Origin of the sequence: Streptomyces rhizosphaerihabitans, from assembly GCF_025399795.1 — a bacterium.
GTDB lineage: Bacteria > Actinomycetota > Actinomycetes > Streptomycetales > Streptomycetaceae > Streptomyces > Streptomyces rhizosphaerihabitans.
On the sequence record NZ_JAODTZ010000035.1, the window covers coordinates 1 to 57,671 of the forward strand.

General features: G+C 69.2%; 47 protein-coding genes and 1 pseudogene (1 of these 48 running past the window's edge). 26 read left to right on the top strand and 22 right to left on the bottom strand.

Annotation, left to right across the window (positions count from 1 at the left end; translation table 11 throughout):
• The 11 genes and pseudogenes from N4G66_RS29190 to N4G66_RS29240 all read left to right on the top strand — a co-directional run.
• A partial coding sequence (locus tag N4G66_RS29190; RefSeq protein WP_261707238.1) for an HAD-IC family P-type ATPase occupies positions 1 to 2,017 on the top strand: 2,017 nt, incomplete at its 5' end.
• 335 nt (positions 2,018 to 2,352) lie between these two features.
• Positions 2,353 to 2,845, top strand: a pseudogene (locus tag N4G66_RS29195) (amino acid kinase family protein); the annotation flags it as partial.
• 197 nt (positions 2,846 to 3,042) lie between these two features.
• On the top strand, positions 3,043 to 3,672 hold the full coding sequence (locus N4G66_RS29200) for a hypothetical protein (RefSeq protein WP_261707239.1): 630 nt from the start codon (positions 3,043 to 3,045) through the stop codon (positions 3,670 to 3,672).
• 152 nt (positions 3,673 to 3,824) lie between these two features.
• Positions 3,825 to 4,730 (top strand): universal stress protein, encoded by a 906-nt coding sequence (locus tag N4G66_RS29205; protein ID WP_261707240.1) that lies wholly within the window; start codon positions 3,825 to 3,827, stop codon positions 4,728 to 4,730.
• Between the two features lie 23 nt (positions 4,731 to 4,753).
• Positions 4,754 to 4,900, top strand: a complete 147-nt coding sequence (locus N4G66_RS29210) for a hypothetical protein (protein ID WP_391858900.1) — start codon at positions 4,754 to 4,756, stop codon at positions 4,898 to 4,900.
• A gap of 5 nt (positions 4,901 to 4,905) precedes the next feature.
• A complete protein-coding gene (locus N4G66_RS29215) occupies positions 4,906 to 5,778 on the top strand; it encodes a universal stress protein (protein ID WP_261707241.1) in 873 nt (290 codons plus the stop codon).
• Between the two features lie 144 nt (positions 5,779 to 5,922).
• Positions 5,923 to 8,304 carry a phosphoketolase family protein gene (locus N4G66_RS29220; RefSeq protein WP_261707242.1) on the top strand — a complete coding sequence of 794 codons (2,382 nt, stop codon included), beginning with the start codon at positions 5,923 to 5,925 and terminating at the stop codon, positions 8,302 to 8,304.
• A 145-nt stretch (positions 8,305 to 8,449) separates the two neighbouring features.
• A complete protein-coding gene (locus N4G66_RS29225) occupies positions 8,450 to 8,617 on the top strand; it encodes a hypothetical protein (RefSeq protein ID WP_391858901.1) in 168 nt (55 codons plus the stop codon).
• Positions 8,618 to 8,636: 19 nt separating this feature from the next.
• Positions 8,637 to 9,311 carry a helix-turn-helix domain-containing protein gene (locus N4G66_RS29230; protein ID WP_261707243.1) on the top strand — a complete coding sequence of 225 codons (675 nt, stop codon included), beginning with the start codon at positions 8,637 to 8,639 and terminating at the stop codon, positions 9,309 to 9,311.
• Between the two features lie 113 nt (positions 9,312 to 9,424).
• A complete protein-coding gene (locus tag N4G66_RS29235) occupies positions 9,425 to 9,865 on the top strand; it encodes a pyridoxamine 5'-phosphate oxidase family protein (protein WP_261707244.1) in 441 nt (146 codons plus the stop codon).
• 208 nt (positions 9,866 to 10,073) lie between these two features.
• Positions 10,074 to 10,904 carry a universal stress protein gene (locus tag N4G66_RS29240; RefSeq protein WP_261707245.1) on the top strand — a complete coding sequence of 277 codons (831 nt, stop codon included), beginning with the start codon at positions 10,074 to 10,076 and terminating at the stop codon, positions 10,902 to 10,904.
• Positions 10,905 to 11,447: 543 nt separating this feature from the next.
• On the opposite strand, the gene N4G66_RS29245 is transcribed toward N4G66_RS29240, so the two are convergent.
• The 5 genes from N4G66_RS29245 to ppdK form a co-directional block, all read right to left on the bottom strand.
• Positions 11,448 to 13,163, bottom strand: coding sequence for an oleate hydratase (locus N4G66_RS29245; RefSeq protein ID WP_391858902.1), 1,716 nt, complete (start codon positions 13,161 to 13,163; stop codon positions 11,448 to 11,450).
• Positions 13,164 to 13,247: 84 nt separating this feature from the next.
• Positions 13,248 to 13,670 carry a hypothetical protein gene (locus N4G66_RS29250; RefSeq protein WP_261707246.1) on the bottom strand — a complete coding sequence of 141 codons (423 nt, stop codon included), beginning with the start codon at positions 13,668 to 13,670 and terminating at the stop codon, positions 13,248 to 13,250.
• A 40-nt stretch (positions 13,671 to 13,710) separates the two neighbouring features.
• Positions 13,711 to 14,925, bottom strand: a complete 1,215-nt coding sequence (locus N4G66_RS29255) for a globin domain-containing protein (RefSeq protein WP_261707247.1) — start codon at positions 14,923 to 14,925, stop codon at positions 13,711 to 13,713.
• A 59-nt stretch (positions 14,926 to 14,984) separates the two neighbouring features.
• A complete protein-coding gene (adhE, locus tag N4G66_RS29260) occupies positions 14,985 to 17,672 on the bottom strand; it encodes a bifunctional acetaldehyde-CoA/alcohol dehydrogenase (protein ID WP_261707248.1) in 2,688 nt (895 codons plus the stop codon).
• A 700-nt stretch (positions 17,673 to 18,372) separates the two neighbouring features.
• Positions 18,373 to 21,057 carry a pyruvate, phosphate dikinase gene (gene ppdK / locus N4G66_RS29265; RefSeq protein WP_261707249.1) on the bottom strand — a complete coding sequence of 895 codons (2,685 nt, stop codon included), beginning with the start codon at positions 21,055 to 21,057 and terminating at the stop codon, positions 18,373 to 18,375.
• Between the two features lie 503 nt (positions 21,058 to 21,560).
• Between ppdK and N4G66_RS29270 the strand changes: the two genes are divergently transcribed.
• Positions 21,561 to 22,463 carry a universal stress protein gene (locus tag N4G66_RS29270; RefSeq protein ID WP_261707250.1) on the top strand — a complete coding sequence of 301 codons (903 nt, stop codon included), beginning with the start codon at positions 21,561 to 21,563 and terminating at the stop codon, positions 22,461 to 22,463.
• Between the two features lie 72 nt (positions 22,464 to 22,535).
• Positions 22,536 to 23,432: a universal stress protein gene (locus tag N4G66_RS29275; RefSeq protein ID WP_261707251.1), complete on the top strand. Its 897-nt coding sequence runs from the start codon at positions 22,536 to 22,538 to the stop codon at positions 23,430 to 23,432.
• Between the two features lie 309 nt (positions 23,433 to 23,741).
• Here the strand turns inward: N4G66_RS29275 and N4G66_RS29280 are convergent, their stop codons facing one another.
• The 4 genes from N4G66_RS29280 to N4G66_RS29295 all read right to left on the bottom strand — a co-directional run bounded on the left by N4G66_RS29280 (position 23,742) and on the right by N4G66_RS29295 (position 27,306).
• Complete coding sequence (locus tag N4G66_RS29280; RefSeq protein ID WP_261707252.1) at positions 23,742 to 24,989, bottom strand: ricin-type beta-trefoil lectin domain protein; 1,248 nt, start codon at positions 24,987 to 24,989, stop codon at positions 23,742 to 23,744.
• 136 nt (positions 24,990 to 25,125) lie between these two features.
• The gene (locus tag N4G66_RS29285; protein WP_261707253.1) at positions 25,126 to 25,794 is read right to left on the bottom strand and encodes a VanZ family protein; all 669 of its coding nucleotides are present in this window, start codon (positions 25,792 to 25,794) and stop codon (positions 25,126 to 25,128) included.
• A gap of 332 nt (positions 25,795 to 26,126) precedes the next feature.
• The gene (locus N4G66_RS29290) at positions 26,127 to 26,492 is read right to left on the bottom strand and encodes a cupin domain-containing protein (RefSeq protein ID WP_261707254.1); all 366 of its coding nucleotides are present in this window, start codon (positions 26,490 to 26,492) and stop codon (positions 26,127 to 26,129) included.
• Positions 26,493 to 26,655: 163 nt separating this feature from the next.
• A complete protein-coding gene (locus N4G66_RS29295; protein ID WP_261707255.1) occupies positions 26,656 to 27,306 on the bottom strand; it encodes a DUF4230 domain-containing protein in 651 nt (216 codons plus the stop codon).
• A 337-nt stretch (positions 27,307 to 27,643) separates the two neighbouring features.
• On the opposite strand from N4G66_RS29295, the gene N4G66_RS29300 reads away from it, so the two are divergent.
• The 3 genes from N4G66_RS29300 to N4G66_RS29310 all read left to right on the top strand — a co-directional run bounded on the left by N4G66_RS29300 (position 27,644) and on the right by N4G66_RS29310 (position 32,535).
• A complete protein-coding gene (locus N4G66_RS29300) occupies positions 27,644 to 28,540 on the top strand; it encodes an S-4TM family putative pore-forming effector (RefSeq protein ID WP_261707256.1) in 897 nt (298 codons plus the stop codon).
• Between the two features lie 130 nt (positions 28,541 to 28,670).
• The gene (locus N4G66_RS29305) at positions 28,671 to 30,269 is read left to right on the top strand and encodes an effector-associated domain 2-containing protein (protein ID WP_261707257.1); all 1,599 of its coding nucleotides are present in this window, start codon (positions 28,671 to 28,673) and stop codon (positions 30,267 to 30,269) included.
• A 466-nt stretch (positions 30,270 to 30,735) separates the two neighbouring features.
• Positions 30,736 to 32,535, top strand: a complete 1,800-nt coding sequence (locus tag N4G66_RS29310) for an HEXXH motif domain-containing protein (protein ID WP_261707258.1) — start codon at positions 30,736 to 30,738, stop codon at positions 32,533 to 32,535.
• An 18-nt stretch (positions 32,536 to 32,553) separates the two neighbouring features.
• On the opposite strand, the gene fxsT is transcribed toward N4G66_RS29310, so the two are convergent.
• From fxsT to N4G66_RS29330, 4 genes are all read right to left on the bottom strand, one after another.
• Positions 32,554 to 36,939 (bottom strand): FxSxx-COOH system tetratricopeptide repeat protein, encoded by a 4,386-nt coding sequence (gene fxsT / locus N4G66_RS29315; RefSeq protein WP_261707259.1) that lies wholly within the window; start codon positions 36,937 to 36,939, stop codon positions 32,554 to 32,556.
• 76 nt (positions 36,940 to 37,015) lie between these two features.
• Positions 37,016 to 37,900, bottom strand: a complete 885-nt coding sequence (locus N4G66_RS29320; RefSeq protein WP_261707260.1) for an AAA family ATPase — start codon at positions 37,898 to 37,900, stop codon at positions 37,016 to 37,018.
• A gap of 242 nt (positions 37,901 to 38,142) precedes the next feature.
• Entirely contained in the window at positions 38,143 to 39,753 is a 1,611-nt protein-coding gene (locus N4G66_RS29325; protein WP_261707261.1) for a VMAP-C domain-containing protein, read from the bottom strand.
• 145 nt (positions 39,754 to 39,898) lie between these two features.
• Positions 39,899 to 40,600, bottom strand: coding sequence for a hypothetical protein (locus tag N4G66_RS29330; RefSeq protein WP_261707262.1), 702 nt, complete (start codon positions 40,598 to 40,600; stop codon positions 39,899 to 39,901).
• 168 nt (positions 40,601 to 40,768) lie between these two features.
• On the opposite strand from N4G66_RS29330, the gene N4G66_RS29335 reads away from it, so the two are divergent.
• Entirely contained in the window at positions 40,769 to 41,722 is a 954-nt protein-coding gene (locus tag N4G66_RS29335; protein ID WP_261707263.1) for a ribose-phosphate diphosphokinase, read from the top strand.
• 117 nt (positions 41,723 to 41,839) lie between these two features.
• Positions 41,840 to 43,033: an elongation factor Tu gene (gene tuf, locus N4G66_RS29340; protein ID WP_261707264.1), complete on the top strand. Its 1,194-nt coding sequence runs from the start codon at positions 41,840 to 41,842 to the stop codon at positions 43,031 to 43,033.
• Positions 43,034 to 43,075: 42 nt separating this feature from the next.
• Here tuf and N4G66_RS29345 read toward each other — a convergent pair whose 3' ends face one another.
• Both N4G66_RS29345 and N4G66_RS29350 read right to left on the bottom strand, forming a co-directional pair.
• On the bottom strand, positions 43,076 to 43,456 hold the full coding sequence (locus N4G66_RS29345; protein ID WP_261707265.1) for an anti-sigma factor antagonist: 381 nt from the start codon (positions 43,454 to 43,456) through the stop codon (positions 43,076 to 43,078).
• 239 nt (positions 43,457 to 43,695) lie between these two features.
• Positions 43,696 to 44,646: an NADP-dependent oxidoreductase gene (locus N4G66_RS29350; RefSeq protein ID WP_261707266.1), complete on the bottom strand. Its 951-nt coding sequence runs from the start codon at positions 44,644 to 44,646 to the stop codon at positions 43,696 to 43,698.
• A gap of 71 nt (positions 44,647 to 44,717) precedes the next feature.
• On the opposite strand from N4G66_RS29350, the gene N4G66_RS29355 reads away from it, so the two are divergent.
• On the top strand, positions 44,718 to 45,665 hold the full coding sequence (locus N4G66_RS29355) for a GlxA family transcriptional regulator (RefSeq protein ID WP_261707267.1): 948 nt from the start codon (positions 44,718 to 44,720) through the stop codon (positions 45,663 to 45,665).
• Positions 45,666 to 45,792: 127 nt separating this feature from the next.
• Positions 45,793 to 46,644, top strand: coding sequence for a hypothetical protein (locus N4G66_RS29360; RefSeq protein WP_261707268.1), 852 nt, complete (start codon positions 45,793 to 45,795; stop codon positions 46,642 to 46,644).
• Positions 46,645 to 46,769: 125 nt separating this feature from the next.
• Here the strand turns inward: N4G66_RS29360 and N4G66_RS29365 are convergent, their stop codons facing one another.
• From N4G66_RS29365 to N4G66_RS29380, 4 genes are all read right to left on the bottom strand, one after another.
• Entirely contained in the window at positions 46,770 to 47,324 is a 555-nt protein-coding gene (locus N4G66_RS29365) for a TetR/AcrR family transcriptional regulator (RefSeq protein ID WP_261707269.1), read from the bottom strand.
• Positions 47,321 to 47,683, bottom strand: a complete 363-nt coding sequence (locus N4G66_RS29370) for a DUF1304 domain-containing protein (protein WP_261707270.1) — start codon at positions 47,681 to 47,683, stop codon at positions 47,321 to 47,323. Before N4G66_RS29370 ends, N4G66_RS29365 begins: the two co-directional genes overlap by 4 nt.
• Positions 47,684 to 47,779: 96 nt before the next feature.
• A complete protein-coding gene (locus N4G66_RS29375) occupies positions 47,780 to 49,411 on the bottom strand; it encodes an amidohydrolase (protein ID WP_261707271.1) in 1,632 nt (543 codons plus the stop codon).
• Positions 49,412 to 49,455: 44 nt separating this feature from the next.
• Positions 49,456 to 50,949 (bottom strand): APC family permease, encoded by a 1,494-nt coding sequence (locus N4G66_RS29380; protein WP_261707272.1) that lies wholly within the window; start codon positions 50,947 to 50,949, stop codon positions 49,456 to 49,458.
• A gap of 116 nt (positions 50,950 to 51,065) precedes the next feature.
• Here N4G66_RS29380 and N4G66_RS29385 point away from each other — a divergent pair, with 116 nt between their 5' ends.
• From N4G66_RS29385 to N4G66_RS29395, 3 genes are all read left to right on the top strand, one after another.
• Complete coding sequence (locus tag N4G66_RS29385; RefSeq protein WP_261707273.1) at positions 51,066 to 51,830, top strand: TetR/AcrR family transcriptional regulator; 765 nt, start codon at positions 51,066 to 51,068, stop codon at positions 51,828 to 51,830.
• 92 nt (positions 51,831 to 51,922) lie between these two features.
• The gene (locus N4G66_RS29390; protein ID WP_261707274.1) at positions 51,923 to 52,384 is read left to right on the top strand and encodes a pyridoxamine 5'-phosphate oxidase family protein; all 462 of its coding nucleotides are present in this window, start codon (positions 51,923 to 51,925) and stop codon (positions 52,382 to 52,384) included.
• 84 nt (positions 52,385 to 52,468) lie between these two features.
• On the top strand, positions 52,469 to 52,861 hold the full coding sequence (locus N4G66_RS29395; protein WP_261707275.1) for a VOC family protein: 393 nt from the start codon (positions 52,469 to 52,471) through the stop codon (positions 52,859 to 52,861).
• Between the two features lie 91 nt (positions 52,862 to 52,952).
• Here the strand turns inward: N4G66_RS29395 and N4G66_RS29400 are convergent, their stop codons facing one another.
• Entirely contained in the window at positions 52,953 to 53,258 is a 306-nt protein-coding gene (locus N4G66_RS29400; protein ID WP_261707276.1) for a DUF4235 domain-containing protein, read from the bottom strand.
• A 123-nt stretch (positions 53,259 to 53,381) separates the two neighbouring features.
• Between N4G66_RS29400 and N4G66_RS29405 the strand changes: the two genes are divergently transcribed.
• Positions 53,382 to 54,509 (top strand): cation diffusion facilitator family transporter, encoded by a 1,128-nt coding sequence (locus N4G66_RS29405; RefSeq protein WP_391858904.1) that lies wholly within the window; start codon positions 53,382 to 53,384, stop codon positions 54,507 to 54,509.
• A 182-nt stretch (positions 54,510 to 54,691) separates the two neighbouring features.
• On the opposite strand, the gene N4G66_RS29410 is transcribed toward N4G66_RS29405, so the two are convergent.
• Positions 54,692 to 55,135: a nitroreductase family deazaflavin-dependent oxidoreductase gene (locus N4G66_RS29410; RefSeq protein ID WP_261707278.1), complete on the bottom strand. Its 444-nt coding sequence runs from the start codon at positions 55,133 to 55,135 to the stop codon at positions 54,692 to 54,694.
• 169 nt (positions 55,136 to 55,304) lie between these two features.
• Positions 55,305 to 55,937 (bottom strand): LysE family transporter, encoded by a 633-nt coding sequence (locus N4G66_RS29415; RefSeq protein WP_261707279.1) that lies wholly within the window; start codon positions 55,935 to 55,937, stop codon positions 55,305 to 55,307.
• Between the two features lie 357 nt (positions 55,938 to 56,294).
• Between N4G66_RS29415 and N4G66_RS29420 the strand changes: the two genes are divergently transcribed.
• Both N4G66_RS29420 and N4G66_RS29425 read left to right on the top strand, forming a co-directional pair.
• Positions 56,295 to 57,551 (top strand): cytochrome P450, encoded by a 1,257-nt coding sequence (locus tag N4G66_RS29420; RefSeq protein ID WP_261707280.1) that lies wholly within the window; start codon positions 56,295 to 56,297, stop codon positions 57,549 to 57,551.
• A 20-nt stretch (positions 57,552 to 57,571) separates the two neighbouring features.
• Positions 57,572 to 57,671, top strand: the 5' portion of a protein-coding gene (locus tag N4G66_RS29425) for a ferredoxin (protein WP_261707318.1). It continues 95 nt past the right edge of the window; 100 of the gene's 195 nt are visible here — the first part of the coding sequence; it begins with the start codon at positions 57,572 to 57,574; its stop codon lies off the right edge, out of view.

The window sequence follows — 57,671 nt, forward strand, 5'->3', positions numbered from 1 at the left end:
CGGCGCCGCCCGTGGGGTGGTGGTGGCCACCGGAGCACGTACCGAGTTCGGCAAGATCGCTGCCGGCCTCGACACCCATCCTCTTGACACCGAGTTCCAGGTCGGCCTGCGGCGCTTTTCCATGCTGCTGGTCTACGTCGCGGGCGCGTTGACGACCTCGATCTTCGTGATCAACGTAGCCCTGCACAAGCCGATCATCGACGCACTGCTGTTCTCACTGGCCATCGCGGTGGGAATCACCCCGCAGCTTCTGCCCGCGGTCGTATCGACCAGCCTGGCCGCAGGTTCGCGACGGATGAGTCGGCGCAAGGTGCTGGTCAAACGACTGGTGTGCATCGAGGACTTGGGCGATGTCGATGTCCTGTTCACCGACAAGACCGGCACGCTCACCACGGGCCGGATCGAGTTCATGCGCGCCGTGCCGGCCGACGGCCGACACGCCGAGGCGGTGGTGCGATGGGGGCTGCTCGGTACGGAGAACGAGGCGCGCGACGCTCAGGACGTCGGAGGAAACCCGCTGGACCAAGCCCTCTGGCGATCCCCGGCCACGGCCGACGGGCGGGCCGGTCTGGACGGGTACACGCAGGTCTCGGTACTGCCCTTCGATCATGAACGACGCATGGTGTCCGTTCTGCTGCGGGACGGCGACGGGCGCTTCAGCCTGGTCACCAAAGGAGCTCCGGAGACGGTCCTGGACCGCTGCGTCGACGTCCCGCCCGCAGCCCGTGACGCACTGGCGGTCGAGTTCTCCGCGGGCAACCGGGTGGTCGCTGTCGCCACCCGGGCCGATGTCACCGCAACGCAGGGTGTCGGGCCTGAGGACGAACAGGGGCTGACTCTTGCCGGCCTGCTGGTGTTCATGGATCCGCCCAAGCCGGATGCCGCCATGGCGCTGCGCAGGCTGTCCGGGCTCGGCGTCGCGGTGAAGGTTGTCACGGGCGACAACGCCGCGGTTGCAGCCAAGGTCTGCCACGACCTGGGTTTCCCCGACTCGGGAGTGATGACCGGCAGCGAGGTCGACGCCCTGGACGACGGACAACTGGCCGAGGCGATCACCGGCACCACGGTTTTCGCGCGTGTGAGTCCCGAGGCCAAGGCACGCATCGTGCACGCGCAACGGCTCAGCCGCGGCGGCGTTGCGTTCCTGGGCGACGGGGTCAACGACGCCCTTGCTCTGCATGCGGCCGACGTGGGCATCTCCGTCGACTCGGCCACCGACGTGGCCAAGGACGCGGCCGACGTCATCCTGCTGGAGAAGGACCTGAATGTTCTCGCCGACGGTGTGGGCGAGGGCCGTCGGATCTTCGCCAACACCATCAAGTATGTGCTGATGGGTACTTCGAGCAATTTCGGCAACATGGCCTCCGCTGCGGGAGCCTCGCTCTTCCTGCCGTTCCTGCCGATGCTCCCCTCACAGATCCTTCTGAACAACCTGCTCTACGACAGCAGCCAGTTGGCCATCCCGACGGACAACGTGGACGAGGAGCAGTTGCGGAAGCCCTCGCACTGGGACATCGCCTTCATCCGCCGCTTCATGATCTCCTTCGGCCCGCTCAGCTCAGTGTTCGACTTCGTCACCTTCGGCGTCATGCTCTGGATCTTCCACTCCGGACCGGCGCAGTTCCGGACCGGCTGGTTCGTCGAGTCGCTGGCCACCCAGACCCTGGTGATCTTCGCCATCCGCACGCGCCGCATCCCGTTCTTCCGCAGCCACCCCAGCCTGCCGCTGACTCTTGCCGCGTTGGGTGTCGTCACCATCGGCGCGCTGCTGCCGGCCACGCCACTCGCCCATACACTGGGCTTCCAACCACTCCCCACGGCGTTCTTCGCCACCCTGGTCGGCATGATCGTCGCCTACCTGGCACTCATCGAGGCCGGTAAGCGGCTGTTCTACGGCGCGGCAGCGACCGTGTCGCCGACCCCCGGGCACTACGCGGGTCACCGGCATCTGCGGCGCCGCGCATCCCGCTTCAGCACGGCCGCGCCCCGCTCCATGCCGGCTGACGGACCGCGCTGATGCGAGGGCTCCGGTCCGGTTGCCGCGCGTAGGCCGCTGTGCCGACGACAGAATGCCTGAGCGTTGGCTGAGGCGAGTCGTTCCACGACCTGCTCCATCCCCAGCAGGCCCGCGTCGAGCGTTTCGGCCAGTTGCCTGTCCAGGTGCCGCAGCGCCTGGTTGGACAGATCGATCGACGACGAGTGGACAAGTACGCGAAGCTCCTGGCGGATGAGTCACCTCCTCGCAGGCGGAGGTCATGGGGCCGCCGCGACTGCCGGGACCGGTTGCGGGCGCGGCCACTTGGTTCCGGCAGGTTCATGGGAGTCGACGTTCGTCCTGTCGCCTGCGGGCGCGGCCGGCACATCGCGCGGGACACCACCGGATGGCGCCGCGTCGTACCCTCCCCGGTGCCGGTACGGATCGTGGAGACCCACACCGTCCACGAGCTGCTGAACAGCGGCACCCTCGTTATCTGCGCAGGCGGCGGAGGCGTCCCCGTCACCGCGGACCACGACACCGGCGCACTGACCGGCGTGGAGGCCGTCATCGACAAGGACCTGGCCGCGGCCCCTGCTCGCCGAGGACCTCAAGGCCGACTTCCTGCTCATCCTCACCGACGTCCCGTGTATCTACGAGGACTACGGAACCCCGGACCAGCAGCCCGTGCTCGACGCCACCCCGGCGGAGCTGCGCCGCAAGGGCTTCCCGGAGGGCTCCATGGGGCCGAAGGCCGAGGCCGCCGCGCGATTCGTGGAACGGACCGGAGGTCTCGCCGCCGTAGGAGCCCTGGACGCGGCCTACGAGATCGTGCACGGCCGGTCGGGCACCCTGGTCCGCCCCGACCTCGCGGCCGACTGGCCGGCAGACGCGGCAACACCCTCAACGTCATCCACTGCATGCATCACAACGCCCAACGGCCTTTGACAAGAGGGCCGTTCGGCCCCCTGGTCGCGGACCTTCGGCATCCGTCGCCGACGGGCGTGCACGGTCAGAGTGAGGGGTGTCAGGTACCGAGCCGACCGCCCTCGAAGGGAATCCCGACCATGGCCGTGCACGAGCACCCTCACCGGAGCTCCGGCTTCCACCTGCCGTCGTTCCGCAGGAACCGGACCGCCTACGCATCCGAGTCGGCCGTGTCGGCAGACACCGGCACGCACACCGCGCGGGCCTACGCCTTCGCGTCCCTGCGCCTGCTCACGGGGTTCGTCTTCCTGTGGGCCTTCCTCGACAAGACCTTCGGCCTCGGCTACGCCACCCCGTCCGGCAAGGGCTGGATCGACGGCGGCTCGCCGACCAAGGGCTTCCTCGGCTCCGTCGCCGCCGGGCCGATGGAGTCAACCTTCCACTCCTGGGCCGGTGACCCGTGGGCCGACTGGCTGTTCACGCTCGGTCTCCTCGGGATCGGCCTCGCCCTGGTCGCCGGTGTCGCGCTGCGCATCGCCGCCGTCGCCGGCACCGCGATGATGGCGCTGATGTGGATCGCGGAGTGGCCGCCGGTCAAGCACCTCTCGGACGGCACGCCGAGCATGTCGACGAACCCGTTCATCGACTACCACGTGATCTACGCCGCCGCCCTGATCGTCCTGGCCGCTGTCGCCGCCGGCGACACCCTGGGCGCGGGCAGGCTCTGGGCCAAGCTCCCCTTCGTCCACGACCACAGCTGGCTGCGCTGAGCACCGACGGCGACGTGGGCCCATCACTCGGCCGACAGCGCCCCGCCGTGCAGGGAGCCGGGCGGTCCGGATTCGGGACCAGCGGCCCCTGCACGAGGAACCCCTCGAAATCGATTCCGGAATCCCACCCCTCGCCCCAGGAGGCAGAGATCATGCTCCGCACCATCACCGTAGGTCTCGACGGCTCGCAGGAGAGCCGGGCCGCCGCAGAATGGGCGGCTCGCGAGGCGGAGCTGCGCGGCCTGCCGCTGAAGATCGTGCACGTGTGGGAGCCGGTGCCGGAGCCCATGGCTCAGTCGCCACTCCTCGGTGCCGAGACCCAGCAGCACTGGACCGAGCGGATTCCCCGGGAAGCCGCCGAGGGGGTCCGGCTGCGTCACCCCGGCGTCGAGGTGCGCACGGAGCAGCTCTCCGGCCACCCGGGTGACGCACTGGCCGAGGCGGCGAAGAGCGCCGAACTGCTCGTCCTGGGCTCGCGCGGCCTCGGCGGGATCGGCGGGTTCATGGTCGGCTCGGTCGGCCTGTCCACCGTCGCGCACGCGGACAGCCCGGTCGTACTGGTCCGCGCGCTCGAGGCAGCCGCGGACGAGCACGAACTGGACCCGGCGGGTGTTCCGTCCGCCGCGACGCCGTTCCGGCCCGTGGTCCTCGCACTCGACGTAGAGCACCCCGACGAGGCGCTGATCGAGTTCGCCTTCGACGCCGCCAAGCGCCGTGCGACGTCCTTGCGGGTCGTCCACGGCTGGTACCCGCCGCCCTATTACGCGTACGGCACGCCGGTCAATCCGGCGCTGCACGAGGCACTGGCCTTGAGCGCGTCCGGGGCCGTGACCGAGGTGCTGCGTCCATGGCGGAAGAAGTTCCCGGACGTGGAGGTCGTCGAGGATTCCCGCTACGGCAGCGCGGCCGTACTCGTCGTGGACGCTTCGCGCGAGGCCTCGCTCGTCGTCGTGGGCCGGCGCATCCGGCGCAGCCCCTTCGGCGCCCACATCGGACACGTCACGCACTCCGTCCTGCATCACTCCACCGCCCCTGTCGCCGTCGTCCCGCACAGCTGAGCCACTCCGAGGAGAAGAGACCCATGAAGGCAGCGGTCGTACGAGCGTTCGGTGAACCCCTGGTCATCCACGAGGTCCGCCACCTCGCATCCGTCGACGACTCCAACGGCGAGGTGCTGCGCGGCGAGGGCAAGGCCCGGATCGTCTTCGGCCTCGGCGCGGGACGGTGAGACAGATGGATCTCCCGATCGTCGTCGGCGTCGACGGATCCGAACCCAGCCTGCGAGCCGTCGACTGGGCGGCCGACGAGGCGGCCCTGCGCGGGGCGCCACTGCGGGTGGTGTACGCCTCCCTCTGGGAGCGCTACGAGGGCGCCGCTCTCGTACAGGACCTCGGCAAGCCGTCCGAGGAGGTCACGGCCGAGAGCATCGTACGGACCGCCGCACACCGCGCCCGTCTGCGCCAGGCCGAGTTGGAGATCTCCACCGACGTGCTGCCGGAGGAGCCCGAGTACGCGCTGGTCCGCGAGGGACGCGAGGCCGCCGCGCTGGTGCTCGGCACCCGCGGTCGCAGCGGCTTCGTCGAGATGCTGCTCGGTTCGGTCAGCCTGACGGTCGCCGCCCGCGCGGACTGCCCGGTGATCGTGCTCCGCGGCAGCCACGACAACCAGGTCCGCGCCCGGACGCACGGTCGCGTCGTCGTGGGCATCGGGGAGAGGACGACGGGCTCCGCCGCCCTGAACTTCGCTGTCCAGGAGGCGAGGCTTCGCCACGCGACCCTGGACGCCGTACGTGCTTGGCGGTGCCCGGCGCACGAGACCACCGACCACCCCCTGTTCGCCGGGGAACCCGCGCGTCTGCACGAGCAGCAGGCCGGCGAGGTCCTGGACAAGGCGCTGGAAGACGTACCCGCGGATGTGGACCTGCGCCGGCGCACGGTCGAGGGTCCCGCCCGCAGGGTCCTGTTGGACGCGTCATGCGCAGCAGACCTGCTGGTGGTCGGGGCCCGCCGCAACCCGGGACACCTCGGACTCCAGCTGGGGCGCGTCGCCCACGCGGTGCTGCACCACGCCGCCTCCGCCGTCGCGGTCGTACCCGAGCAGGCGTGACAGAGGCGGGCGGCTGCTCAGAAGCCGGCACCGCGGTCGGGGACGTATCTCGTCCCGTCCACACGGCAGTTGCCGGCACCTTCTCGCCGTCGGACCACCTGCACCACCCGATGATCCTCACGCCGACGATTCACGGAGTCCCTCATGTCCAAGGCCGAGCACCCGGACGCCACCGCACTGACCGACGAAGAGCTGCGTACCCTGGACGCGCACTGGCGGGCCGCCAACTACCTGGCCGCCGGACAGATCTACCTGATGTCCAACCCCCTGCTGACCGAGCCCCTGAAGCCGGAGCACATCAAGCCCCGGCTGCTCGGCCACTGGGGCACCTCGCCCGGCCTCAACCTCGTGTACACACACCTCAACCGGGTGATCAAGGCGCGGGCGCTCGACGCGCTGTGCGTGTGGGGTCCAGGTCACGGGGGTCCGTCGATCCTGGCCAACTCCTGGCTGGAGGGCAGCTACAGCGAGACCTACCCGGACGTGTCGCGTGACGCGGCGGGCATGGCACGGCTGTTCCGGCAGTTCTCCTTCCCCGGCGGCGTGCCCAGCCATGTCGCCCCCGAGACCCCCGGCTCCATCCACGAGGGCGGCGAGCTCGGCTACTCGCTCTCCCACGCGTACGGTGCCGCCTTCGACAACCCGGACCTGCTGGTCGCCTGTGTGATCGGCGACGGCGAGGCGGAGACCGGGCCGCTGGCCGCGGCCTGGCACTCCAACAAGTTCCTCGACCCGGTCCACGACGGCGCCGTCCTGCCGATCCTGCACCTCAACGGCTACAAGATCGCCAACCCGTCGGTGCTCTCCCGGATCCCGGAGACCGAACTCGATTCTCTGCTGCGGGGATACGGCCACGAGCCGATCCACGTGACCGGCGACGACCCGGTCCAGGTGCACCGGGCCATGGCGGCGGCGATGGACGACGCGCTGGACCGCATCGCCCTGATGCAGCGGACCGCCCGCGAGGACGGTGTCAGCGAGCGCGTGCACTGGCCCGTGATCGTGCTGCGCACCCCGAAGGGCTGGACCGGTCCGGCCGAGGTGGACGGCGTGCCCGTCGAGGGCACCTGGCGAGCCCACCAGGTCCCCCTGGCCGGTGTCCGCGAAAACCCCGAACACCTCCGCCAGCTGGAGACCTGGCTGCGCTCGTACAAGCCGGAGGAGCTCTTCGGCCAGGAAGGCCGCCCCGCCGCCGACGTTCTCGCCTGCGTCCCCGACGGAGCCAAGCGACTCGGTGCCAACCCGCACGCCAACGGCGGTCTGCTCCTGCGCGACTTGCCCGTTGCCCCGCTGAACGAGTTCGCCGTGCCGGTCGACAAGCCGGGTACTACGTTGCACGAGCCGACCCGCGTTCTGGGGGACCTCCTGGCCCGGGTGATGAAAGACACGGGTGCCCGTAGGGACTTCCGCCTCGTCGGCCCGGACGAGACCGCGTCGAACCGTCTTCAGGCCGTCTTCGACATCAGCGGAAAGGCATGGCAGGCCCAATATCTGCCGGTCGACGAGCACCTCGAACATCACGGCCGGGTGATGGAGATCCTGTCCGAACACACCTGCCAGGGCTGGCTGGAGGGCTACCTGCTCACCGGCCGGCACGGTTTGTTCTCCAGCTACGAGGCGTTCGTGCACATCGTCGACTCCATGGTCAACCAGCACATCAAGTGGCTCAAGACGTCACGGGAGTTGCCGTGGCGCGCCCCCATCGCCTCCCTCAACTACCTGCTGACCTCCCACGTTTGGCGCCAGGACCACAACGGCTTCTCGCACCAGGATCCGGGATTCGTCGACCACGTCCTCAACAAGAGCCCTGAAGTCGTACGGGTCTATCTGCCGCCGGACACCAACACCCTGCTGTCGGTGGCGGATCACGTTCTGCGCAGCCGCGACTACGTCAACGTCGTCGTGGCCGGCAAACAGCCCAGCTTCGACTGGCTGTCCATGGACCAGGCCCGCGCGCACTGCGCCCGCGGCGCCGGGATCTGGGAGTGGGCGGGCACGGAGAACGGCGGGGAGCCCGATGTCGTTCTGGCCTGCGCCGGGGACGTGCCCACCCAGGAGGTACTGGCCGCCGCGCAGTTGCTGCGCCGGCACCTCCCGGACCTCGCCGTCCGCGTGGTCAATGTGGTCGACATGACCCGACTCCTCCCGCGCGAGGAACACCCGCACGGAATGAGCGACTTCGAGTACGACGGCCTGTTCACCACCGACAAGCCGGTGATCTTCGCGTACCACGGCTATCCCTGGCTGATCCACCGGCTCGCCTACCGCCGCACCGGACACAAGAACCTGCACGTGCGCGGCTACAAGGAGTCCGGCACGACCACCACGCCGTTCGACATGGTGGTCCGCAACGACCTCGACCGCTACCGGCTGGTCATGGACGTCATCGACCGAGTCCCAGGACTCGCGGTGCGCGCCGCCGCCGTACGGCAGCAGATGGCCGACGTGCGTAGCCGACACCAGGCCTGGATCCGCGAGCACGGCAGCGACCTGCCCGAGGTCGCCGACTGGACCTGGAACAGCTGACCCACCCCTCGCTCCCGGACCGACGGCAAGAGCCGTTCGTCGAGCGATAGGGCCGGATGGCCCAAGCGGGCGGGGTGATTACTGGGCAATATGAATTTATCGGGCAATCTCGGTACTCGAAATAGACAGACACACCCTGCTGTGCATGGCCACCGCCGACCGGCTGTCCACCGCGCAGCCGGTCACCCGCGCCTTCCCGCTGGAGCGCATGGAAGAGGCCTGCGACGTCTTCGCCCGCACCGCCGACACCGGAGCCCTCGAGGTGGTGCTCGGCGAGCCGTCGCGCGAGGCGGTCGCCGTTTCGGCGGCCTGACGAGAGGACGTGACGAGCCGTGACCGAACAGACACAGGCGAACGGGACGAAGGGTCTGCCCTCGGGTGACCTGGGCCGCCGACTCGCCGCACGCCGCGCCCACCTCGGACTGACGGCAGAGGAGACGGCCGCTCGAGCGGGCATGGCCTCCAGCTACGTGACGCACCTGGAACAGCACCCTGACGCCGCGCCCGGCCGAGGCGCACTGCTCACGCTGGCGGCGGCACTGCGGACCACGGTCTCGGAACTCACCGGCGGCGATGCCGACGTGCCATCCGGTCGTGAACAGGCCGGGCGTGCTCCCGAATTCACCGAGTTGAGCAGTGCCGAGTGTGCTGAGCTGCTGTCGACGCACGGTGTAGGAAGGGTCGCCGTTCCCACAGCGCTCGGGCCGGCGATCGTTCCTGTCAACTACAGCGTCGCCGATGACGCGATTGTCTTCAGAACGGCCCGCGGCGCTACACCGTCGTCGGCGTCGGGCTGCCTGGTCGCGTTCGAGGTCGACCGCGTCGACGACGCCTTCAGCCAGGGCTGGAGCGTGCCGGCGCGCGGGTATGCGCGCGAGGTGACGGACATCGATGAAGTGCATCGGCTCGCGGAGCAGGCGTACAGCGCGCCGTGGTCCGGTGGCAGGCGCGATATGTGGGTGCGCATCGGACCGTATGCCCTCACGGGACGCCGCATCGTGGTCTGAACGGGGTCTCTCTCGGGAAGCCAGGGTCCCATGGTCCCTGGCTGAGGGTGTCCACACCGCTTGAGGATGGACCAGCGCGGTACCGCTTTGTCAGGTGAGAGACGAGAAGGCAGATGTACGCCAACGACGGATTTCGCGAACTCGACCGGCAGGAGTGCCTGGCCATGCTGGCCGCAGTGCCTGTGGGGCGGATCGTGTACACACGGCTGGCGTTGCCCGCCGTCCTGCCGGTCAACTTCTGTCTTGACCACGATGGCGCGGTACTGGTGTGCACCTCGGCCTCTTCGGACCTGGTGACAGCGATCGACGGAGCCGTGGTGGCCTTCGAGGCCGATGAGCTCGATGCCGCCCTCCACTCCGGATGGAGTGTCGTGATCGTGGGGTCGGCCAACCTCGTGACCGATCCAGCCGAGCACGCACGGCTGTTGAGGACCGGGCCCCCGTCCTGGGTGCCGGCACCGCAGGAGGTCTACGTGCGCATCGCCTCGGCGCTGGTCACCGGACGCCAACTCGTCGGCGGACGCCCCCTGTACGACATGCAGACCCCTTCCTGAACCCCCATCGCCGCGTCATTCAGCACCTCGTCGTCCTTTCTGTTCCGGACCGAACGGCCCTTGAAGCAAGGGCCGTTCGGTGTCTCTTCGGGTTCTCCCGGCTGCTGCCCGAGGCGCCGGTCCGCGAGGAGCATCGTTCATGGAGGCCGGTGCGCTCGTCGAGCGTCGCTTCCGTCGAACGGTCGTTCAAGGAAGGGACGGGTACGCCATGACCTCGCATCACATAGTCGTCGGAGTGGACGGTTCTCTGATCTCCGTAAGGGCGCTGGACCGGGCCGCGGCCGAGGCCGTACGGCACGGCACCGGCTTGCGCGTGCTGTACGCCGTTTCCGACCGAGACGAGGCCGCACCGGTCCTGAACCATGCTGTGTCACGCATCCATGCGCGGTACCCCGAACTGCTGGTGGAGACCGCCGCGGTGGAGGGAGGAGTGGTGCGTTCATTGGCGCGAGAGAGCGCAGCCGCAGCCCTTACCGTCGTGGGAACACGCGGCTTGGGAGCGTTGACCGGCCCGGCCTTCGGCTCCGTGAGCCTGAGGCCGGCCGCGCTCGCGCAAGGACCTCTCCTGGTCGTCCGCGGGGACCACCCGTGCGACGACGGGCAGGACGTACTGCTCGGACTGGCGGACGACACGGACACGCAGGCGGCGGCGTACGCCTTCCAGGAGGCCGAGCGGCGCGGTGCGAGGCTCCGTGTCCTGCATTCCTGGAGCCATCGGCACAGCACCCCCGAACTTCCCTCCTTCGTGCCGACGCGCAGTCCGGGCCAGGAACGACTGGCCAGGGAGGCCCTGGCCGAGGAGGCCGTACCCCGTTACGCCCTCACCCAGCTGCAGGACCGGCACCCAGACGTGACGGTGGAGACCCACACGGTCCGCGCCGCTCCCGCGGCCGAACTGCTGGCAGCGACCCGGGAGGCTGCCGTGGTCGTCATCGGCGCGCACCGCCGTACGAGCGTGCTCGGGCCGCGCTTGGGTCCGGTCGCCCGCACCCTGTTGCACCGGGCGCACTGCCCGGTGGTCGTCGTACCCCATGGATGACCGACCCCACTGCCGCGCCATCGCGCTGCCGGCCTGGACACGTTCAGGGTCTCCCGCCGCGGGGACCGGTCGGTCGGCACTGTGATCGCAGACGCGGGCGCGCTCCTGGCGGACGCCTCGCGTGACGCCGCGACCCAGTGGGCTTGCCCGGCTCGTACATCGGCCTGCCGGCCGAGGCGTCGCCGCACCGACCGCCGAGCTCCCGCACAACGGACGCCGTTCAGGCACACGGGACGGAACGTCGGCTGCGAGGCGTACCCCGGTCGTCAGACGGAGAGCCTGCGCCGACCGAGCTGTGAGTGGCGGGAGTCGGGGACGTCCGGCTGTACGGAGCGTCGAAGCTCCTGGGAGACGGGTTCACGACCAGGACGCCCGTTGTCTGCCAGGAGCTTCACTGTGCTCGCCCACCCGTCTGGGTCGGATCCGTCCACTTCTGCGGTACGTCTGCTGCGGTGTGGCCTGTCCGCCCGACGCCGCCACCCGCTGCCGATGGCTGCCGATGGCCCCATCGTGGGCCGGGACAGCCCTCGTACCTCCCGTGACCTATCGACGGTGCATGGTCTCCAGAGCGGCGGCCAGCACGTGAGGGTCGTGATGGCCTTTGTAGACCTGCGGCGGATGCCTGTCCAGCTTCAGGAGCTGCGCCACCGCTGTCCAGGCGGTGCGTACGGAGTACTCGACGGTGAAGACGACGTCGTCGGGCACCTCGGCGAACTGCCCGATGAAGGCGAGGTTGACCGACTCCTTCGGGACCACTCGGGGCCGGTCGTCGCGGCGGCGGGCCAGGAACTGGCTGGTGATGTACGGCATCACACAGGGCACGACGATGGAGGTCTCCCGGATCCGGTCCGCCGTCCGCTCGTCGAACGGAAGGTGGTGCAGGACCTCTTCGAGGATCTCGCGGCCCGTGCACATGGTCATCGGCTTGGGGGTGTGGTTGCCCGCGCGGCCGGGGAACAGGCCGTAGCCCCACCAGACCCCGACGTCCTCCGGCTGGTCGCGGTAGACGGGCTGGCGGTTGGCGACGATGGTGAGCAGCCAGTTGGACCCGGTGAAGGTCATCAGTCCGCCTTTGCCGGCCGGCCGGCCGCTGAACTCCTCGAGTGCCTTCAGGAAGGCGGGGTCTTTGGTGGTGACCGTGAACGACTCCCAGCGGGACTCCTTGACGTGCTTGTCGAAGGCGTCGGGGTTGCCGAAGTCGTCGCGGCCGCGGGCCAGCCGGTGCCACAGCAGCCAGGCGTCCGAGCGGTGCGGAGCCGGCGGGGGCGTGGAGGTGTGGGAGCCGAGACTGGAGGCGTCGGTCATGGATCCGTTGGTGACGAGGACCAGGTCCTCGGGTGCGACGGTGACCTTCTCGTCGTGGCCGCGTCGGTTCAGGTGGATGGTCTCGACCGTGCCGCTCCTGATGCCCGGGGTGAAGCCGAGGTCGGTGACGTGACAGCCGGTGTGCACGGTGACACCGCGCTCCTGGAGCCAGGCGGTCAGGGGCCGGACGATGGAGTCGTACTGGTTGTAGCGGGTCCGGTGGATGCCAGTCATGGAGGCGAACTCGGAGAACAGATGGACGAAGCGCCTCAGATAGCGGCGGAATTCGATCGCGCTGTGCCAGGGCTGGAAGGCGAACGTGGTGCACCACATGAACCAGAAGGCGGTGGTGAAGAAGTGTTCGCCGAAGCAGTCGGTGATCCGCTTGCCGTCCAGATGTGCTTCGGGGGTGGCCAGGCAGCGGACCATCTCCAGCCGGTCACGTTCGGAGAATCCCATCGAGGTCGTGTCGACGATCTTGCCGTCCCCGTCGACGAGCCGGGCGATGTCGTTCCAGGCGAAGTCCTCATGTCCGGCCAGGATCTCCTCGGTCACCGAGACGGCGGGGTCGTCGAGGCTGGGGATGCCGGACAGCAGGTCGTAGGTGCAGCGGAACTCGGCTTCGAACATGCGCCCGCCGCGCATGGTGTAGCCGGCGTCCGGCGTGCCGCCCGCGTCCAGGCTGCCGCCGAGGGCCCGTTGTTCCTCGAAGAGGTGAATGTCGGAACCTTTCAAGCCGCCGTCGCGGATCAGGAACGTCGCCGCGGCCAGGGCCGCGATCCCGCTGCCCACCAGATATGCCTTCGCCATCGCACAACTCCTCGTTCTCGCTGGTCGATCGGGGTACCGCGGCTCCCACGGTCTCCTGCCGCCAGGGCTTGTGTCAGTGGGCCGTTGGTCACCTCGCTGGTCCCGGACGGCCCTCAAAGCCGGCAGCGGCGAATCGTCCGCCAAAGCCGGCAGCGGCGAATCGTCCGCAGGCTGCGGACAGGCCCGGTCGGTGGACTGTGGCCGACCGGGCCTGTCGTGACTGCGGGATCACGCCGTGGGGGAGTCCTCCGGTGTGCTGCCGGGTCCCGCGGCGGCAGACGGCCGCTCGGTGGCACCGCGCCACGGCGGGGCCGTTGTCCGGTGTCCGCTGTCCCAGGCCTGGGAGGCCTTGTCGGTCTGGCGGCGCAGCCGGTCCTGGAGCCGGTCGACGACCTCCGTGCCGGTCGCCTCCTCGGCCGCCGCCACCACGTGACGGCCGCCGATGCGCAGGTCGGCCGTGGCCGACCACGGCCGGCCGGCGTGGTGGGCGGCCGCTCGCACGATGTGCACCTCGCCGGTGACGACGGGCAGGCCCGGCCTGCCCACGATCACGTCGATCTTCGTACGGGCGTAGGCAAGGGTCTCCTCGTCCACGGCGCCGTCGGAGCGCAGCCGGACCAAGGGGGTTTCCTGGGCGCTGTGGGTGGTCATCGGGGGTCCTTTCGTCGGGCGTCAGAAGATGCGGTGGGGTTCAGGCCGCGGTGTCGGGCAGCCACAGGTCGGGTCCGAAGACCTCGTAGCGGATGCGTCGCGCGGGTACCCCGGCGCCGAGCAGCTGTCCGCGTACGTCTCGCATGAAGGGCAGCGGACCGCACAGGAACACCGTGGCGTTGTCGGGGAGTTCGGTGCTGCTCAGATCCATCAGGCCGGTGCCGGCGTCCGGTTCCTCCGGTCCGGGGCACTCGTACCAGAAGACGGCCCGGGCGCCCGGCAGTTGCCCGACGAGGTCGTGCGTCTCTGCTCGCAGGGGGTGGTCGGCGGGGGAGCGGTCGGCGTGCAGGACCAGTACCGGGCGGATCGAACGGAGGGCGGCCAGATGGGCCAGGATGCCGGTCATGGGGGCGCAGCCGATTCCGGCCGAGACCAGTACGACGGGGGTGGTGGCATCCACCGGGTCGTCGAGGAAGACATCGCCGAACGGTGCGGACAGCAGCAGCTCGTCCCCCTCATGGACGTGGTCGTGCAGCAGGGCGGAGACCTCGCCGTCCGGCCCGTCGGCGTCACCCGTCACCCGCTTCACGGTGATCCTCCTCAGCTTTCCGCCCGGGTCCGAGGACAGGCTGTACTGGCGCAGCTGGTGCACGCCGTCGGCCATGCGCACGCGGACGCTCACGTACTGACCCGCGCGGGCCCGCGGCGTGCGTCCGCCGTCGGCCGGGCGGAGCAGGAAGGACACGACGTCGGGGGTCTCGGTACGGCGTTCGACGACCGTCCAGGGCCGCCAGCTCCCGCCGGGCTGTACGTCCGCGTCCTGGTAGAGGAGGGCCTCCCGGGCGATCAGGGCTCCGGCCATCAGCCAGTAGACCTCGTCCCAGGCGGCTGCCACCTGCGGGGTGACCGCGTCGCCGAGGACCTCCGCTATCGCACCGAACAGGTACTTGTGCACGATCGTGTACTGGTCGTCGGTGACGCCGACAGCGGCGTGCTTGTGGGCGATCCGGGACAGCAGCGCGTCCGGCCGCGCCTCGGGATTCTCCAGCAGCGCGCCGGCGAATCCGGCGATCGAGCCGGCCAGGGCCCGGCGCTGGGCGCCGCTGGCCTGGTTGCCCCGGTTGAACATCCCGTCGAGGAGTTCCGGCCGGTCGTGGAACATCGTGGCGTAGAAGCGGGCGGTGATCTCGTCGAGCGCTCCGGCCACGGCGGGCAGGGTGGCCCGTACGAGGGCGGCGGATTCCGCGGACAGCATGGATCCTCCTGGGAAGGCGAGGCGAAGGGCAGGAAAGGGGCGGGTTCGGTCAGGCCGTCTCAGTTCGCCGGAACGGTGCCGCCGGTCTCCACGCCGTGGCCGTAGTAGGCCGCACGCATCAGCTCCGCCATGTCGTCGAGCATCGGCATCCGGGGGTTGGCGGGCGCGCACTGGTCCTCGTAGGCGTTGAGGGTCTGCTGGGGCAGGGCGTCGAGGAAGGCGTGCTCGTCGACACCGAGGGACTGGAAGGTCGGTTCGATGCCCACCGCGTCGCGGAGCCGCTCGACCGCCGAGGCGAGCGCTTCGACGCCCTCGGCCGGGGTGGCGGCGGGCAGACCGAGGGTGCGGGCGATGTCCTGGAAGCGTTCGGGGGCGTGGTAGCTCTCGTACTTGGGCCAGCCGGTGAGCTTCGTGGGAATGCTCCCGTTGTAGCGGATGACGTGCGGCAGCAGAACGGCGTTGGTGCGGCCGTGCGCGACGTGGAAGGTGGCGCCGAGCGTGTGGGACATCGCGTGGACGATGCCGAGGAAGGCGTTGCCGAACGCCATGCCGGCGATGGTTCCGGCGTTGTGCATCTTCTCCTGGGCCTCCGGCCGCGCCGCGCGGTCGTTCACCGCCGCCTCGATGTTGTCGAAGATCATCCGGATCGCGTGCAGGGCGAGCCCGTCGGTGAAGTCGTTGGCGTAGACGGAGACGTACGACTCGATGGCGTGGGTGAGGGCGTCGAAACCGCTGTCGGCGGCCAGCGCCCGGGGCAGTGCGGTGGTGAGGAGCGGGTCGATGACGGCCACGCTGGGGGTGAGCGCGTAGTCGGCCAGCGGGTACTTCTTGCCGGTGGCGGGGTCGGAGATGACGGCGAACGGGGTCACTTCGGCGCCGGTGCCGGAGGTGGTGGGGACGCACACCAGGCGGGCGAGCTTGCCGAGGACGGGGAAGCGGAAGGCGCGCTTGCGGATGTCGGAGAACTTGTGCCGCATGTCGGCGAAGTCGACGTCCTTGCCCTCGGCCTGCTGTTCGTACAGCAGCCACATCACCTTGGCCGCGTCCATGGGGGAGCCGCCGCCGAGGGCGATGATGGTGTCCGGGCGGAAGTCGCCCATGAGGCGGGCGCCGCGCCGGACGGAGTCGATGCTCGGCTCGGGTTCGACGTTGTCGATGACCTGGATGGTGACCGGCTCGAGGCGTCGCCGCAGCACGCGTTCGACCCGGTCGACGAGGCCGAGGCGGGTCATGGTCGCGTCGGTGACGACGGTGACGCGGTGGACGTCCGGCATGGAGGCGAGGTAGCGGATGGCCCCCGGCTCGAAGTAGATCTTCGGCGGGACCTTGAACCACTGCAGGTTGTTGCGGCGCACCGAGACGCGCTTGATGTTCAGCAACTGGGCGGCGGAGACGTTGTTGGACACCGACGTACTGCCCCAGGAACCGCAGCCCAGCGTCAGCGACGGCAGCAGGCTGTTGTAGATGCCGCCGATGGCGCCTTGCGAGGACGGGGAGTTGACGATGATCCGCACGGTCTTCATGCGCCTTCCGTAGGACTCCGCCAGTGCGAGATCCTGGGTGTGGATGACGGCGCTGTGACCCTGGCCGTGGAACGCGACCATGTCGGCGGCCAGGTCGAAGCCCTGCTGCTCGGAGCCGGCGCGCAGGACGGCGAGGACCGGGCAGAGCTTCTCGCGGGTGAGCGGCTCGTCCGGGCCGACCCGGGCCGCCTCGACCAGGATGAGGGAAGTGTCGGCGGGCACGGTGAAGCCCGCCTGCTCGGCGATCCACACCGGGCTCTGCCCGACGGCAGCGGAGTTCACCTTGGGCTCGCAGCCGGCGCCCGCGGCACCGACGGGGAACAGGAAGGCCTCCAGCTTCGCCTTTTCCTCGGCGGTGGCCAAGTGGGCGTGCAGGACGCGGAATTCGTCCAGCACCACGTCGTAGATCTCCTCGTCCAGGATGACGGCCTGTTCGGAGGCGCAGATCATGCCGTTGTCGAACGACTTGGACAGCACCAGGTCGTTGACGGCCCGGCGCAGATCCGCGCTCCGGTGGACATAGGCAGGAACATTGCCGGCGCCCACGCCGAGAGCGGGCTTGCCGGCCGAATAGGCGGCCTTGACCATGGCGTTGCCGCCGGTGGCGAGGATCAGCGAGACACCCGGGTGCCGCATAAGGGCGCCGGTCGCCTCCACGGACGGGGTCTCGATCCACTGCACGCAGTCCTCCGGCGCACCCGCCGCCACCGCCGCGTCGCGCACGATGCGGGCCGCCTCGGCGCTGCACCGCTGGGCGGAAGGATGGAAGGCGAACACGATCGGGTTGCGGGTCTTCAGAGCGATGAGCGCCTTGAAGACGGTGGTGGAGGTCGGGTTGGTGACAGGGGTGATCGCACACACGACGCCGACCGGTTCGGCCACCTCGGTCATGTCGTCGATGTCGTCGCGGGCGATGACGCCGACGGTCTTCATCGGGCCCATGCTGTGCGTGACGTACTCACAGGCGAACATGTTCTTGGCCGCTTTGTCCTCGAAGACACCACGCCCGGTCTCCTCCACCGCGAGCCGCGCGAGCTTCGTGTGCTGGTCCAGCGCGGCGACCGAGGCCTTCTTCACGATGTGGTCGACCTGTTCCTGATCGAGCGCCTCGTAGTCGGTGAGTGCCTTGAGCCCGTTCGTCACCAGGCGGTCCACCGCGATGGCGATGTCGGACGGCGCGGCGGCGGGGTCGGTGGTCGCGATGCGGTCGTGGTGGCGGGTCATGGGGGCGAGCCTCCGTCGTCGAAAAGGGGCGGCACCGCACGGTGGGCGGTGCGGGGAGGGAGCGGTACCGCGGGGACGGTGGCCGGTACCGCTCACACCGGTAGCGTCTCTCGTCAGCGGTGTGCCGCCCCAGGCCCCGATGGTCCCTTCGCGGGGCCGACCGGCCCCGAAAAAACGCGGACGGTAGGCCTGTTGACGATCTATCACACCGTCCGCCCGATGCGTTTCCCGGAACAGGAGCGGAAGGGCTCCGCCGTGTCGCAGGGCTCCTTTCCGCGTGGTCCTGCCGTCGCGGACCGAGATCCGCCACGCCGGGGTCCGGACGGCGACGGATGTGGGCCGGCACCTCGTCGCGGCCTGTCTGCGGATCTCGTCGTTCGTGCGCAGGAAGACCGGAAGCAGGTCGCGAGGCGATGCCGACCAGTCGATGCTCCTCGTCCACGACTGGAAGGTGTTCGACTCCGTGACACCCCGCCCGGCTGCGCGATCCGCGGCTCCGGATGCACGGTGATCGCGGGCGGCGACATCGGTTCCTCCGCTGTCCAGGCGTGAGCGACGGTGGCGGCGTGCCGGGAGGAGCGGCCCAGTGGGGCATCCGGAACTGTCGTACCGGGTATCCGCGGACTGGGCCGCCGCGCGCCGGATCAGGCGGGTCCGGGAGATCGCTCCGACGGCCGACCGCCTTCACGGCGCTCGCAGGTCACCTGCTGTCGCTCGTTCCGGGCTCGGGGAGCGCGGCTCGTCCGGCCTCCAGTCGCGCGACCGGGACGCGGAACGGCGAACAGGAGACGTAGTCCAGGCCGGTCGCGTGGAAGAAGTGAACGGAGTCGGGGTCCCCGCCGTGCTCGCCGCAGACGCCGATCTTCAGGTCGGGGCGCGCGGCGCGGCCCTCGTCGACGGCGATCCGGACCAGCCGGCCCACACCGTCGCGGTCGAGGGTCTCGAAGGGTGAGGTGGCGAAGATGCCCTTGTCGAGATAGGCGGAGAAGAAGGCCGCCTCGACGTCGTCGCGGGAGAAGCCCCAGGTGGTCTGGGTGAGGTCGTTGGTGCCGAAGGAGAAGAACTCGGCCTCTTCGGCGATCCGGCCGGCGGTGAGTGCGGCCCGGGGCAGTTCGATCATGGTGCCGACCGGGCAGTGCACGGGGATGCCCGACTCCTCGGAGACCTCGGCCAGGACGCGTTCCACCTCGGCCCGCTCGATGCGCAGTTCCTCGACGGCGCCGACCAGTGGGACCATGATCTCCGCCTGGGGGGAGCCCCCGGCCCTGGTGCGTTCCACGACCGCCTCGGCGATCGCCCGCACCTGCATGGCGACGAGTCCCGGGACGACCAGGCCCAGACGGACCCCGCGCAGACCGAGCATCGGGTTCTCCTCGTGCATGCGGTTGACCGCGTCGAGGAGGTCGGTGTCGTGCGGGGCGGGCACGTTGCCCCGGGTTTCGGCGGTGGCGATGCGCACGGCGAGGTCGGTGCGGTCGGGCAGGAACTCGTGCAGGGGCGGGTCGATGAGCCGGATGGTGACCGGCAGCCCGTCCATCGCCTTCAGAATGCCGATGAAGTCCTGCCGCTGGAGCGGCAGCAAGGCGCCCAGCGCGTTCTCGCGTGCGGTCTCGTCGCCCGCCAGGATCATCGCCTCGACCAGCTTGCGGCGTTCGCCGAGGAACATGTGCTCGGTGCGGCACAGCCCGACGCCCTGCGCGCCGAACCGCCGGGCGCGGGCGGCGTCCTCCGGCGTGTCGGCGTTCGCCCGCACCTCCAGTCGCCGGACCCCGTCCGCCCGTTCCATGGCCCGGGCCACGGCCTCGACCAGCCCGCCGGATCGCTCGCCCGTCTCGAAGAAGCGCATCACAGCGGAGTCGGCCAGCGGTGCGGCACCCAGATAGACAGCTCCCTCCGAGCCGTCGACGGAGACGACCGTGCCCTCCTCGACGACGGTGTCGCCCACGGTGAAGCGACGTGCCGCGGAGTCGACGGTGAGTTCCTCGGCACCGCACACGCACACTCTGCCCATGCCACGGGCGACCACGGCGGCGTGGCTGGTCTTGCCGCCGCGGCTGGTCAGCACCGCCTGGGCGGCGATCATGCCCGGCAGGTCGTCCGGGGTGGTCTCCTGACGCACGAGGACGACCTTCTCGCCCGAGGCGGCCCGACGGACTGCTTCGGCCGAGTCGAACACCGCCGCGCCCACCGCCGCACCCGGTGAGGCGGGCAGTCCGTGCGCGAGCGCCTCGCCGACGGCCGAGACGTCGAACCGGGGAAACATCAGCCGGGCCAGGCCGTCCCCGTCGACCCGGGCCAGGCCTTCGTCAGCGGTGATCAGCTTCTCGTCGACCAGCTCGGCCGCGATGGCGAACGCGGCCTCGGCGGTGCGCTTGCCCACCCGGGTCTGCAACATCCACAGCCGGCCCCGCTCGATGGTGAACTCGATGTCGCACAGATCCCGGTAATGCGTTTCCAGAGTTTCCATGTGATCGCGCAGTTGCCCGTACGAGACCGGGTCCAGCATCTCGAGAGCGGTCAGCGGAACGGTGTTGCGGATGCCGGCGACGACATCCTCGCCCTGCGCGTTCGCCAGGTAGTCGCCGTACAGTCCGGGCCGTCCCGTGGCCGGGTCGCGGGTGAAGGCGACGCCGCTGCCGGAGTCGGAACCGAGATTGCCGAAGACCATGGTCTGCACATTGACCGCAGTCCCCAGATCGTCGGGGATGTGCTCGCGGCGGCGGTACAGCCGGGCTCGCTCGCCCCTCCACGACTCGAAGACGGCGAGCACCGCGCGGCGCAGCTGTTCGGCCGGGGACTGCGGGAAGTCCTCGCCGGTCTCCCCGCGGATCAGGTCCTTGTACGTCCTGACCAGCTCGGCCAGGTCCGCAGCGTTCAGCCCCAGGTCGTTCGCCGCCCCGCGCGAGCGCTTGAGGTCGGCCATGGCGTTCTCGAACAGAGAGCTGTCGACGCACATGACAGTGCTGCCGAACATCTGCACCAGGCGGCGGTAGGAGTCCCAGGCGAAGCGTTCGTTCCCGGAGACCTTTGCCAAGCCGAGCACGGAGGCGTCGTTGAGGCCGATGTCGAGGATCGTCTCCATCATGCCGGGCATGGAGAACCGCCCCCCGGAGCGGACGGACAGCAGCAGCGGGTCGTCGGGCCGACCCAGCTGTCGTCCCGCGGCCTGTTCCAGGGCGGCGAGATGTTCGGAGATCTCGTCGGCCAGGGTGTCCGGTGCGGTGCCGACCGCGAGGAAGGCGCGGCAAGCCTCGGTGGTCACGGTGAAGCCCGGCGGCACCGGCAGCCTCAGCCGGGTCATCTCGGCCAGGTTCGCGCCCTTGCCACCGAGCAGATCGGCGAGCTCACGGCTGCCCTCTGTGAAGTCGTACACGTAACGAACCATGACGCCGGTCTCCTTCGATGGGCTCGGGGCTGGGGTACATCTCCAGGGTCCGACCGGGCGGAGCCGAGGGGCAGGTGCTGTCGGTCCCCTCCGCTGGGCCGGTCGGCCCAGCGGAGGCCCGTATGCGCGCCTGAAGTGGTCTGTCGTGAGGTGTGTGGCGCGTGGGGCAGCGAACCAGGCCGGCGGCGCTGTCCGATGGTCTCGAGGCACTGAGGCGGAGTCCCGGGAACGCGGCCTCAGTCACTACCGCTCATCCATGCCCGCCATCACCGTCGGCCCCGACGGCTCGCCCGAAAGCCTCGCCCCCGATCAGCGTCCGGCTGCCGGATCGCGCGGTCTAGGCTCACCCGGCGAGACGTGTCATCTCCTCCTTCCGGACCGGCGACGGGCTTCTCGCAGAGGGGCCGGACGGCCCCCGGAGGGACCCGGGCAGCCCCTGCCCCCGCGCCGGCCGCAGCGTGACGCTGGTAGCGCACGACAGACCGAACTCTGGAGGTGCCGACATGCTTGCGCCCGTAGTCGCAGGAATCGACGGATCCGCCGAGAGTCTGGCCGCCGCCGTATGGGCGGCCCGCGAGGCCGAGCGGCGGGACCGACCGCTGCACCTGGTACATGCCTGGGACTGGCACCCCCGCCGGCAGGAAGGCGAGATCGTCGGCGCCGCCCAGCGGCAGCTGGCCCGGAATTCGCTGCGCCGGGCGGAGGAACGTGTCCGCGCCGAGTGCCCCGGCGTCCGTCTCACCGACGAGCAGACGGAAGGCCCCGCCACCGCCGCCCTGTCGAAGGCGGCGGACCAGGCCGACCTGATGGTCCTGGGCTCACGAGGTCTGAGCGGTTTCACCGGATTCCTCGTGGGTTCCGTGGCCCTCGGCGTGGTCGCGCAGGCGACGCGCCCCGTCGTCCTCGTCCGGGCGGACGAGCAGGCGGCCGACGAACATGTGCCGGCACGCGACGGAAGCCCCTCGACGGATACCGGCTACCAGGACGTCGTGCTGGCCGTGGACCTCGACGAGGCCTGTGACCAGGTCATCGAGTTCGCCTTCGAGGCCGCCCGGCTCCGGCACGCACGACTGCGGGCCGTGCACGCGTGGCACGCATCCGGCCCGATCGGCCTGGGAGCCGGCGATATCGGCATGGTCGAGGAGTCCCGGCAGGGCGAGGAATGGCTGGGTTTCCTCAAGGCCGTGCTCCAGGCGTGGCGCGACAAGTACCCCGACGTGGAGGTCCTGGAGACGGTGGTGGCCGACAAACCTTCGACGGCGCTCGTGAGGGCCGCGACCGGAGCGAGTCTCCTCGTCGTCGGCCACCGCCTCGCCGAACGCCCGCTCGGCCCCCGCACCGGCCCCGTCGCCCATGCCGCGATCCATCACGTCGGCTGCCCCATCGCCGTCGTACCCCATTTCTAGAGAGCCCCCGAGAGCGCGGGCCTGCTCTCGAAGGACTCGCGACAGCTCGAACGGACGAAGGAGGTGACGGTCATGACAAGGCCAGTCGTAGCCGGTCTGGACGGTTCTAAGGAGAGCCTCGCCGCAGCCGACTGGGCGGCCAGAGAAGCCCTTCGCCGCGGACTGCCGCTTCGTCTTGTACACGCCTGGGAGGGCCTGCCCGACGACGGCACCGCCGCGGACCTGCCCGAGATCAGGGCACCGCAGTACCACGCGCGGCGGGTGCTGCGTGGGGCCGTCGACGTACTGCACGAGCGCTATCCGGGGCTGTACATCGCCGCCGAGCAGGTGCGCAGGCAGCCACGTCCCGCGCTCCTCGCCGAGGCGGAGAGCGCTGAGCTGCTGGTCATCGGAAGCCAGGGGACGAGCGGTGTCGGGGGGTTCATCTCGGGGTCGGTCGCCATGGCCACCGTTGCTCACGCCGACCGGCCCGTCGTCCTCGTACGGGCGGGCGAGACCGCGACGGACGAACACCTCCCCGACGCTTTCGGAAGGGCGTCGACCGGTACCCCCCACCGCGACGTGGCGGTCGCCGTCGACGTCGGCGCGCCCTGCGACGCCGTCCTCGACTACGCGTTCCGCGCGGCCGAACTCCGTGCGGCGCCGCTGCGCGCCGCGTACGCGTGGCACGTGCCGCTCACCAGAGGCGTCCCGGGCGTCGAGGAGCGTACGCGGATCCGGAAGGCGGCGGAGTACGCACTCGCGGAGGTGCTCGAACCCTGGCGTGCGAAGTACCCCGGTGTGGTTGTCCAGGCGAGCCTCCACGAGGGCCGCGCCGCCCACGTCCTCGTACGCGCGGCAGGCGGGGCCGGACTACTGGTGGTGGGCCGTCGTCGGCGGCGTACCGCGGTCGGCGCCCACACCGGTCCGGTGGCCCACGCGTTGCTCCACCACATGCCCCAGCCCGTCGTGCTGGTCCCGCACGACTGACGGTCGCGCCGCTCACGCGGAGCACACCCAGGCGCCCGGTTGCGCCGAAGGCTTACCGAGACCTCGCTGAATGCAAGCCGCATGCCGGCCCCCGAACGAAGTGTTCTGGGGGCGGAAGCCCCGGTGTCCCGCCGACGCGGTCACACCGGGGCGCCTCGCCGTGAAGGCAGGCCGTTCGATCAACACGCGAACGTGTGAAGAATCAAGCGAATGTTCTTCGTAGTTCCTTTTTTGCTTTGGGACAGACGCGGGTCACAGGCGGTGGGAAAGGGACATCGGTAATGCGCACCTACAAGCCCCGGAGGCCTCTCAGCCCACCGTCCACTTCTGGTTGGCTCCGCCGCCGCACGTCCAGATCTGGAGCCGTGTGCCGTTGGCCGAGTTGTTGCCCGTGACGTCGAGACACTTGTTGGCCTGTGGGTTCACGATGTCGTGTGCCGCGGTGACCGTCCATTTCTGGTTGGGGCTTCCCGCGCAGTCCCACAGCTGGACCGTCGAGCCGTCCGCCGTACCGTTGCCGGTGACGTCCAGGCACTTGCCGAGCGCGCGGATCGTGCCGTCCGAGGACACGGTCCACTGCTGGGCACCGGTGCCGTTGCAGTCGTAGAGCTGTACGGGCGTGCCGTTGGCCGAGTTGGCGGCGGCCACGTCCACGCACTTGCCCGCGAGGCCCTTGATCGGACCGGCGGTGCCGCCCGAGCTGTCGCCCGTCGTCACCTTCACCTCGTCGACGACGAGCTGCTGCGGGAAGGCGGTGGAGCCGTCGGGGTCGCCGGGCCAGTATCCGCCGACCGCGAGGTTCAGGATCAGGAAGAACGGCTTGTTGAACACCCAGGTGTTGCCGCCAAGGTCGGCGGGCGTCCGCCGCTGGTAGACCGTGCCGTCCACCGACCAGGTGATCGAGTTCGGTGCCCAGTCGACCGCGAAGGTGTGGAAGGCGTCCGCGAAGGCCTGGCCGTTCGGCAGGGAGTACCCGGCGCCTATGCCCGCGGACCCGGAGTACCCCGGACCGTGGATCGTGCCGTGCACGGTCGACGGCTCGAAGCCGACGTTCTCCATGACGTCGATCTCACCGGAGTTCGGCCAGCCGACCTGCCCGATGTCGCTGCCGAGCATCCAGAACGCCGGCCACATGCCCTGCCCGCGCGGGATCTTCATCCGGGCCTCGACGTGACCGTACGCCGTGGTGAACTTCCCGGAGGTGTTCATCCGGGCCGAGGTGTACTGGCATGTGCCGTACCAGCATTGGTAGTTGGCCGGATTCTCCTTGCGGGCCGTGATCACCAGATGGCCCTGGCCGTCCAGCGCCGCGTTCTTGTTGCCCGACGTGTAGTACTGCCGTTCATGGTTGTTGACGTTGTCGCCGGTCTCCATCTGCCACTTGGAGGAGTCGACGGCCGAACCGGCGGGACCGTCGAAGGTGTCGTCGAACGTCACGGCCGCGGTGGCCGCGGCCGGACCCGCGTGGGCGGGAGCGACGACGGCCGAGGCGGAGGCGACGAGCGCGGCGGACAGCGCGGCGAAGAGGCATCTTCGGAGCAGGCGTGGGGAGTCCATGACTCTCATTTCCGTACGGCTGCCCTAGGGCGGGTGAGCCGACTGAGGTGGGGGGTGCATGCTTCGCCTCTTGATTTAAGGAGTGAGGTAACGGGGTGTCAATACTCTGGTACGGACCAGTAGTTGGGGGGCTGCCTCAGGCGCGAAGACGCTTCCTGGGGTGTACCGCCCGCCCGAGCCGCCGACCCAGAAGCAGGTAACCCACCAGCGCCCCGGCCGTGTTGAGGATGACGTCGTCGATGTCGAAGGAACGTCCGGTGATGAGGGCTCCCTGGACGAGCTCGACCAGAAGCATGACCGCCGCGGTGAGTGCGAGGACGCGCAGGATTCCGCGGGTCTTCGGGAACACTACGGGCAGCAGCACTCCGAAGGGCACCCCGAGCACGAGGTTGCCGCCGATCTGCTTGACGGCGTCGCGCAGCTCCGGCTGGTCGAGATAGGCCCGCAGGGAGCGGCCGGGGTGAAGATTGTTGTGGATCAGTGCCGTGGACGCCGGTGACGGCTCCAGTGTCAGCCGGGCCAGCGCGACGGCGAACGCCACCATGGCCGCGAAGGCGATCAGTACGGCCAACAGCCGGAAGGGCAGCGCCAGGGCTCCGGTCTCCCGCGCGGGCTCCGGCGCGGGAGGCGGCTTCCTGCGGCCGAAGAACGACCGCGACTTCTCCGGCTTCCCCGGTCCGGACTTCGACGCCGGCTTGCTCCGCTCGGCCTTCGACGCGGGCTTCCCCTGGTCCGATCCGGACTTCGGCGCCGGCTTCCGGCGGCCGGCTTTCGCGGCACGTGCGCGCAACGCGGTGCGGACCATGAGCCCCTCCCCATTTTCGAACTGCCCTCTGGTGCAGCCCGCATACCCCCGATGGGGCCGACGATGCCCGGGCGCTTCGGCGAACGGGAGGGCCTCGCGGCAACGGGGGCGCTTTTCGGCAAGGGAAGCCCTCAGAGCGGTCCGAACCGCGAGGGGGCGGCGGTACCGGCTGACCGGGTCGACCGCGGCGACCGCCCGGCTGGGTCGACCCTGCCTCGGTATACCGCCCCGCCCGCCCCGCCCCGCCTCACCTCGGCCGAACCTGCGCTCGGCCGCCGAGGTGTCCCACTCCGGGGAAGCGGAGAGTGCAGTGCCTGGGTCGCCCTGAGTGCCTAGGCGCCCTTCGCCTTCGCGTAGTCGGTGGCCATGCCTCCCGCGAAGTCGTATACGACGACCTGTTCGTCACCCACGACCCAGGCGTCGTGCCCGGGCGGGCAGACGAAGACGTCGCCGGGTCCTACCTCGCCCTCGCCGCCGTCGTCCATGGTGAGGTGCATCCGTCCCTGAACCACATAGCCGTTGTGGTGGACCTCGCAGCTCTTCGTTCCCGCGATCGGGCCGACGGACTCGGACCAGCGCCAGCCCGGTTCGAAGGTTCCCACGGCGAAGTCGAGCCCGCTCATGTGGACCGCTTCGAGGTGGCCGCGCGGGAAATCGCGTCGCTCGTCGGGCTTGTCCACCGTCTTGATCTCCAGCATGACGGCTCCCTTCCGTTTCCCCTTTTCCATCGTCTGCCCGCCAGGAGGGGACTGCCATCCGGAGGGCCGCCTCCGGGACGGCCGCAGGCGCCGGGTGCGACCGCCGGCTCGCCCCGGCGCCGTCGGCACCGCCCGGGCTCGGGCACAGTGGGCCCGCCCGGACTCAGGCACCGTAGGTGACCGTCACTTCCTTGAAACCGAGGGAGTGCAACAGGCCTTCGAGCATGCCGGTGGTGTTCTCCTCGGCCCGGGCGGTGAGGCGGCTGTCCTGTGCGGCCTTGCCGATGTGTTTGGCCGCGAGCCGCTGCACGGCCCGTTCGTCGTTCGGGTTGTCCGAGAACACGTCGCCGATCCGGTCGAGGAGACCGCGCTGCTTGGAGACGGCGTAGGAGTGGTCGGGGTCGAGGGCGGGTTTGCCCAGTGCCGCGTGCGGCAGACGGAGCGTGGCCGACGTACGGTCACCGTTGACCGTCACGTCCTTCTGGCCGATGCGCCCGAGGTCGACATAGGCGTCGACGGTGCCGGCCCCCACGTACAGCGTGCGGGTGCCGCGGATCGCGTCCGGCAGGTATTTTGCGTCCTTCTCCAGGTCCACGACCACCTGGAAGTTGCCGGACGCGGCGTCGTAACGGCTCATGTCCTGGATGGACTTGAGGAGCGTGGGGCCCGAATTGTCATGGCTCTCCGTGCCGAACAGATCGCGCAGCCCCGGCAGAACGGCCAGCCGCAGCCCGGCGAAGAGCACCACGAGCACCAGCACGAAGGCGGAGAGCACCTTCGCCCAACCGGGCATGCGTTTGATGGGCGTCGTCATGTCGACGGTCCTCCTTTCAACCGTCCGTATACCCCCCCAAGCCCATTGGCAGGCCACCCGGTTGGCTTGCGACTTGGGGTGCGTGACCTCTCGGGCAGGTGGCCGAGTTCTGCTCATCCGGTGGGCGGGGGAGGGCCTGGTGGGACGGCCTCGAACGAGTTGAGGACCCCTCGGGTCCATGGTCTGCTGGTGGGACGGCAATCGGCGATGGCCCGGATGGTGGATCGAAGGGCGGCTCGCTATCCAGGCGGCGGAACTCCATCGTGAGTTCTCGACAAAAGGCCGGCGGTGAAAGACAGTTGGAACAGCGTCTGCCGCATGACGGGGGGAAGCCGTGGTGGATGGTTCGTCGCCTACGTTGATCGTTTCTCCGGTGCTGAGGGAGCAGAACCAGTCCGATGCACTGGTTCGGTTGCGCGCCATGTCGGTGTCGCACAAGAGAGCGCAGCGCCTTGCGGCGCTGAGCGCCTGGTGTTCTGTGCTGCTCGCTGCTGCCGGTTGCGCGGCATCATTTGTGACGAGTCTGGTGGGCGTCGTTGCCATCGCCGGTTCGGTCTGGGCTGTTGTTTATTCGACAGTGTTCTCTTCGTGGGTGGATTCTGCAGCAAGGCGGGCGGCTTACGTCCAGGAGTTGTTGGACGTTCGGCTTTTTCGCCTGTCGTGGAATTCGGTACTCGCGGGCGAGGAGCCTTTGTCGCACGAGGTGAATGCGCTCAGTAGGCGCTTCTCCGGGGAGGAAGAGGAGATCCGCGACTACTATGAGATTCCGGATCTGCCGTACCCCTATGACGTGATTGCTTGTCAGCTTCAGAATCTGGGGTGGGGTGCACGTATTCGCCGCCGCTATGCGCGGGCTGTGGTAGGGGTGACCTGTGTCTGGGGTGTTGCCGGTCTGGTGGTCGCTTTGTCTGCGCATTTCGACTTGGGCGAAGCCTTGGTGAGATGGTATGTGCCATCCCTCGCAGCATTGCTGTTGGGAGTCACCACCGTGCGCACTCAGTGGGCGGTCGCTGCTGAGAGGGAGCGTGTGCTGTCCTTGGTACGAGGCCGCATAGCGGCGGGTGGCGGAGAAGCTGACTTGCTGAGACTGGCGCGGCAGGTGCAGGACGTGATCTTTCTTTCGAGGCAGACCTACACCCGGGTTCCGAACTGGTTCTTCCGTCAGTACCAGGCTTCCGATCGTGCTGACTTCCTCGCGGCGATGCGTGAATTGCGTGATCAAGTAGGGCGATAGTGAAGACCGTGGCTCCGGACGTGCCAGGGCGTGGTGGTGCGCGACTGAAGTGCTCGCGCGCGACAGGCTTCCGTCGCTTGCAGGTCCCTCTTACGTTGGGTGGTGCGTGACGTGGTTACGGGAGGGCTGCGTGGCCGCGTTCTCTGACCGTTCGGTTGTTACTGCCAGGCTGGGCAGCGGCGTTGTCCGAGGCTTGCTCGACTGGGCTGAACTCAACGATCTGTCGGTTGATTTGAGTCTGCCGTCCTGGTCCCCGCCCGGCAGGGGCTATACGGGTGCCCTTTTGGAGGCGTTGGAGGTTGCCCCGCCCGCGCGCGTGGTGATCTTGAAGGTGTTGCCGGCAGGGCCCCATCGGGGGGAGCCAGGACGTCACACTCGTGCCCTGCGGACATCTCCTCCGGACTTCGCCGAGAAACATTTGGTCGAACTGCCTTTCGCACCGTATCCCTTGGAGGGCGGTGGCGCGCTGATGTTCCAGGGTGTGGCGGGCGATGGGCTCCGCGACATGGCGCCTATACGCGTGTTGGGCGGGGACGACTTTGCACTGGCGTGCATTGACGTAGTGAGGGGGCTGCTCACCGAGTGGAACACAACGCCAAGGCGCCCACGGCGGATGCGGGCATCAGCTTTTCTGCAGTCGGAGTTACGAGCTGCCTGGTCGGGCGGGGCGTCGCTGGAGCAGGCGCGAGAGCGTGCCGGGCTCTCGGGTTCGGATGTTCCCTGGTTCGAAGCGGGTGGACGGCGTTTGCCCAATCCGTTCCTGCTGGTCACCGGTGGCCACTCGGAGTTCGATGATCCTGAGGTGTCGGTGCTCACAGGGCTGACGCACGGTGACCTTCATCTGGACAATGTGCTGGTCCCCAGGCGCCGAGGCGTGCTGCTGCCGCAGGAGTACCGCCTCATCGATCTGTGCAGTTTCACCTCGGACGGTGCGCTGACGCGAGATGTGGCCATGCTGCTGCTGTCAGCTCTTGTGCCGGTGCTGCAGGAGCCGTTGTCGGCTCGTCAGGAGTTGTTGCTGCTCGACTATGTTGTCCGTCCGCAGGAGGCTCACCTTTCTGATCTGCCGCACGGAGCAGCTGCTCGGGTCGACTGTGTGAGGGACACGGCTGCTGGCCTGATGGGCGGTTGGCGCGAGCCGTGGGCTGATCAGTTGCTCCTTTCTCTTGTCGCGGGGGCTCTCGCTTTCACGACGTTCACGAGCCTTGGTCCGGGGGTCAGGCAGTGGTACCTGCGTCTGGCCGCGCATGCAGGGGGTGAGCTGCTTGAATCGCGCGCGTTCCCGTACGCGAAGCAGTCGTCCGTCGCGGGGGGCCCGCCAGCGCCATCGGCGGCTTTGCGGGGCGAGGAGCCTGCGGCCGACGAGAGCACCGCTATCCGGCCGATTGCGGCGGAGGTGCGACGGACGGGTGGCCATCTGGACTCGGGGCAGCGCAGGGCCCTCGTTCTGGCTCTCGAGGCTGTCCCTGCGATGGCTGATCCTGGTTCACGAGCGGTAGTTCTGCGGATGTTGCCTCCCGAAGTGGCCACGAGTATCCCGAGGTCTCCGATTACGAGGGTTGAGCTCTTGGGCGTTGTTGAGACGTGTCTGGCCTTCCCGGAGGGACTGGCGGAGCTGTGGGAGGCGATCAGTACTGTGGATGCCGGGACGCGCAGCCTTGAGGTGCTCCACGGTGTTCTGGAGCGAATGTCTGTGTTTCGAGGGGTGACGGAGAACGGCCATGGCTGAGGGCCCGTTTTCGACGCGGGGTTTCCGGTCATGCGGCACTGGGACATCATGAAGGCGCAGGCAAGGGCCGTCAGGCCCGCAGAAGGGAGAGCCGCGGGGCATGGATCAGACAGCGTCAGCCATTGAGTCGGAGCTATTGGATCTTTCACAGTTGACCTTGGGGGATGTGTGGACATGTCGGCGCGGCGTTGAGTGGCAGGAAATGGAGCGGCGACTCCTGCACGAGTTCGCCAACCCGTCCGTGTTCGCGGGTGACCCCAAAAGCAGTGCGTCCATGTGAGGCCGAGACTCGGACTGTGATCATGGAGGCTCATCGGTGCGTGGCTTCTCTGTGCCCTCGGGCTGGCCGGCTGACCGGGTCCCGCGGCATGGGCTACCGCCGCGACACTTCGATGCGCTTGCTGAAGGTGGAGGCGGTAGCGCCGTCCTCGCGCATCTGTGGGATTCCGAGCGGAGCCACCGTTTGGTGCTTCTCGGCCTGCTGACTGCCGCGGCGGGGCGGCGGCCGGACGCCGGTGGTCCGCTGTCGGGGATCGATGAGGCGTGGGATCTGCTGGTTGCTTCTGAACGGCGAAGCAGCACGGTTGCTGACGAATTGCTCCTGCTGCCGGAAACGGGACGCTGGCTTCGTCATTGCTTGCAGCGCCTTCAGGAGCCCCCTCGTCTGCGGGAGCATGACGAGCCTCCATTATGGGTGGATGTCGGGCATCTGCATCTGCTTGCCGCTGTAGCGGCGGTTCGCACGGGGCTGTCGTTCAGTCTGCAAGTCCCCGCTCGTCATGGTCGGATTTGGTTTCCAACGCTTGGATGTGCCTCGGTCCGTGGTGAAGTGACGTCGTGGCAGGCTGCGGATGCTCTGTACGAGGCTGAGACGTTGTCCGTCGGTCTTGCCGGGGACGCGGGTAAGGGACAGGACCCGGTTCTGGTCAGGTTGGCGGAGAGCCGGCCCGATGCTGATTGGCATGAGCCTCGGTTCGTGTCGGTGGACCTGCCGGATGGGCCACGGCAGATCCTGTTTCACGATCTGGGTCCCTACCGGATGCAGCCGGATACCGAACGTTTGGCGTTCGGGGCGACTTCCGAGGACGAACTGGGGCGCTGGCGCGATCTGTTGCAGCGGGCCTGGCCGTTGCTGGCGCGGGTCGATCCGAGAGCTGCCGAAGATGTGAGTTCGTGTCTGCGTTCCATCGAGCCGCTACCGCCGGCGCTGCCGTTTCGCTGGTACAGCGCCACTATGGAAGACGGAATGGGCGGGATGGCGGCGTCCGAGCCGACGGGAGCGGAGCCCGCAGCCGCTGCTCAATTCGCGTCGATCCTCACTCACGAAATCCAGCACAGCAAGCTCAGCGCGCTGCTGCACATGTACTCGCTGCATGTCCCCGATGCATCGCATGGTCTCTATGCCCCGTGGCGAGATGACCCGAGGCCTTTGCGCGGGATGCTGCACGGCGTGTACGCCTTCACGGGAGTGGCGCGCTTCTGGCGGGGCTATGTCCTCAACGGCTGTCCTGCGGAGGAGGAGGCGTTGGCTTCCTTCGAGTTCGCGCTTCGTCGGTGTCAGCTACTGCGGGTTCTGCCGAGGCTGAACGAAGACGAAAGGCTGACCGCCCTGGGCCGCCGGGTGGTGAGTCGGCTCCTGGAAGTGGTTGAGCAGTGGCAGGGCGAACAGGTGCGGGCGGACAGCCTGGAGCAGGCCGGAAGAGCTGCCAATGACCACTGGATGAGCTGGCGAGCCCATCATCTTCTGCCCGACGCCCGGTTCGTGGCCGCCCTGGCTGATGAGTGGGCCAATGGCGATCTTGATCCTGCAACGGTCACTCACGGGTGGGCGTACCCGGAGCCGCGGTTGAGGACGGATCCGACCGCGCGCCATTTGGATGCCCGAGCGGTGCTGATGCGGGTGCGGATGATGCGGAGCACGGCCCGGGAGCTGTCGGTCGGCGGCGTGGAGGGCCTTGTTCGAGGTGCGCGGCGGGGAGATCTGTACTTGTTGAGCGGCAATAACGATTCTGCCCAGCGGCTCTACACGGCTGAGATCGCCGGAGTGCCCCTGCCGGCCCAGGCACCTGGAGTGGTGTGGGCCGGGCTGGGGCTCGCTCTGGAGGGTCGGTCCGACCGAACGTGGGCTGCGCGCGCCCTGTCGGTCTTTCCGGAACTGGTTCGCCACGTCTATGCGGCGATCGGCACTGGTGATGAGTCGCGGCCCGATCCGGCTGCCGTGGCTGACTGGCTGGGGCGCACGGTGGCGCCTTCGCCCAGGGCGTGACCAGGACCGCTTCGGCGTCTATGGCATGGGATCGGCGTCGCAGTTGGCGCGGCGCCAGGCCTCCGCGTTCGCGCAAGCGGGGTGGGCCGGCCCCAGCTTTGTTCGGAGTCCCTCCAGTGCTGCCGCATGCATCGCATCGGCCTCGTCGATGCGGCGCAGGGCGCGGAGATCGCTGCTGATGTTGCTCATCAGTGCCAGCGCGGTGGGATGTTGCTCTCCCAGAGTGGCATTGACCCGCTCCAGGGTGTGCTGGTCGAGTTCGAGGGCAGCGGCGGCATCCCCCTGCGCGTACAGGTCGCTGGCGAGATTGGCGGCACAGACGAGCACCGTGGGGTGGTCGTCGCCGAGTGCTTCTCGCGCGCGTTCGAGTGCGCTCTCATTGAGCGAGCGAGCTGCGTCGGCTTGATTGACCAGACGCAGAGTGATGGCGAGGTCGATGTCGGCTGCGACGGTGTCGGGGTGACGGGAGCCGAAAACTTCGACGTACAGGTCGCGGGTCCTCTCGCCGAGGCTGAGGGCCTCTTCCAGGTTGCCGAGTTGCCTCAGGTCCACGGAGAGGTTGAGTGAAGCGACCAGGGAGTCGGGGCTGCGCTCGCCGTAGCGGTCGGTGAGCGCTTTGCTTGCCTGGAGGCTCAGTTCGTAGGCAGCTTCGTGGTCACCGGCCTTGCGGCGTGACACGGCCAGTCGGGCTGCGGCCCGCAGGGTGTGTGGGTTCGTCTCGCCGAAGACGGTGCGGTACTTCTCTACAATCTCCTCGAACATCCGCGCGCCAAGTGCGTAGTCGCCGGCCTCGCGGCGGTCGAGCGCCAGGCCCATTTCGGAGAGCAGGCTGTCGTAGGCTTCCTCGCCGTAGATGAGGACATTGCGGCGCCATGTTTCTTCGTCGAGTTTGAGCGCCTGGTGATAGAGGCCGCATGCGCGAAGGGCTACCGCGAGATTGTGCGTGTGGTCGAGGGTGAGGGGGTCTTCCTCGCCGTAGGCCTGCACGGCCTTTTCGTGAACTTCCTGGGCGATGGACAGTGCGCCGAGAAAGTCGCCGTGGGAGCGACGGTCAATGGCTACGGACCCCATCGTGGAGAGAAGTTCTTCCTCGGCGTCCGAACCCAGCTCTCGGACTGCTGCCAGCATGCGCTGGCTCAGTTCCGCTGCCTCTCCGTAGCGTCCCATGCGCCAGAGGACGTACCAGAGGCCGCGGCACAGGAGCAGCGTCTGCTGATCGCTTTCTCCGTACTTCTCCACCCACTGCTCGTAGGCCCTCTGCCCGAACTCCCGGGCGCTTTCGTGGTCGCCCCAGAAGTAGAGGTACTCGGCCGTGTTGATGATCAGCTGGCGGACGTTGCCGACCTCGGATTCGATGGCACCCGATTCCACCACATGGGGGTACAGGTCACCGAAGCGGGCCCAGTGGTCGGGGTCGCGCGGATCACGTGGGGCATTAGCGGCAAGGAGCAGGTGTGCGCCGTTCCGCATGCGCTCTCGCTGCTCTTCGGTCATCCGTGCAACCAGCACTGCTTGCACCAGTCGGTGCATTTGGATGCTGTTGTTGCGGTGGTCGATTTTCGCCAGGGAGTATCGGTTGATTTCCCGGATGGCTCGGGCCAGCCGCAGTGGGTCGGTGAGAGCGCGGTCGAGGTCGGGGGCGATGGGTTGGACGGGGGCCCCGGAGAAGAGTGAGCGCGCGATCGGCTCAGGAGCGAAGTACGCGCAGATCTGCAGTAGCTGCAATGCGGCCGGGTTCTTGCTCGCCAGGTGGTCCAGGGAGACATTCCAGGCGGTTGCCACAGTCTGCTCGTAGTGCGTTGGTGGGGATACAGTCATGAGTTCTGCACGTTTCTCTTCGAACAGGCGTAGATATTCGGCTGCCGGCATGCCGGTTTCGGCTCGCCACGCCGATGCCTGTTCGACCGCCAGTGGCAGGTCGCCCAGGACGTGGGCGAGCTGGTCGGCCTCAGTCTCGGACAGGTCGGGATTGCGGCGTTGGAGGAGCTGGATGCTCTCCTCGCGTTCGAAGACGTCTACTTCCAGGGGACGAGCCAACGTGTTCCACTGTGGGTTGCGGGAGGTGATGATGATGGAGCCCGTTGGCCCGCTCTCTGCGCCACTGGGGAAGAAGTCCTGGACGGCTTCCGGGCTTTCCGCATTATCGAACACCAGCAGCCATTTGCTGAATGGGCTACCGGTGCGGAGAGCTTCGAGCACGGCCGGCACGGCAGTGATGGCCTCACTGCTGACGGGCAGGTGCAGGCGGTGGGCCAGTTCGACAAGAGCCTGTGAGATCTGTGTGGGGCGTTCTGCCGGGATCCACCAGACGATGTCGTACCGGCTTGCCTGGCGGTATACGAATTCTTGAGCGAGCTGCGACTTTCCTACGCCGCCCAGTCCGTGGAGGGCGTGCGGAAGTACTGCGGTCGGGCCGTCGCGGAGTTCCCGCTCCAGCCGGTTCAGCAGATCTTCGCGTCCTGTGAACACGAGATTTCGAGGGGGCATATTCCCCCACACCGAAGGCCGCATGGGTACGGTCGGCTTGGAGCGAGTGATGTCAAGATTCAACCGCGGTGCGGTAGCGGGATGGGTTGATACCACTGGCGCCCCTCCGGGAGGTGTGCCAGTCTCAACCGGACCGATCTCGGTAAGGACGGGCGCCTCGGGGATATTTGATTCATTCACTATGCCATAGCTTTCCGTGTGCGTGGTGGTTGGAATCTCGCCGCGTGTCGATTCGTCCGTGTGTTGATCTGATGCTTCATGCGCCTGGATCAACTGTCCAATCAGTCGCGCCCGGCTGATGTGGGATCCGGAGAGTGATTCGAGGACCGCGCGTTCTATCTCGCGCAGATGCAGGTTCTCCTGGTTCACTTCGGGCCTCTCCGGTGTCTCCCCTCCGAAGTAGGCGAGCATCTCCGCTGCAACGCCGCTGTGCGGGGCGAGTAATTCGGCCGCTGTTCGTGTAGCGAGTTCGGTTGCCTGGCGGGTGCTTGCGGCCAGCACTTCCTCTCGGACGCCAGGGTGGAACGAGAACTTCGCGGTCTGTCCTGAAGCGGGCTTCACAAGGTCACTCATGAGGAATTCGGCCATATGCTCCGGGCCTGTGCGCGGAAGCGTGCGCTGTTGGAGTGACGTCATCAGGCGCAGATCCAGCGGAGCTGTGGCCAGTCGTGTGGCGAGGCGGAAAGCGCCGGGAGAGGCCCAGGCCCGGAAGATGGCCACTCTCTCAGCCGCGCTCCGTTCGGACGGCTCACGGGGGAGCTCGTCGGTGTGGGGCACGCGTTGGTGCTGTGAGACTACGACGGCGGGCACATCGGTGCTGCGTGGTCCGTCGTCTGCGACGAAGTGTGCCCATGGGGCCAGCCAGTCACCGGACAGTTCCAGCACGGGAACCGGTGTCTGACCCTGTTGCCTCCGGGGAGCGCCAAGAGGTTCGGCGTACTCCCAGGGCATCCCGGCATGCCAGGGTCCGGACGAGCGCAGTCGCACCCGTTGTGCGTTCAACGCTGTGCGGTGCCATAGCCGCTGCGGCAGAACGTTGAGAACCGCGGTGGGCTGATGCCGGCACCAGGTGGCCAGATGGGCGTGCATGGCACCGGATTGCCAGACGGGGGTTAACCCGTCCGTGAGGACGAAAATCATCGTGCGTCCGCTGAGATCCACCAGTCGTCGGGGGGAGTGCGGGGACGCTGCTGCGTTCGGCTCACGGAGGGTTACGTCTTGAGGCGACGGGCCAGGGGCATCGAGGTGCACGACCTTGAAATTCCCGAATCGGCCGTGCCGCTGCAGCAAGGCCGCGAAGCGTGAGACCGGATGCCGCCAGACCGCCATGCGGGGTGAGACATCCAGGACCAGAACGGCGTCCCAGCGTGGCGCCGGTCCGGGCTGCATGACCGCGGGCAGGCCTGGGTCGAACGACAGTCGTTCGGCTGTGCCTTGCGGGTCGACCTGCTGGGCGCGATAGGTCATTGCCGGGCGGCGCAATGGCTCCAGGGCCCGGGCGACTGCTGCCGACTCGAGCCCGGTGGAAGAGGAGGACCTGGACCGCGGGCGTGTTGTCTTCCGCTCGCTGCCACGGGTGGGCAGAGCCCGTGGGGGAGCGTCCTGAGCGGGGCGTTGTGCAGGCACTTGGGTTGAGCGGTGGTGGTGTGGCCTGTGCTCGGAGGCTGGAGCGTCCGGGGAGTTGTGTGCGGGGGAAGGTGTTGATTCCCGGCTGCGCGGGTGCTCCGTCGGGGGCGGAACCGCGGTGTCTCCTGTCGGCGCTCGTCCTGCGTCTGTGGGGCGCGGTGCGAGGTGCTTCGGCGCTGATCGCGTATCGGGTGCCTCGTCGCACCCGGTGAAGGCGGCAACGTCCGAGTGGTGTTGGGCCAGCCACAGTGCGTCGGCGATTTCTCGGGCATGGAGCCGGGTGACGGGCATGGGCGTGCCGTCCGTGGCCGGCGCCGGATCACCGTGTCCGCCGTCCGCCGCGCGACCGTTGAGTTTCGGCGGTCGGTCAGGCACCCCAGTCTGCTCCGTCTCCGTTCAGCGGGTGCCAAATGGCTTCCAGGACAGCCTGCCACTCGGCACGGTCTTCATCACGGTAGGAGTAGGCGCCCGATGTGACCAGGTGTGCGGCATTGAGTAGCTGGTCGGCGGCCAATCCGTCGACCTGCGCGCTGCGTGTCATGAAGTCCTGGACGAGCCTTTCCTGCACATCTCCCAACCGGTTGGCGAAGTGCGCGGCGACCAACGCGCCCAGTGCCTCTGGTCCGGGCTCCGGTATATCAAGCCGGAGGCAGCGGCGCATAAACGCCTCGGGGAATTCCCGCTCACCGTTCGAGGTCATGATCACGATGGGAAATGTTCGAGTTTTTACGATTCCGTCTTGAATTGAAGCAGTTCTGCCCGGATCTGCCGTGTAGACGGTGACGTTGCCTACTTGACGCTTCACCCGAACGAGAGGCTGAACAGCGAACCAGGCGTCTTCGAAGAGCGTGAGCAGATCGTTCGGGAGATCGCTGTCGCCCTTGTCCAGCTCGTCGATGAGCAGTACCCGCGGGAGTCGATGCGGTAGCAGGGCGGTTCCCAGCGGACCCAGCTGGATGAAGTCGCCGATGTCCAGCGGGGTGGGCTGATCCGATGCTGCCGGGCCGGTGCCGTCGCTCGGATCCGCGGCCTTGTGCTGAGCTGCGTACCAGGCCTGCCCGGCTTGGGCGCGGCCGATCACGTCATACTCGAACAGGCCGGATGCCAGCGTGGTGCGGCTGGTGACGGGCCATTGCAGCACGCGGCCCAACCCCAGTTCGCGGGCTATACGGTATGCCAGCGTCGACTTGCCCACCCCTGGGCGACCGGTCACCAACAGCGGGCGCCGCAGCAGGATGGCGGCGTTCACCATCCGGATCTCCGCAGCAAGCGGACGCCTGACGGCTTCCGCGGGGCCCAGGCGCCGATCTGCCTCTGCGTCATCAGGCGGCTGCGGCTGTTCGGGCCCTCCGTCAAAGGTCCGCCAGCGCGGGCCCGGTGGCCACTGTCGTTCCTCGTAGGGCGTCTCTCCGGCAGGTGGGACGCCGGTGCCGCTGTAGAGCAGTCCGTTGGGCGCGGTGCCACCGGAAGAGCGTAAGTTCCTGTCGGGTCCGCTCATTCGATACCCCCCACGAATGAGGCAGGTGCACTTGCCCCGCCGTCCAGCAGCTGTTCGGGGTCGTCCCAGATCACGCTCATGTGCCGAACCAGGCCGTTCGGAACGCTATTTCCGCGAGCTGCGGAACTTCCCTTCCACTGTCGGGCATAAGTGGGAAGCTTGGCCAGACCGCCTTCGGCTAGCCCTTCCCTCACCACGCTGCGGAACTCCTCTGTCACGCTTTCCCGGTGGTGGATGAAGACCGGGACACCCAAGTCCAGCCCGATGCGGAGTTCTCCCACTCCGGCGGCATTGCGTGGCAGTGGGGGTTCGCTCAAGACCATGGCGACGACGTCGTCCTGTTGACCGATCTGTGCGTCCAGGAGCTCCAGGTGATCGCCTACGCTGCGACCCTCCTCCGGTTCGCACCAATGGACGCCGGCGCTGTTCGGATCGTTCTTCCACCGGGCCCAGCGAAGGCGCCACCCATGATGGAGATCCCGGCGCTGCAGACGCTCAAGGCTGTGCAAGAAGATCTCCGGGTACTTGCTGAACAGAGGGTTGGGGTAGGGGCGCGTGGGATCCCGGTCCCACCACTCCACCGGCTCGTTGAGCAGTTCCGTCGGAAGGAAGAATTCCAGGACAACGTCCTCGGCGCGATCCCGCCACAGGGTGGCCATGCGCGTGAGCAGCGTGGCCACCGCGACCGGGAGCTGCGACCGCGGTACCGGCTCCAGCCCTTCACCTTCGTCCTCGTGGTGGAGACCGGCGGACTCGGCATACCTCACGCGGGCAGAGATCCAGTAGCGGTTCCCTCTGCGGACGTTCCGCCTTCCGCTGCTCTCCGCGGGGGCAAGGTCCGGCGCCAGTTTGATGTACATCCTGATCACAGGACGTGTCGCCGACTCGGGCAGCTTCTCCAGAGACAGCCCGGCCGGTTTGGGCGCGCGCGAATGGAACACGTCGGCGAGGGAGCCTTGCGCACTCAAGGACTCCCGTAACTCGCGCAGACCCCCTTCAAGATCATTTACGCCCCACATGCCGGCGAAATGGTCGTTCCACGCGTAGAACTCCCCGACGGATGAGGCCAGATCCGGATGCAGCGCGAGATGCTCAAGGAGCACCATGCCGGGAACCAGCACCGTGCCCGGCTGGGCACTGCAGCCGGACAGATGGACAAACGCGCGCCAGGCGGTGTCGCAGTACGCGGGCAGCCGGATCCTGTCACCCATGATCAGGGCGACCGTCGCGTTGAGTTCGTGCACCGGAAGCTGAAGAGCGGCACGCAGGGCTGCCCAGTCCCGGCCGACGTAGAAGTCCATGGCGTGGACCTCTTCCGCAAGTGGCGCCAGGCGATGCCGGGTTGCCGGCGCCACAAGGGAGGTTGCCTCCACGAGTGCGTCAAGGCCACCGACTTGTCTCGCACAGAAACGAGTGGCCTCCACGAACTCCTGCTGCGCGGTGGCGAACTCGTCCCACTCGTCGCCGTCCAAGAGCTCGAACAACTCACGGCGCCACTGGAGCCGGCCCTGACTGTCTCTCAGCGCGGCGGCATCCGCGAGGACCCTGACGACCTTCCGCAGGATCTGCTCCCGCGGTGTAAGTACCACCGACTGTCTCTGTGGCATGCACCCCTCCCCCCGTACCGCAGCAAATGGCGCGACATTCCTGCGGCAACACTGGTTCAGGGTAGGGGGATACGGGCCTCCGCCAAATGGGATCGACGATATTCGGCAGGCAAGACGGATGTGGCTGGAGAGCGGTCGTCAGGCGTCAGGCAGGGCCGATGGCCGGCATCGTGGCCGGGGTGCCGAGGGATGATCCCCGCAGGGGGCGGAACCAGTGTCGGGTCCGTACACGCGAGGCGTTGACGGGGGGTGATCCTGGCGGCGCGGGCACCCGCGGGTCTTGCGTTCCTCGTCCTGCCTCGCGGCGTACGAGGAACCGTTGTTGACGGTACGTCATCTCACCCTCGTACAACCGCAGATGGGCCGTACGCTCGCTGCCCGGTGCGGTCCGTACGGCGAAGACCGTGCCGCGCGGTGCGGCGTCGGCGGGGGAGAGTGGGCGGGGGACCGGCCGGGTCGGCCCCTCGGCCGGCGCGGCGACGCCCTGGCCGCCGATTGCCGACCCGAAGCAGACCGGGTGGACCGAGCCGTCGCCGGTACGTGCCGTGAGCGCGGTCCACAGCTCGTCCTGGGTCGGCGGCGGACCGTACGCGAGGGCGGCCAGGACGCCCGTGTCGACCTCGGCGAGGGTGCCGGCCGCGAGGTCGTCGAGGGGGCGCGACAGCACGCGGGCTGCCGGGGTGCCGATGTCCGTCACTCGCGAGAGCGGGATCGCGTGCGGCGTGAGGAGGCGCCGGATGTCGTCGAGGAGGTCCTCTTGGCGCGCTCCCACTCGGTCGATCTTGTTGACGAGGACCAGGGTGGGCAGGCCGAGCCGCCGCAGGGCTCCCGTGATCGAGGGGCGCACCTCGTGAGGGGGTGCTGGTCGGGACATCACGGCGCGACCAGGGCGGTGGTCCGCAACTGGTTTCCCCCGGTCGAAGGCCCGAAAGGTGCCCAGTAGCATGAGGTACGCACTCCGGGTCGATCTTGCCAATCGGCGACGCAACCCGGTTCGATCATGCGAGGAGCGGTCGTGCGTGACATCGCTGTGTTCAGCGGTAGTGCCCATCCCGAGCTCGCGGCCGAGCTCTGCGCGCATCTCGGTGTGCCTCTCAGCCCGACCCGTGTGAGCCGGTTCGCCAATGACTGCCTGGAGGTCCAGCTCCAGGCCAACTGCCGCGAGCGTGACGTCTTCCTGGTGCAGCCGTTGGTCACTCCGGTGCAGGAGCATCTCGTCGAGCTGCTGATGATGTGCGACGCGGCGCGCGGTGCCTCCGCCGGGCGGATCACCGTGGTCATGCCCCATTATTCGTACGCACGTTCGGACAAGAAGGACATGCCGCGGATCTCCATGGGCGGCCGACTCGTGGCGGATCTGCTGGTGGCGGCCGGTGCCAGCCGTGTCCTCGCGATGACGTTGCACTCCCCGCAGGTACACGGCTTCTTCTCGGTGCCGGTCGACCATCTGCACGCCCTGCGGGAGCTGGCCGCGCACTTCCGGGCCAACGACCTGTCCCGTACCACGGTGGTCTCGCCCGATCTCGGCAACGCGAAGGAGGCCGCGGCTTTCGCGCGGCTGATCGGGGCCCAGGTGGCCGCCGGTGCCAAGCAGCGGTTCGCCGACGACCGCGTGAGCATCAGCTCCGTCATCGGTGAGATCTCCGGACGCGATGTCATCGTGCTGGACGACGAGATCGCCAAGGGCAGCACGGTCCTCGAACTCCTGGAGCGGCTGCGCGAGTTGGGGCCCAGGTCGATCCGGGTCGCCTGCACCCACGGGCTGTTCGCGGCGGGCGCGCTCAAACGGCTCAGCGAGCAGCCCGACGTACTGGAGATCGTCTGCACGAACACCGTGCCGATCCCGGTGGAGGAGCACACGGAGAAGCTGAGCGTGCTGTCCATCGCCCCGGCGCTCGCGGAAGCGGTGCGGCGCATTCACAACGGTGAGTCGGTCAGCGCCCTGTTCGACGCGCCGCGGAACGAATAGACAGGAGGGAGCGGAACTTCCCTCCCCACCGCTCGGTCATCCGGAGCGGCTGCCGTGCCCGGCCGGGAAGCCGCGGAGCAACGCTCGGCGTCACCCAGGTGATCAGGAGGGCTCGCAGTGGCCAAGGCGAAATTCGAGCGGACCAAGCCGCATGTGAACATCGGCACCATCGGGCACATCGACCACGGCAAGACGACGCTGACGGCGGCCGTCACCAAGGTGCTGCACGACCGCTTCCCCGATCTGAACCCGTTCACACCGTTCGACCAGATCGACAAGGCGCCCGAGGAGCGGCAGCGCGGGATCACGATCTCGATCGCCCATGTCGAGTACCAGACGGAGAACCGGCACTACGCCCACGTGGACTGCCCCGGTCACGCGGACTACATCAAGAACATGATCACGGGGGCGGCGCAGATGGACGGCGCGATTCTCGTGGTCGCGGCGACCGACGGTCCGATGCCGCAGACCAAGGAGCACGTCCTGCTGGCCCGGCAGGTCGGCGTCCCGTACATCGTGGTCGCGCTCAACAAGACGGACATGGTGGACGACGAGGAGATCCTGGAACTCGTCGAGCTCGAAGTGCGCGAACTGCTCAGCGAGTACGAGTTTCCGGGCGACGACGTCCCGGTCGTCCGGGTCTCCGCGCTGAAGGCGCTGGAGGGCGATCCGAAGTGGAGCGCGACGATCCTCGAACTCCTCGCGGCCGTCGACGCGTTCGTGCCGGAACCGGTGCGTGATGTGGACCGGCCGTTCCTGCTGCCGATCGAGGACGTCTTCACCATCACCGGCCGCGGCACGGTCGTCACCGGCCGGATCGAGCGCGGGGTGCTGAAGGTGAACAGCGAGGTCGAGATCATCGGCATCCACGAGCAGAAGACACGCACCACGGTGACCGGCGTCGAGATGTTCCGCAAACTCCTCGACGAGGGCCGGGCGGGCGAGAACGTAGGACTGCTGCTGCGGGGAGTGAAGCGCGAGGACGTGGAGCGGGGGCAGGTCGTCATCAAGCCGGGTTCGGTGACCCCGCACACCCGGTTCGAGGCGCGCGCCTACATCCTCTCCAAGGACGAGGGCGGCCGGCACACACCGTTCTTCGACAACTACCGTCCGCAGTTCTACTTCCGTACGACGGACGTGACCGGGGTCGTGACCCTGCCCCGTGGGACGGAGATGGTCATGCCGGGCGACAACACCACCATGGAGGTGCAGTTGATCCAGCCGATCGCGATGGAGGAAGGGCTGAAGTTCGCCATCCGCGAGGGCGGCAGGACGGTCGGTGCCGGGCAGGTCACGAAGATCCGGCCCTAGGGTCTGTCCGGGCGATCATGGCGGAGGCGGTTCGCGGGGCTCTCAGGACAGGTCCGAAGTGGCCTCCGGGCGACTCAGCGCCTCCTCCAGCGAGGCGGAGGGCGGCAGGATCCGTGAGAGCCCGGTGAGCCGGAACATGCGGAGTGTCAGCGGATGGGCGCAGACCAGGTGCAGCCGACCGCCCCGGTCGAGGACGCGACGCCTCGCGCGGTACAGCAGACGCAGACCCGAGCAGTCGAAGAACTCGACGCACCGCAGGTCGATCACGACCTGCGGTGCGGGGTCCGAGGTCACCGCGTCCAGGAGCGGGGTGATCTCCGTCGTGGCGAGCAGGTCGATCTCCCCGTGCAACTCCAGCACCACATGACCGTGGTCATGATGGATGCGCAGATGCCTGGTGAACGGTGTGGGGTCGCTCGCCACGCGGACATCACCTCCAGCCGGCTGTTGGCCTGCTCCCGAAGGCGGGAGGGCAGGGTCACCGGGGGCCGGGGCGACGACACGTCAAGTGATCACTGAACACGACCCGGGGCGCCGGTGGATGCAAAACCGTTCCTTGTTCTGCAAGTTACCCTCGTTGAAGTGAATTCCAGCATGTTCGATTGACATATGTCTTCGCTGTGCGCGGCGAGTTGGCCATCTGTGCGCGTCGGCCCCATCCGTCAGTCGACCACCAGGACGAGCTTGCCCGCGGTCCGGCCGGTGTCGCCCAGGGCGTGCGCCTTGGCGGCATCGGCGAGCGGGAAGGTCTCGGCGATCGTGGGACGCAGCGCGCCCTTCTCGACGAGGTCCGCGACCGCCCGCATCCCGGTCTGGTCGGCGTCGACCAGCATCCGCACCGCCCGGACCCCGAGCCGCTCGGCCTCGTCGTAGAAGGTGTCGGGCCCGACCGGCAGGATGGAGACGACCACGCCACCTGGGCGCAGCACGCGCAGTGAGCGCATTCCGGTCTCGCCGCCGATCGTGTCCAGTACGACGTCGACATCGCGCACGGCCTCGGTGAAATCGACGTCCGTGTAGTCGATCGGCTCGTCCACGCCGAGGGACCGCAGGAAGTCGTGCTTGCCCGCGCTGGCGGTGCCGATCACGTACGCGCCTAGGGCCTTCGCGATCTGCACGGCCACATGGCCGACCCCGCCGGCCGCCGCGTGGATCAGCACCCGCTGCCCAGGCCGTACGTCGGCGCGTTCGGTCAGCGCCTGCCACGCGGTCAGGGAGACCAGCGGGAGCGCGGCGGCCTGTGTGTGGTCGAGCACCGACGGCTTGTGGGTGAAGGCGCGCGCCGGACCGGTCACGTACTCGGCGTGCGATCCGTGCCCGAAGGGGTAGGGCAGCATGCCGAAGACCTCGTCCCCGGGCTGGACGTGGGCGACGCCGATCCCGGTCGCCTCGACCACGCCGGAGACGTCCCAGCCGAGGACGAAGGGCGGCTCGCCGAGGAATCCTCCGGTCGCGCGGTGCTTCCAGTCGGTCGGGTTGACCCCGGCGGCCCGTACCCGGACCAGGATCTCGTTCGGCCGGGGCGCGGGCCGCTCCAGGGTCACTTCCTCAAGAACCTCGGGACCGCCGAGGACGTTCTGGCTGATGGCTCGCATCGTGTTCACAGTGTTCATGGTGAACCAGCCTGCCCGGGCGTCCTCTCTGGGGAAATGGCAGAATGGTCAACCTTCGATAGGATCGTGCCATGCAGCATGTGGAGCGGGTCGTGGTCCTGGCGCTCGACGGCGTCTACCCCTTCGAGCTGGGCATGCCCAGCCGGATCTTCGGCGCGGCGGAAGGCCGCTACGAGGTGGTGACCTGCACCGTCGACGGAGGACCGGTCCGCACCGACGCGGACTTCTCCATCGTCGTCGACCACGGTCCCGAGGCCCTGGGCGCGGCGGACACTGTGGTCATCGCGGCCGTCACCCCGGACCGGGTCACCGGCGCCCTCTCCGAGGAGGTCGCCGCCGCCCTCGCGTTCATCCGGCCGGGCACTCGCGTCGTCTCCATCTGCACGGGTGCCTTCGTCCTGGCCGCCGCCGGGCTGCTGGACGGACGCCGGGCGACCACGCACTGGCACGTGTCGGACCTGTTCCGCCGCATGTTCCCGCGGGTGGAGCTGGACCCCGACGTCCTGTTCGTCGACGACGGCGAGATCCTCACCTCGGCCGGTGCCGCCTCCGGTATCGACATCTGCCTGCACATCGTGCGCCGCGACCACGGCAGCGAACTGGCCAACCGGGTGGCCCGGCGCTGCGTGGTCCCGCCGCTGCGCGAGGGCGGCCAGGCCCAGTACATCGAGCAGCCCGTACCGGAGCCCTCGACGGCGAGCACGGCCGCCACCCGCGACTGGGCGCTGACCCGCCTCGGCGACCCGCTGGCCCTGACCGATCTCGCCGCCCACGCCGGAATGAGCCTGCGCACCTTCGCCCGCCGCTTCAACGACGAGGTGGGCATGAGCCCCGGCCGCTGGATCGTCCAGCAGCGGGTCGCCCGGGCCCGCCATCTGCTGGAGGCCAGCGACCTGTCGGTGGACCGGATCGCGGGCGAGGTCGGCTTCGCCACGGGCGCCTCGCTGCGCCAGCATCTGCAGGCGACGATCGGCGTCTCGCCGCAGACGTACCGGCGCACCTTCCAGACCGCGCGCTGACGACCGGACTCTCGGCCGCACCAGGTCAAGCGACTCCCGTCCCCACCACGCGCGCAGACCACCGAACGAACGCCGGCACCCGTGCGTCGTAGGAGGACGAACGAAGGTCGGCGGAACAGGGGTGGAGATGCGCAAGGGGATCGTGGCGGTGGTGCTGGTGGGGTTCGCGGCGGTGGGGTGCGGCGGGGGGAACCGCGACGGCCTGGTGGTCAAGGGCACGCCGCCCGCCAGTCCGTACGCCGGGCGGTTGGACCTGCCGTTCAAGGAGAGCGCGGACGGCGGTGACCGGGAGGCCGACGAGGCTTCGGGTGCGGCCGGCCGGGCACTGGAGTGCGACGGCTCGATCCACGCGGGCGACGCGGGCGACGCGTGGAGCAAGGGAGACGGCGGTTCGACCCCCGAGGAGGGGTTGAACGCGTACTTCGACATCTACCAGCCCGAGGTGCCGGATTACGGCTATCGGGTGGAGCGCCGCGCAGACGACCGCGTCCTCTTCTCCTTCGACGTCAAGGGCCGGACCAAGGTCGCCGTCGTCGTCGCCAAGGACCAGCCGCAGCGCCCGGGTTGGGGCCTGGAGACCAGCGCGTCGTGTGACCCTTCGGAGCTTCCGGCGAGCTACACCGAGTCGAAGGGATACGAGATCTGGGAGGACCGGGAAGGCCACCGCGTGCCGACCACGAAGGTGAGCAGTGCGGCCGGCGGCGAGCACTGCGACTGGCAGAGCGCGCACTTCCTCGACCTGGGCAGCGGCCGCGACTCCCGGCACTACGTGCGCGATCCGCGCGGGCTCTTCGGGAACGAGTCGCTCACGGCCGAGTACGACGGAGACGTCCGCATGCCCGCCGGCGCGCGGGACACCGGCTACCACTACCGCGACTGGCACCTCTGGCTGGCGCCGGACAAGTCGACGGCGTACGTCCGCACTTCCGACGGGGTGGAGGCATGGCCTGCGGCGAGGTCGGGTCTCGGGTGCATGTGAGGGGCCGTCGATCCGGGCAGGCGTCCCGGCAGCCGGCTCATGGAACCGGGCATCCCGGCTCATGGCTCCCGGAAGGCTTGTCGCCGACTCAGGGGCCCGGCCTCAGTGGCCCCTGACCTGAGGCGTCACCGGCTCATGTGCAGGGCGACGAGCAGTTGCCAGACCTGGTCCGCGACCGTCTCCGGGCTGCCGTCCAGCAGGCCGTGCAGCCAGTCCGCGAGGACGCCCGCGAAGGTGGCGGCCACCGCGGAGGCGACGAGCGGGGCGTCCGGCGCGCCCGCGAGGGTGCGCTCGGCCAGGCTGCGGGCCCGCAGGTCGTGGTGGAGTACGCGACCCAGCGGGCCGCCGCCGCCCGGACTCAGCAACACCCGGTACAGACCGGTGTGCGGGGCGAGTTCGGTGAAGAAGGCGCGCAGGGCCGGTGGCGCGGACACCGGATCGGGGCGGCCGCGCCAGGCGTGCAGCGCCTCCACGGCCTCCCGTACGACATCGGCGCACGCGTCGACCGCCAGCGCCTCCAGATCGGCGTAGTGCACGTAGAAGGTGGCCCGGCCGACCCCGGCCCGCCGCACCAGCGCGGCCACGCCGATCTCCTCGAGCGGATGCTCGGCGCACTCCTCCAGCAGCGCCTGCCGCAGCCGCGCGCGGGTCCGGGCGGCGCGCGGGTCGTCGGGCGTCATCCGGCGAGCAGGACGGCGGCCAGGGCGAGCGCGCCCGGCAGGGCCTGTGCGAAGAGGATGCGGCGGTTCGCGGTGACCGATCCGTACACACCCGCGACCACGACACAGCAGAGGAAGAAGACCTGCACGTCATGGCCGGTGGGTTCCGCCGCGATCAGCCCCCACACCAGGCCCGCGGCCAGGAACCCGTTGTAGAGCCCCTGGTTCGCGGCGAGCGGCGCGGTCGCCCGCGCCATGGGCGCGTCGAATCCATGAAGCCCCCGCCCCGGCTTCTTCTCCCACAGGAACATCTCCAGCACCAGGATGTACGCGTGCAGTGCGGCCACCAGGCCCACCAGCACGTTCGCGACCGTATCCATCGTCGGCAGGCTCCGATTCGCCTCGGCATTTCTTGGACAGGTGTCCACTATAGCTGGACGACTGTCCAAGAAGTGTCGAGGCGGCGGTGCGGTAGGTCAGGCGTCCGGCGCCGCGTACACGCGCTCCCCTCCGACATAGGTGAGCGCGACCCCGGTCTCCTTGATCGCCTCCGGCGGTCCCGCGAAGGGGTCGCGGTCCAGGACGACGAGATCCGCCAGGGCACCCGCCCGCACGCTCCCGGTGTCGTCGAGATGGTTCGCGTACGCCGTTCCCGCGGTGTACGCCGTCAACGCAGCCGCCAGGTCGATGCGTTCGGCCGGCAGGAACACCGGACCCGGCTCGTCCGGGCTCACCCGGTTGACCGCGACATGGATGCCCTGGAGCGGGTCGGGGCTGCTGACCGGCCAGTCGCTGCCCGCCGCCAGTCGCGCGCCGGAGCGCAGCAGAGACCCGAACGGGTACTGCCAGGCGGCCCGTTCGGGCCCGAGGAAGGGGATGGTCAGCTCGTCCATCTGCGGTTCGTGGGCGGCCCACAGCGGCTGGATGTTCGCCGTGGCGCCGAGCAGCGCGAAGCGGGGCACGTCGTCGGGGTGCACGACCTGGAGATGCGCCAGATGCGGACGGGTGTCGCTCGGCCCGTTCGTCTTCCGCGCCGCCTCCACGGCGTCCAGGGCGTGGCGTACGGCCCCGTCGCCGAGCGCGTGGAAATGGCACTGGAACCCGAGCGCGTCCAACTCGGTGACATAGGCGGGCAGATGAGCCGGGTCGATGAAGCTCTTGCCCCGATTGGCCGTGGCGCAGCCGCACTTGTCGAGATAGGGGTCGAGCAGCGAGGCGGTGCCGTTCTCGGCGACACCGTCCAGCATCAGTTTGACGCTGGTCGCCCGGAACCTGCCGTGCTCCAACGCGGCCCTGCGCTCCACGAGTTCGGGGATCTGCTCGGCGCCGCGCGCCCGGTCCCACCACAGGGCGCCGACCACCCGCGCGGTCAGCGAACCGTCCCGGGCCGCCGTCAGGTACGCCTCGGACGGATCCTCCATGCCCAGGAAGGTGCCGACGATCGCGTCCTGCCAGGCGGTGATGCCGAGCGCGTGCAGATGCCGCTGGGCGTGCAGCAGTGCGGCGAGCCGGTCGGCGGGCGTGGCCGCGGGGGTGAGCCGGCCCACGGACTGCATGGCCCCTTCCTGCAGCATGCCGGTCGGCTCACCCGACGCGTCCCGCTCGAACCGCCCGTCGACCGGGTCGGGCGTGTCCCGGGTGACACCGGCGAGTTCGAGGGCGCGGCTGTTGACCCAGGCGCCGTGATGGTCCCGGTTGGGCAGATACACCGGCCGGTCCGGTACGACCGCGTCCAGCAGCTCCCTGGTCGGCGTACCGCCCGCGAAGGCCTCCATGGACCAGCCGCCGCCGGTGATCCACTCCCGCTCGGGGTGGGCCTCGGCGTACGCGCGGACAGCGGCCACGGTGTCTTCGGCCGTCTTCGCGCCGGTGAGATCGCACTGGGTGAGTTCCAGACCCGCCGGGACCGGGTGGACGTGCGCGTCCTGGAACCCGGGCAGCAGGAGCCGCCCGGCCAGGTCGACGACCTCGGTGCCAGGGCCGATCAGTTCATGGACCTCGGAGTTCCCGACGGCGGTGATCCGCTCGCCGGTGACGGCCACCGCGGTCGCGGCGCGGCCCTCGGGGGTGAACACCGGGCCGCCGGTGAAGAGAAGGTCAGCGTGCATGGTTCCGTTTCCTTGGTCGGAGTGGCCAGAAGTCCTCGGTCGCTTCAGCTGGGGGTGGCCAGGAGCTGGGGGGCGTCGGCGTCGGTTCCCCGTCCCGTGGTGAAGTACGGGGATCTGCGGACCCACTTGGCCCATGCGCCGGCCAGGAAGCCCGATGCGATCATGACGGTGGGGGCGAGCAGCAGGAACCAGCCGTTGTCCGCGCTGACCTCGAAGTGGTCGGTCGAGGTGTAGAACGACCAGGCCAGATAGCCGCCGAGGCCGAGCAGTGCCAGGGCGCTCAGCGTGGGCAGGACGACCGCGCGTATCCCCTCCCGCCAGTTCTCGCGGAGCAGCCCGCGGAACCGGGCCGCCGCCGCGAGGGCGATGAGCGCGTACGACAGCGCCACCACGATCCCGACGGCGTTGACCGTCGCCATGATCATGTCGGCGAGCCGGGGGATCACCAGGGACAGCGTGGCCACGACCACGGCCATCGCGCCGATCAGCAGTGTGCCGATCGCCGGGGTTCCGTACCGGGCACTGACCCTGGACCACACGGGCCCGAGCGTACGGTCCCGGCTCATCGCGAACATCCCGCGCGCCGTCGGGATCACCCCCGCCTGCAGCGAGGCGACGGCCGAGAACATCAGCGCCACCAGGGGCAGCGCGGCCAGCGGCTGGTCGGCGAGCCGGTTTCCGAGGAAGGCCAGCCCCTCGGCGCCGTGCCCGGCCAACTCGCCCTCGGACAGCACGCGTTGGAAGGCCACCGAACCGAGCAGGAAGAGTCCCAGCATGGTCACCAGCGTGATGGTCCCGGCCCGCGAGGCGTCCCGCGGATCGCGCACCTCCTCGTTCACGCTGAACGCCGCCTCGAAGCCCCAGTAGCAGAACACCGACAGCAGCAGCCCCTGCGCCAGCGCCGTCGCCGACGGGATCTGGAACGGGTCGAACCAGCTCAGGCTGAAGGGGTGCGGTCCGGCGACGATGCCGTATCCGCAGAAGCCCAGCAGGACGACGTACTCGAAGACCAGCAGCCCGCCCTGGAGCCGTGCCGCGCTCCTGACGCCCGTCACCGCAGTGAGGGTGACGGCGACGAGGACGACGACTCCCACGGCCGTGGTCTGGGCGGTCGAGCCAGGATCGAGCACCAGGCCCGCCACCGTGTGCAGGCCCGCCTCGCCGGCGAGCTGGATCATCGCCGAACCGGTCACCGCCGTGGTGTACGCGAGGAACGCCACGGTGGCCACGATGCTCACCCAGCCGACCAGGAACCCGAGCCAGGGACTGAGCGAACGGCCCACCCACACATAGCCGTTGCCGGCGTTCGGCTCGACCCGGTTCAGCCGGGAGAAGGCGCCCGCGATCCCGAGGATCGGCAGAAAGGCCAGCAGCATGATCGCGGGCAGATGCAGCCCGACCACCCCGGCGGTCACCCCGAGACCGATGCCGATGCTGGTCGTCGCCGCCGTACTGGAGGCGGCGATGGCGACACCGTCCATGACGCCGAGCGTCTTGCGCAAGGACGGGGGATCCACACCGTACGGCTTCTGCGTCATGGCCTGCTCCGATCGCACCCGGGGCCTGATTCCGGCCCGATGACCGGAATGAAACTGCCCGGGGCCTTAACAGGTCAACGCTGTTGTCATAAGGTGCCCGCACCGGAGGGAGACCCATGACGTCCACGAACGACCGCGTCGTCCCACCCGCCGCCCGGCGGCGCAGACGCCCCACCAAGTCCGGCGTCGTCCTCTCCGAGGAGCTGATCGTCGAGACCGCCCTGCGTCTGCTCAAGGAACACGGCGCCGACGCGCTCACCGTCCGCCGCCTCGGCCTCGCCCTCGGCGCCGACCCCAGCGCCCTGTACCGCTACTTCCGCGACACCGACGACCTGCTGCTGGCCATCGCCGACGAGCTCATCGGCCGGACGCTGCGGACCTGGCACCCCACGGGGGACTGGCGTGCCGACCTCAGGGACCTCGGCCTGCGCGTGCACTCCGGTTCCCTCGCCCATCCGCAGGCCGCCGTGCTCAGCTCCTACCGGGTGACCGGCCGGGTCCACGAGATCGCGGCGGTGGAGACGATCATCGGCGTGCTCCGCGGCGCGGGATTCCCCGATCCCGAGGCCGTACGGATCTACCACGCCTTCGTCGACCAGGCGCTCGCGTTCGCGGCCCTGGACGCCGCGAGCGTCGCCCTGCCCCGGGCCGCACGGGACGCCGAGGCCGGCGTGTGGCGGGCGACGTACGCCCGGCTGCCCGTGGACAGCCACCCGAACATCGCGGCGACGGCCCGCCACCTCGTGCTCGACATGGGACGCAGCGCCTATCCGACGGCGCTCGACCTGCTGCTGAGCGCGGCGGCGGCCCGGCTCACGGAGATCACCGGCGGCGGGGACGCGAAGGGAACCCCACAGCGCCCACCCGGCCCGTCACACTGAGGCACGCTCGGCCGTCAAACCCGGCGGAGCGACTTGCTCGCCCTTATCGCACGTGTGCCGCCGTACGCCGTCGACCAGGAGGCTGTCCGCAGATGAACCCGCCCGCACGCACCCAGAAGCAGCGCAAGCAGGACACCCTCAACCGGCTGGAGAGCGATGTCGACGCCTGGGTGTCGACCGCCGACAGCGCCGGCGGAACGCCCTATCTGGTCCCGCTGTCCTACCTCTGGGACGGGACGACCGTGCTGCTGGCCACCCCCGCAGCCAGTCCCACGGGCCGCAACCTGCGGGCGACCGGCGCCGTACGGCTCGGGATCGGGCCGACCCGTGACGTGGTCATGATCGACGGCACCGTCCGGACACTCGAAGCCGACGAACTGCCGGACGGAACCGGCGACGCGTTCGCCACCAGGACCGGCTTCGACCCGCGCCGACTCACCACCCATTACCAGTACTTCAGTGTCACGCCACAGCGCGTGCAGGCCTGGCGCGAGGCAAACGAGATCTCCGGCCGCGACCTCATGCGGGACGGTGAATGGCTGGTGGCCGACTGAATTCCCCGAGCCGGGTAACCCGGGACGACAGGGCAGTGGCGGCCCGACGCCGCCCGTCGTCCCGGAACCCCTCACGGAGGAAACATGGCACTGGTCACGGCAGCCGTCGTGGTGCTGGACTGCGCCGAGCCCGAGAAGCTCGCCGCCTTCTACAAGGAACTGCTCGACGCCGAGGAGACGGACGCGAGCGCGAACCGCGTCGAGATCAAGGGCACCGACGGGATGCGGATGGCCTTCCGCCGTGACGGGAATGTCACACCGCCCAGCTGGCCGCGTCCCGAGAACGCCTTCCAGGCCCACATCGACTTCCACGTGGACGACCTCGACCAGGTGGAGCTCGTGGTGGTCGGCCTGGGCGGCCGGCCGCTCGACACCAAGGACGCGTCCGGCCCGTACGAGGAACGTGGCTACGCCGACCCGGCCGGACACTCCTTCACCCTGCGCTGCGTACGGTCGACGGCCCCCAAACAGGGCTGACCGGCCCGCCGCCGGAACCGGCCGGGGGTCTCCGCCGGAAACCGGCCGGGCTCCTCCCCGGAACCGGCCCGGAGTCTCCGCCGAGCGGGGCTCAGTCGCGGCCGGACTTGTCGGGGGAGGGCCACACGCCGGTGGAGCGTTCGATGGCCTTCGCGCCCGAGCGGTCCACCGCGCTGCGCACGACGGCGAAGATCGCGCCCTGGAGGGCGGCGGCGAGCAGCACCTCGCCCCAGCCGCGGTTCTTGTCCAGGGCGTCGGGAGCGTCTTCCTCGCGACGTATCGCCATCCAGGTCTTCTGGAAGGCGAGTCCGGCGAGGGAGCCTCCGGCCCAGCTCAGCACGAAGCCGATCGGCTTGTAGGCCAGGGACAGCTGGCGCTTCTTCTGCTTCTTGGACATCTGAGGCTCCTTCTCCGCTCCCGAGGCCGCGGGCGTGCGCCGGCCTCCTCCCACCGGGTACGGGTGCCCGATGTGCGGCACCCCTACCCCTCGGTCCGATTCTGTCGGCCGGCGCGGTGTGAGGTGGAGGGCCAGGGGAAACCGGCCGGTGTGAGCGGTGAAGAAACGAAGGAATCGACGGATCGCGACCATTCGACGCGCCGGAAGCAGCAGGATCGGCGGAATCGGCGGAATCGGCAGAAGGAGGACGGCTCGGACAGCAGGACCAGGGTCACCGTGATCGTGGCACTGGGCGCGAACCTGCTGATCGCCGTGGCCAAGGCCGTGGGCGGACTGATCGCGGGATCGCCCGCGCTGCTCTCGGAGGCCGCGCACTCCGTGGCGGACAGCATGAACGAGGTGTTCCTGCTGGCCGCGCTCCGCCGCAGTCGCCGCCCCGCCGACCGCAGGCATCCGTTCGGCTACGGCAAGGAACGGTTCTTCTGGTCCCTGCTCGCGGCCGTCGGCATCTTCGTCATGGGCGGCTGCTTCTCGTTCTTCCAGGGCTTCGAGGCGCTCCGCAACGGCGCCGACGAATCCTTCGGGGGCTACATGGTGGGCATCGCGGTGCTCGTTGTCGCCCTGCTCGCCGAGGGCGGCTCGCTGTTGCGGGCGCTGCACCAGGTACGCGGTCAGGGCGGTGCCGGCGGCATGCGGGACCCCGCCCTGCGTACCGTCGTCGCCGAGGACGGTACGGCGGTGCTCGGCGTGAGCCTCGCGATCGTCGGCATGGTGCTCCACATGGTCACGGGCCAGGTCGTGTGGGAGGCCTCCGCCTCCTTCGCCATCGGGCTGCTGCTCGTGTGCATCGCCTTCTGGCTCGGCCGGGACGCGCGCGAACAGCTCATCGGGCGGGCCGTCGACGAGGAGCAGAGCGGCCGGATCCGCGAACTGCTGAAGGCGCAGCCCGAGATCGACAGCGTCGAGGCGCTGCTGACCATGGAGCTGGGCCTCGACTCGACCTTGGTGGCCGCCCGGATCGATCTGGTTCCCGGGCTCGACAGCGAGGAGGTCGAGGAGGTCGCCGTCCGCATCAAACGCTCGGTCGCCCACACCTTCCCCGAGGCCGACCAGATCTTCCTCGACGTGACCGACGCCCGGGCGGCGCGAGCGGCCGCGCGCCGCGGCGAGACGGGGGCGAGCGACCGGGCGGGGGCCCGCGACGCGACAGCAGGAAACCCCGCCGCGACGGGGGAACGCGGCGGGGCCTGACACGCGAATGCCCGACGTCCGACGCTTCATGCACATCGGCACCGCCGAATCCGGGAGTGTCCGGCGCCGCCCGGTGTACCGGACGTGCCGTCCGGCCCGCGCACAGGGAAGGGGCCCGTACCGGTGCGCGTGCCGGTACGGGCCCCTTCCCCGCGTGGGTGTTCCCTGAGAGTGGGCCGGAGTCAGCCGGTCGGCTCCAGTACGAAGACGGGGATCTCCCGGTCGGTCTTCTTCTGATAGTCGGCGTACGGGGGATACGCGGCGACCGCGCGCTCCCACCACTGGGCCTTCTCCTCGCCGGTGATCTCCCGGGCCGTGAACTTCTTGCGCACGGGCCCGTCCTGGAGCTCGACGTGAGGATCGGACGTGATGTTGAAGTACCAGACCGGATGCTTGGGAGCACCACCGAGCGACGCCACCACCGCGTAGCGTCCGTCGTGCTCGACGCGCATCAGCGGGGTCTTGCGGATCTTGCCGCTCTTGGCACCGCGTGTCGTGAGAATGATGACGGGCATGCCGGTGTCCATCAGTGTCGTTCCCTTGGTCCCACCGGAACCCTCGTACAACTCCACCTGGTCCCGCACCCACTGCGTGGGGCTGGGCTCGTACTCGCCCTCAAGTGGCATGACTTCCGTCCCATCGTCGCGTCGGACTGGTCGTGTCTCGGGACGATTCAACACCAGTGCGGACGTGAATCTTCCGCACCGCCGCCCCGCGTGGCTTTCCGCGCCGGGCCGATCCCCCGGTGAGGTGTACCGGGAGATCGGGCGCACACCTGCGACAGACCTCGTGCTCTCATGGCGCGGCCATCAGGACCCGTACGGCCAGCAGCATGATCAGGCCGCTCGACGCGAGCCCCGTCACCAGCCGTCCCCGGTGGCCCGTCAGGGTTCGGCCGAGCAGTGCGCCGCCCCCGGCGATCAGGAGCTGCCAGCTCGCGGACGCGGCGAACGCGGCGAGGACGAACACCCCCTGCTCCAGGGGACGTACCGCCTCGGCCGTACGGCTGCCGAGCACCAGCGCGGCGAAGTAGACGACCGTGGTGGGGTTGAGCAGGGTGATCCCCAGCAGCGCCAGGTAGGCGCGGGCCGGGTGCGGGGGATCCTGGCCGGTCCGTTCGGCGAGCCGGCGCTCGCGGTACTGGCGGACCGCGCCGATCGCACCGCGGACCGCCAGCGCGGCGAGGACCAGCACGGAGGCCCACCGCAGCGGGAGCAGTATCGGCTGGAGCCCGGCGGCGAGCGCCGTACCGCCGAGGGCGGCGACGAGGGCGTACAGTCCGTCGGCCGTCGCGACGCCCAGCGCGGCCGAGGCGCCGATCCGCAGGGACGTACGAGCGGTGAGGGAGACGAGATAGGTCGCGACCGCTCCCACGGGCATGGCGATGCCATAGCCCGCGAGAAGCCCCGCGACGAGCGCGGCCGTCACGACCGGGGAAGCTCGGGCCTCCGCGGTCGGCCGGGCTGCTGCTGGACTCGCACCGGACGAACGGCGGCGGAGGTCGGCGGCAGGAAGGCTTCGATCGTGGACATGGGCCGATGTTCGGGCCACCGGACATGCCTGCGCAACCGATTTTCGGAAGGGTGTTCTGGAGGAGTTCGAGCCATGACCGCGCAGGCTGGGCGTCGGCGGGGCGGGAAACCGGGGGAAAACCGGAAGCGGGCCCGCCCTGCTTCGGCCAGATCGCGCGATCGGCTCATCTGGCCGAACTTCGCGTGGCCGGATAGGTGCCTGGGGCATCTAATGAAGATCGGCAAGAGGGAACCGTCGCATGTGAGGTCACTCATGACAGAAACTCCCCTGACCCAGTCCCCGGCATCAGAGCTCTCCGCGGCCCGGTCCGCCGCGGCCCGGCTCGATCCACCGATCGCCTTCCCGCAGGACCGAACGTGCCCCTACCACCCGCCCGCCGCCTACGCGCCGTTGCGTGAGGGGCGTCCGCTGTCTCGGATCTCCCTCTTCGACGGACGTGGAGTCTGGGTGGTCACCGGTCACGCCGTCGCCCGTGAACTCCTCGCCGACCCGCGGCTGTCCTCGGACCGCACGCTGCGGGCGTTCCCGGCGGTCACCGAGCGGTTCGCGGCGGCGCGCAACCGCCGGATCGCGCTGCTCGGTGTCGACGACCCTGAGCACCACGTCCAACGCCGCATGCTGGTACCGAGTTTCACCCTCAAGCGGACCGGCGCGCTGCGCCCCGGCATCCAGGAGACCGTCGACCGGCTGCTCGACCGGATGGCCGAACAGGGCCCGCCGGCCGAGCTGGTGAACGACTTCGCGCTCCCCGTGCCCTCCATGGTGATCTGCGCCCTCCTCGGTGTTCCGTACGGCGACCACGACTTCTTCGAGGCGCAGTCCCGTCGGCTGCTGCGTGGCCCGGCCGCCGTCGACACCGAGGACGCCCGCGACCAACTGGACGCCTATTTCGGGTCGTTGATCGACCGTAAGCAGAAGGATCCCGGGGACGGACTCCTCGACGAACTCATCCACGATCAGCTGCGCGAGGGAAGGGCGGACCGCCAGGAGCTGATCTCGCTGGCGACCATCCTGCTCGTCGCCGGGCACGAGACGACGGCGAACATGATCTCGCTCGGCACCTTCACCCTGCTCAGGCATCCGGAGCGGCTCGCCGAACTGCGGGCGGAACCGGCGCTGATGCCCGCCGCCGTCGAGGAGTTGCTGCGGTTCCTGTCCATCGCGGACGGGCTGCTCCGCGTCGCGACCGAGGACATCGAGGTGGCCGGGACGACGATCCGCGAAGACGAGGGCGTTGTCTTCTCCACGTCCGTCATCAACCGTGACGAGCACACCTTCCCCGGGCCCGACGCCCTGGACTGGCACCGCTCGGCCCGGCACCATGTCGCGTTCGGCTTCGGCATCCACCAGTGCCTGGGCCAGAACCTCGCCCGGGCCGAGATGGAGATCGCGTTGCTGTCGCTCTTCGACCGGTTCCCCGGCCTGCGGCTCGCCGCCCCCGCCGACGCCATCGCGTTCAAGCCCGGAGACACGATCCAGGGGATGCTGGAACTCCCCGTGACCTGGTAAGGGGCTTGGTGGGTATGGACATCGGCATCGCGATCGACAAGGACGTCTGCATCGGCGCGGGCCAGTGCGCCCTCGCCGCCCCGGGCGTCTTCACCCAGGACGACGACGGATTCAGCGCGC

What these genes read in the sequence shown, in the direction of transcription:
- N4G66_RS29350 (WP_261707266.1), bottom strand. Translation starts at nt 44,646, where the DNA reads ATGAACACTGTGAACACGATGCGAGCCATCAGCCAGAACGTCCTCGGC.
- N4G66_RS29390 (WP_261707274.1), top strand. Translation starts at nt 51,923, where the DNA reads ATGAACCCGCCCGCACGCACCCAGAAGCAGCGCAAGCAGGACACCCTC.
- N4G66_RS29215 (WP_261707241.1), top strand. Translation starts at nt 4,906, where the DNA reads ATGGATCTCCCGATCGTCGTCGGCGTCGACGGATCCGAACCCAGCCTG.
- N4G66_RS29290 (WP_261707254.1), bottom strand. Translation starts at nt 26,492, where the DNA reads ATGCTGGAGATCAAGACGGTGGACAAGCCCGACGAGCGACGCGATTTC.
- ppdK (WP_261707249.1), bottom strand. Translation starts at nt 21,057, where the DNA reads ATGGTTCGTTACGTGTACGACTTCACAGAGGGCAGCCGTGAGCTCGCC.
- N4G66_RS29205 (WP_261707240.1), top strand. Translation starts at nt 3,825, where the DNA reads ATGCTCCGCACCATCACCGTAGGTCTCGACGGCTCGCAGGAGAGCCGG.
- N4G66_RS29210 (WP_391858900.1), top strand. Translation starts at nt 4,754, where the DNA reads ATGAAGGCAGCGGTCGTACGAGCGTTCGGTGAACCCCTGGTCATCCAC.
- N4G66_RS29360 (WP_261707268.1), top strand. Translation starts at nt 45,793, where the DNA reads ATGCGCAAGGGGATCGTGGCGGTGGTGCTGGTGGGGTTCGCGGCGGTG.
- N4G66_RS29285 (WP_261707253.1), bottom strand. Translation starts at nt 25,794, where the DNA reads ATGGTCCGCACCGCGTTGCGCGCACGTGCCGCGAAAGCCGGCCGCCGG.
- N4G66_RS29220 (WP_261707242.1), top strand. Translation starts at nt 5,923, where the DNA reads ATGTCCAAGGCCGAGCACCCGGACGCCACCGCACTGACCGACGAAGAG.
- N4G66_RS29240 (WP_261707245.1), top strand. Translation starts at nt 10,074, where the DNA reads ATGACCTCGCATCACATAGTCGTCGGAGTGGACGGTTCTCTGATCTCC.
- N4G66_RS29375 (WP_261707271.1), bottom strand. Translation starts at nt 49,411, where the DNA reads ATGCACGCTGACCTTCTCTTCACCGGCGGCCCGGTGTTCACCCCCGAG.
- N4G66_RS29355 (WP_261707267.1), top strand. Translation starts at nt 44,718, where the DNA reads ATGCAGCATGTGGAGCGGGTCGTGGTCCTGGCGCTCGACGGCGTCTAC.
- N4G66_RS29225 (WP_391858901.1), top strand. Translation starts at nt 8,450, where the DNA reads ATGGCCACCGCCGACCGGCTGTCCACCGCGCAGCCGGTCACCCGCGCC.
- N4G66_RS29320 (WP_261707260.1), bottom strand. Translation starts at nt 37,900, where the DNA reads ATGGTGAACGCCGCCATCCTGCTGCGGCGCCCGCTGTTGGTGACCGGT.
- N4G66_RS29395 (WP_261707275.1), top strand. Translation starts at nt 52,469, where the DNA reads ATGGCACTGGTCACGGCAGCCGTCGTGGTGCTGGACTGCGCCGAGCCC.
- N4G66_RS29365 (WP_261707269.1), bottom strand. Translation starts at nt 47,324, where the DNA reads ATGACGCCCGACGACCCGCGCGCCGCCCGGACCCGCGCGCGGCTGCGG.
- N4G66_RS29325 (WP_261707261.1), bottom strand. Translation starts at nt 39,753, where the DNA reads ATGCCACAGAGACAGTCGGTGGTACTTACACCGCGGGAGCAGATCCTG.
- N4G66_RS29370 (WP_261707270.1), bottom strand. Translation starts at nt 47,683, where the DNA reads ATGGATACGGTCGCGAACGTGCTGGTGGGCCTGGTGGCCGCACTGCAC.
- N4G66_RS29255 (WP_261707247.1), bottom strand. Translation starts at nt 14,925, where the DNA reads ATGCTGTCCGCGGAATCCGCCGCCCTCGTACGGGCCACCCTGCCCGCC.
- fxsT (WP_261707259.1), bottom strand. Translation starts at nt 36,939, where the DNA reads ATGCCCGTCACCCGGCTCCATGCCCGAGAAATCGCCGACGCACTGTGG.
- N4G66_RS29270 (WP_261707250.1), top strand. Translation starts at nt 21,561, where the DNA reads ATGCTTGCGCCCGTAGTCGCAGGAATCGACGGATCCGCCGAGAGTCTG.
- N4G66_RS29280 (WP_261707252.1), bottom strand. Translation starts at nt 24,989, where the DNA reads ATGGACTCCCCACGCCTGCTCCGAAGATGCCTCTTCGCCGCGCTGTCC.
- adhE (WP_261707248.1), bottom strand. Translation starts at nt 17,672, where the DNA reads ATGACCCGCCACCACGACCGCATCGCGACCACCGACCCCGCCGCCGCG.
- N4G66_RS29400 (WP_261707276.1), bottom strand. Translation starts at nt 53,258, where the DNA reads ATGTCCAAGAAGCAGAAGAAGCGCCAGCTGTCCCTGGCCTACAAGCCG.
- N4G66_RS29235 (WP_261707244.1), top strand. Translation starts at nt 9,425, where the DNA reads ATGTACGCCAACGACGGATTTCGCGAACTCGACCGGCAGGAGTGCCTG.
- N4G66_RS29250 (WP_261707246.1), bottom strand. Translation starts at nt 13,670, where the DNA reads ATGACCACCCACAGCGCCCAGGAAACCCCCTTGGTCCGGCTGCGCTCC.
- N4G66_RS29200 (WP_261707239.1), top strand. Translation starts at nt 3,043, where the DNA reads ATGGCCGTGCACGAGCACCCTCACCGGAGCTCCGGCTTCCACCTGCCG.
- N4G66_RS29380 (WP_261707272.1), bottom strand. Translation starts at nt 50,949, where the DNA reads ATGACGCAGAAGCCGTACGGTGTGGATCCCCCGTCCTTGCGCAAGACG.
- N4G66_RS29295 (WP_261707255.1), bottom strand. Translation starts at nt 27,306, where the DNA reads ATGACGACGCCCATCAAACGCATGCCCGGTTGGGCGAAGGTGCTCTCC.
- N4G66_RS29385 (WP_261707273.1), top strand. Translation starts at nt 51,066, where the DNA reads ATGACGTCCACGAACGACCGCGTCGTCCCACCCGCCGCCCGGCGGCGC.
- N4G66_RS29410 (WP_261707278.1), bottom strand. Translation starts at nt 55,135, where the DNA reads ATGCCACTTGAGGGCGAGTACGAGCCCAGCCCCACGCAGTGGGTGCGG.
- N4G66_RS29275 (WP_261707251.1), top strand. Translation starts at nt 22,536, where the DNA reads ATGACAAGGCCAGTCGTAGCCGGTCTGGACGGTTCTAAGGAGAGCCTC.
- N4G66_RS29420 (WP_261707280.1), top strand. Translation starts at nt 56,295, where the DNA reads ATGACAGAAACTCCCCTGACCCAGTCCCCGGCATCAGAGCTCTCCGCG.